At 71.8% G+C, this 55164-nt stretch carries 58 protein-coding genes and 3 pseudogenes (1 of these 61 cut by a window edge); 22 read left to right on the plus strand and 39 right to left on the minus strand.

Translation table 11 applies throughout. The features are described from left to right. Positions 1 to 724, plus strand: the 3' portion of a protein-coding gene (gene sbnA / locus ACH34W_RS10965) for a 2,3-diaminopropionate biosynthesis protein SbnA (RefSeq protein ID WP_395960681.1). It extends 269 nt beyond the left edge of the window; only the last 724 of its 993 coding nucleotides appear in the window; its start codon lies beyond the left edge, outside the window; the stop codon is at positions 722 to 724. A gap of 35 nt (positions 725 to 759) precedes the next feature. On the opposite strand, the gene ACH34W_RS10970 is transcribed toward sbnA, so the two are convergent. Both ACH34W_RS10970 and ACH34W_RS10975 read right to left on the minus strand, forming a co-directional pair. Next, positions 760 to 936, minus strand: coding sequence for a hypothetical protein (locus ACH34W_RS10970; protein ID WP_395960682.1), 177 nt, complete (start codon positions 934 to 936; stop codon positions 760 to 762). Between the two features lie 17 nt (positions 937 to 953). Next, positions 954 to 2846 carry a hypothetical protein gene (locus ACH34W_RS10975; protein ID WP_395960683.1) on the minus strand — a complete coding sequence of 631 codons (1893 nt, stop codon included), beginning with the start codon at positions 2844 to 2846 and terminating at the stop codon, positions 954 to 956. A 123-nt stretch (positions 2847 to 2969) separates the two neighbouring features. Here ACH34W_RS10975 and ACH34W_RS10980 point away from each other — a divergent pair, with 123 nt between their 5' ends. The 3 genes from ACH34W_RS10980 to ACH34W_RS10990 all read left to right on the plus strand — a co-directional run bounded on the left by ACH34W_RS10980 (position 2970) and on the right by ACH34W_RS10990 (position 6648). Continuing rightward, positions 2970 to 3413, plus strand: coding sequence for a hypothetical protein (locus ACH34W_RS10980; RefSeq protein WP_395960684.1), 444 nt, complete (start codon positions 2970 to 2972; stop codon positions 3411 to 3413). Between the two features lie 3 nt (positions 3414 to 3416). Beyond that, positions 3417 to 4721 carry a hypothetical protein gene (locus tag ACH34W_RS10985; RefSeq protein WP_395960685.1) on the plus strand — a complete coding sequence of 435 codons (1305 nt, stop codon included), beginning with the start codon at positions 3417 to 3419 and terminating at the stop codon, positions 4719 to 4721. Positions 4722 to 5688: 967 nt separating this feature from the next. After that, positions 5689 to 6648, plus strand: coding sequence for a helix-turn-helix transcriptional regulator (locus ACH34W_RS10990; protein ID WP_395960686.1), 960 nt, complete (start codon positions 5689 to 5691; stop codon positions 6646 to 6648). 19 nt (positions 6649 to 6667) lie between these two features. On the opposite strand, the gene ACH34W_RS10995 is transcribed toward ACH34W_RS10990, so the two are convergent. Next, a complete protein-coding gene (locus ACH34W_RS10995; protein WP_395960687.1) occupies positions 6668 to 7252 on the minus strand; it encodes a TetR family transcriptional regulator in 585 nt (194 codons plus the stop codon). Positions 7253 to 7430: 178 nt separating this feature from the next. Here ACH34W_RS10995 and ACH34W_RS11000 point away from each other — a divergent pair, with 178 nt between their 5' ends. Beyond that, positions 7431 to 7895: an SRPBCC family protein gene (locus tag ACH34W_RS11000; protein WP_395960688.1), complete on the plus strand. Its 465-nt coding sequence runs from the start codon at positions 7431 to 7433 to the stop codon at positions 7893 to 7895. 56 nt (positions 7896 to 7951) lie between these two features. Here the strand turns inward: ACH34W_RS11000 and ACH34W_RS11005 are convergent, their stop codons facing one another. Together ACH34W_RS11005 and ACH34W_RS11010 are read right to left on the minus strand one after the other, a co-directional pair. After that, positions 7952 to 8731, minus strand: a complete 780-nt coding sequence (locus ACH34W_RS11005) for an alpha/beta fold hydrolase (RefSeq protein ID WP_395960689.1) — start codon at positions 8729 to 8731, stop codon at positions 7952 to 7954. A gap of 33 nt (positions 8732 to 8764) precedes the next feature. Further along, positions 8765 to 9727 (minus strand): LysR family transcriptional regulator, encoded by a 963-nt coding sequence (locus ACH34W_RS11010; RefSeq protein ID WP_395960690.1) that lies wholly within the window; start codon positions 9725 to 9727, stop codon positions 8765 to 8767. A gap of 84 nt (positions 9728 to 9811) precedes the next feature. Between ACH34W_RS11010 and ACH34W_RS11015 the strand changes: the two genes are divergently transcribed. Together ACH34W_RS11015 and ACH34W_RS11020 are read left to right on the plus strand one after the other, a co-directional pair. Further along, on the plus strand, positions 9812 to 10876 hold the full coding sequence (locus ACH34W_RS11015; RefSeq protein WP_395960691.1) for an aminotransferase class V-fold PLP-dependent enzyme: 1065 nt from the start codon (positions 9812 to 9814) through the stop codon (positions 10874 to 10876). A 143-nt stretch (positions 10877 to 11019) separates the two neighbouring features. Beyond that, positions 11020 to 12162, plus strand: coding sequence for a serine hydrolase domain-containing protein (locus ACH34W_RS11020; protein WP_395960692.1), 1143 nt, complete (start codon positions 11020 to 11022; stop codon positions 12160 to 12162). Here ACH34W_RS11020 and ACH34W_RS11025 read toward each other — a convergent pair. Next, positions 12159 to 13181 carry a 3-oxoacyl-ACP synthase III family protein gene (locus ACH34W_RS11025; RefSeq protein WP_395960693.1) on the minus strand — a complete coding sequence of 341 codons (1023 nt, stop codon included), beginning with the start codon at positions 13179 to 13181 and terminating at the stop codon, positions 12159 to 12161. The two genes, ACH34W_RS11020 and ACH34W_RS11025, sit on opposite strands and share 4 nt — an antisense overlap. 217 nt (positions 13182 to 13398) lie before the next feature. Here ACH34W_RS11025 and ACH34W_RS11030 point away from each other — a divergent pair, with 217 nt between their 5' ends. The 3 genes from ACH34W_RS11030 to ACH34W_RS11040 all read left to right on the plus strand — a co-directional run bounded on the left by ACH34W_RS11030 (position 13399) and on the right by ACH34W_RS11040 (position 17226). Beyond that, positions 13399 to 14463 (plus strand): ACP S-malonyltransferase, encoded by a 1065-nt coding sequence (locus tag ACH34W_RS11030; protein WP_395960694.1) that lies wholly within the window; start codon positions 13399 to 13401, stop codon positions 14461 to 14463. A 158-nt stretch (positions 14464 to 14621) separates the two neighbouring features. Next, positions 14622 to 16532: a hypothetical protein gene (locus ACH34W_RS11035; protein ID WP_395960695.1), complete on the plus strand. Its 1911-nt coding sequence runs from the start codon at positions 14622 to 14624 to the stop codon at positions 16530 to 16532. Between the two features lie 118 nt (positions 16533 to 16650). Continuing rightward, on the plus strand, positions 16651 to 17226 hold the full coding sequence (locus ACH34W_RS11040; RefSeq protein WP_395960696.1) for a TerD family protein: 576 nt from the start codon (positions 16651 to 16653) through the stop codon (positions 17224 to 17226). A 48-nt stretch (positions 17227 to 17274) separates the two neighbouring features. Here ACH34W_RS11040 and ACH34W_RS11045 read toward each other — a convergent pair whose 3' ends face one another. Then, positions 17275 to 18408 carry an alpha/beta hydrolase gene (locus ACH34W_RS11045; RefSeq protein WP_395960697.1) on the minus strand — a complete coding sequence of 378 codons (1134 nt, stop codon included), beginning with the start codon at positions 18406 to 18408 and terminating at the stop codon, positions 17275 to 17277. Positions 18409 to 18420: 12 nt separating this feature from the next. On the opposite strand from ACH34W_RS11045, the gene ACH34W_RS11050 reads away from it, so the two are divergent. Continuing rightward, positions 18421 to 19068 (plus strand): TetR/AcrR family transcriptional regulator, encoded by a 648-nt coding sequence (locus tag ACH34W_RS11050; protein ID WP_395960698.1) that lies wholly within the window; start codon positions 18421 to 18423, stop codon positions 19066 to 19068. A 26-nt stretch (positions 19069 to 19094) separates the two neighbouring features. Here the strand turns inward: ACH34W_RS11050 and ACH34W_RS11055 are convergent, their stop codons facing one another. Both ACH34W_RS11055 and ACH34W_RS11060 read right to left on the minus strand, forming a co-directional pair. After that, positions 19095 to 19511, minus strand: coding sequence for a RidA family protein (locus tag ACH34W_RS11055; RefSeq protein ID WP_395960699.1), 417 nt, complete (start codon positions 19509 to 19511; stop codon positions 19095 to 19097). 54 nt (positions 19512 to 19565) lie between these two features. Further along, complete coding sequence (locus ACH34W_RS11060) at positions 19566 to 21311, minus strand: class I adenylate-forming enzyme family protein (RefSeq protein ID WP_395960700.1); 1746 nt, start codon at positions 21309 to 21311, stop codon at positions 19566 to 19568. A gap of 166 nt (positions 21312 to 21477) precedes the next feature. On the opposite strand from ACH34W_RS11060, the gene ACH34W_RS11065 reads away from it, so the two are divergent. Beyond that, the gene (locus ACH34W_RS11065) at positions 21478 to 22260 is read left to right on the plus strand and encodes an HAD-IIA family hydrolase (RefSeq protein WP_395960701.1); all 783 of its coding nucleotides are present in this window, start codon (positions 21478 to 21480) and stop codon (positions 22258 to 22260) included. A 161-nt stretch (positions 22261 to 22421) separates the two neighbouring features. Here ACH34W_RS11065 and ACH34W_RS11070 read toward each other — a convergent pair whose 3' ends face one another. Further along, positions 22422 to 22898 (minus strand): hypothetical protein, encoded by a 477-nt coding sequence (locus ACH34W_RS11070; RefSeq protein WP_395961194.1) that lies wholly within the window; start codon positions 22896 to 22898, stop codon positions 22422 to 22424. On the opposite strand from ACH34W_RS11070, the gene ACH34W_RS11075 reads away from it, so the two are divergent. Beyond that, entirely contained in the window at positions 22843 to 23346 is a 504-nt protein-coding gene (locus ACH34W_RS11075) for a DUF3152 domain-containing protein (RefSeq protein WP_395961163.1), read from the plus strand. The two genes, ACH34W_RS11070 and ACH34W_RS11075, sit on opposite strands and share 56 nt — an antisense overlap. Positions 23347 to 23375: 29 nt before the next feature. Here ACH34W_RS11075 and ACH34W_RS11080 read toward each other — a convergent pair whose 3' ends face one another. The 4 genes from ACH34W_RS11080 to ACH34W_RS11095 all read right to left on the minus strand — a co-directional run bounded on the left by ACH34W_RS11080 (position 23376) and on the right by ACH34W_RS11095 (position 26238). Continuing rightward, a complete protein-coding gene (locus ACH34W_RS11080) occupies positions 23376 to 24002 on the minus strand; it encodes a YigZ family protein (protein WP_395960702.1) in 627 nt (208 codons plus the stop codon). A gap of 12 nt (positions 24003 to 24014) precedes the next feature. After that, positions 24015 to 24947, minus strand: coding sequence for a GlxA family transcriptional regulator (locus tag ACH34W_RS11085; protein ID WP_395960703.1), 933 nt, complete (start codon positions 24945 to 24947; stop codon positions 24015 to 24017). A 7-nt stretch (positions 24948 to 24954) separates the two neighbouring features. Beyond that, complete coding sequence (locus tag ACH34W_RS11090) at positions 24955 to 25539, minus strand: cysteine hydrolase family protein (RefSeq protein ID WP_395960704.1); 585 nt, start codon at positions 25537 to 25539, stop codon at positions 24955 to 24957. A 168-nt stretch (positions 25540 to 25707) separates the two neighbouring features. Further along, on the minus strand, positions 25708 to 26238 hold the full coding sequence (locus ACH34W_RS11095) for a CGNR zinc finger domain-containing protein (protein WP_395960705.1): 531 nt from the start codon (positions 26236 to 26238) through the stop codon (positions 25708 to 25710). 87 nt (positions 26239 to 26325) lie between these two features. Here ACH34W_RS11095 and ACH34W_RS11100 point away from each other — a divergent pair, with 87 nt between their 5' ends. Together ACH34W_RS11100 and ACH34W_RS11105 are read left to right on the plus strand one after the other, a co-directional pair. Next, a complete protein-coding gene (locus ACH34W_RS11100) occupies positions 26326 to 27225 on the plus strand; it encodes a DMT family transporter (protein ID WP_395960706.1) in 900 nt (299 codons plus the stop codon). A 69-nt stretch (positions 27226 to 27294) separates the two neighbouring features. Beyond that, complete coding sequence (locus tag ACH34W_RS11105) at positions 27295 to 27996, plus strand: 2OG-Fe(II) oxygenase (RefSeq protein ID WP_395960707.1); 702 nt, start codon at positions 27295 to 27297, stop codon at positions 27994 to 27996. Between the two features lie 4 nt (positions 27997 to 28000). Here the strand turns inward: ACH34W_RS11105 and ACH34W_RS11110 are convergent, their stop codons facing one another. The 6 genes from ACH34W_RS11110 to ACH34W_RS11135 all read right to left on the minus strand — a co-directional run bounded on the left by ACH34W_RS11110 (position 28001) and on the right by ACH34W_RS11135 (position 32993). Next, the gene (locus ACH34W_RS11110; protein ID WP_395960708.1) at positions 28001 to 28834 is read right to left on the minus strand and encodes a hypothetical protein; all 834 of its coding nucleotides are present in this window, start codon (positions 28832 to 28834) and stop codon (positions 28001 to 28003) included. 51 nt (positions 28835 to 28885) lie between these two features. Next, on the minus strand, positions 28886 to 29464 hold the full coding sequence (locus ACH34W_RS11115; protein WP_395960709.1) for a hypothetical protein: 579 nt from the start codon (positions 29462 to 29464) through the stop codon (positions 28886 to 28888). A gap of 247 nt (positions 29465 to 29711) precedes the next feature. Then, positions 29712 to 30467, minus strand: a complete 756-nt coding sequence (locus tag ACH34W_RS11120; protein WP_395960710.1) for a methylated-DNA--[protein]-cysteine S-methyltransferase — start codon at positions 30465 to 30467, stop codon at positions 29712 to 29714. Next, positions 30457 to 31086 (minus strand): RNA polymerase sigma factor, encoded by a 630-nt coding sequence (locus ACH34W_RS11125; RefSeq protein WP_395960711.1) that lies wholly within the window; start codon positions 31084 to 31086, stop codon positions 30457 to 30459. Before ACH34W_RS11125 ends, ACH34W_RS11120 begins: the two co-directional genes overlap by 11 nt. 42 nt (positions 31087 to 31128) lie before the next feature. Further along, the gene (locus tag ACH34W_RS11130; protein ID WP_395960712.1) at positions 31129 to 31794 is read right to left on the minus strand and encodes a response regulator; all 666 of its coding nucleotides are present in this window, start codon (positions 31792 to 31794) and stop codon (positions 31129 to 31131) included. Beyond that, positions 31791 to 32993 carry a sensor histidine kinase gene (locus tag ACH34W_RS11135; protein ID WP_395960713.1) on the minus strand — a complete coding sequence of 401 codons (1203 nt, stop codon included), beginning with the start codon at positions 32991 to 32993 and terminating at the stop codon, positions 31791 to 31793. Before ACH34W_RS11135 ends, ACH34W_RS11130 begins: the two co-directional genes overlap by 4 nt. Before the next feature lie 71 nt (positions 32994 to 33064). Here ACH34W_RS11135 and ACH34W_RS11140 point away from each other — a divergent pair, with 71 nt between their 5' ends. Both ACH34W_RS11140 and ACH34W_RS11145 read left to right on the plus strand, forming a co-directional pair. Beyond that, positions 33065 to 34759 carry a sensor histidine kinase gene (locus tag ACH34W_RS11140; RefSeq protein ID WP_395960714.1) on the plus strand — a complete coding sequence of 565 codons (1695 nt, stop codon included), beginning with the start codon at positions 33065 to 33067 and terminating at the stop codon, positions 34757 to 34759. A 51-nt stretch (positions 34760 to 34810) separates the two neighbouring features. Next, positions 34811 to 35476, plus strand: a complete 666-nt coding sequence (locus ACH34W_RS11145) for a response regulator (RefSeq protein ID WP_395960715.1) — start codon at positions 34811 to 34813, stop codon at positions 35474 to 35476. Between the two features lie 66 nt (positions 35477 to 35542). On the opposite strand, the gene ACH34W_RS11150 is transcribed toward ACH34W_RS11145, so the two are convergent. Next, positions 35543 to 36403, minus strand: a complete 861-nt coding sequence (locus tag ACH34W_RS11150) for an ABC transporter permease subunit (protein WP_395960716.1) — start codon at positions 36401 to 36403, stop codon at positions 35543 to 35545. A gap of 3 nt (positions 36404 to 36406) precedes the next feature. Further along, positions 36407 to 37252 (minus strand): annotated as a pseudogene (locus tag ACH34W_RS11155) (ATP-binding cassette domain-containing protein); the annotation flags it as partial. A gap of 41 nt (positions 37253 to 37293) precedes the next feature. Between ACH34W_RS11155 and ACH34W_RS11160 the strand changes: the two are divergent. Then, positions 37294 to 38991: a recombinase family protein gene (locus ACH34W_RS11160; protein ID WP_395960717.1), complete on the plus strand. Its 1698-nt coding sequence runs from the start codon at positions 37294 to 37296 to the stop codon at positions 38989 to 38991. Positions 38992 to 39064: 73 nt separating this feature from the next. Here ACH34W_RS11160 and ACH34W_RS11165 read toward each other — a convergent pair whose 3' ends face one another. The 9 genes from ACH34W_RS11165 to ACH34W_RS11205 all read right to left on the minus strand — a co-directional run bounded on the left by ACH34W_RS11165 (position 39065) and on the right by ACH34W_RS11205 (position 45491). Continuing rightward, positions 39065 to 39244, minus strand: a complete 180-nt coding sequence (locus tag ACH34W_RS11165; protein ID WP_395960718.1) for a hypothetical protein — start codon at positions 39242 to 39244, stop codon at positions 39065 to 39067. Between the two features lie 184 nt (positions 39245 to 39428). Beyond that, positions 39429 to 40373, minus strand: a complete 945-nt coding sequence (locus ACH34W_RS11170; RefSeq protein ID WP_395960719.1) for a hypothetical protein — start codon at positions 40371 to 40373, stop codon at positions 39429 to 39431. Next, positions 40366 to 40749 carry a DUF4282 domain-containing protein gene (locus tag ACH34W_RS11175; RefSeq protein WP_395960720.1) on the minus strand — a complete coding sequence of 128 codons (384 nt, stop codon included), beginning with the start codon at positions 40747 to 40749 and terminating at the stop codon, positions 40366 to 40368. Before ACH34W_RS11175 ends, ACH34W_RS11170 begins: the two co-directional genes overlap by 8 nt. Next, a complete protein-coding gene (locus ACH34W_RS11180; protein ID WP_395960721.1) occupies positions 40749 to 40973 on the minus strand; it encodes a hypothetical protein in 225 nt (74 codons plus the stop codon). The genes ACH34W_RS11175 and ACH34W_RS11180 overlap by 1 nt, the downstream gene beginning before the upstream one ends. Next, positions 40970 to 42451, minus strand: coding sequence for a replication initiator (locus ACH34W_RS11185; RefSeq protein WP_395960722.1), 1482 nt, complete (start codon positions 42449 to 42451; stop codon positions 40970 to 40972). The genes ACH34W_RS11180 and ACH34W_RS11185 overlap by 4 nt, the downstream gene beginning before the upstream one ends. A 68-nt stretch (positions 42452 to 42519) precedes the next feature. Next, a complete protein-coding gene (locus ACH34W_RS11190) occupies positions 42520 to 42834 on the minus strand; it encodes a hypothetical protein (protein WP_395960723.1) in 315 nt (104 codons plus the stop codon). 118 nt (positions 42835 to 42952) lie between these two features. Continuing rightward, the gene (locus tag ACH34W_RS11195; protein WP_395960724.1) at positions 42953 to 44377 is read right to left on the minus strand and encodes an FtsK/SpoIIIE domain-containing protein; all 1425 of its coding nucleotides are present in this window, start codon (positions 44375 to 44377) and stop codon (positions 42953 to 42955) included. Continuing rightward, complete coding sequence (locus tag ACH34W_RS11200; protein WP_395960725.1) at positions 44374 to 45117, minus strand: hypothetical protein; 744 nt, start codon at positions 45115 to 45117, stop codon at positions 44374 to 44376. Before ACH34W_RS11200 ends, ACH34W_RS11195 begins: the two co-directional genes overlap by 4 nt. Next, positions 45114 to 45491, minus strand: coding sequence for a hypothetical protein (locus ACH34W_RS11205; RefSeq protein ID WP_395960726.1), 378 nt, complete (start codon positions 45489 to 45491; stop codon positions 45114 to 45116). The genes ACH34W_RS11200 and ACH34W_RS11205 overlap by 4 nt, the downstream gene beginning before the upstream one ends. A gap of 173 nt (positions 45492 to 45664) precedes the next feature. Here ACH34W_RS11205 and ACH34W_RS11210 point away from each other — a divergent pair, with 173 nt between their 5' ends. After that, positions 45665 to 46741 carry a UTRA domain-containing protein gene (locus tag ACH34W_RS11210; protein ID WP_395960727.1) on the plus strand — a complete coding sequence of 359 codons (1077 nt, stop codon included), beginning with the start codon at positions 45665 to 45667 and terminating at the stop codon, positions 46739 to 46741. 356 nt (positions 46742 to 47097) lie between these two features. On the opposite strand, the gene ACH34W_RS11215 is transcribed toward ACH34W_RS11210, so the two are convergent. The 4 genes from ACH34W_RS11215 to ACH34W_RS11230 form a co-directional block, all read right to left on the minus strand. Then, a complete protein-coding gene (locus ACH34W_RS11215) occupies positions 47098 to 47526 on the minus strand; it encodes a hypothetical protein (RefSeq protein WP_395960728.1) in 429 nt (142 codons plus the stop codon). Positions 47527 to 48623: 1097 nt separating this feature from the next. Then, positions 48624 to 48905 (minus strand): hypothetical protein, encoded by a 282-nt coding sequence (locus ACH34W_RS11220; protein ID WP_395960729.1) that lies wholly within the window; start codon positions 48903 to 48905, stop codon positions 48624 to 48626. After that, a complete protein-coding gene (locus tag ACH34W_RS11225; protein WP_395960730.1) occupies positions 48898 to 49521 on the minus strand; it encodes a hypothetical protein in 624 nt (207 codons plus the stop codon). The genes ACH34W_RS11220 and ACH34W_RS11225 overlap by 8 nt, the downstream gene beginning before the upstream one ends. Then, complete coding sequence (locus ACH34W_RS11230) at positions 49521 to 49913, minus strand: hypothetical protein (protein WP_395960731.1); 393 nt, start codon at positions 49911 to 49913, stop codon at positions 49521 to 49523. The genes ACH34W_RS11225 and ACH34W_RS11230 overlap by 1 nt, the downstream gene beginning before the upstream one ends. Positions 49914 to 50234: 321 nt before the next feature. Between ACH34W_RS11230 and ACH34W_RS11235 the strand changes: the two are divergent. Continuing rightward, positions 50235 to 50432: pseudogene (locus tag ACH34W_RS11235) on the plus strand (GntR family transcriptional regulator); the annotation flags it as partial. A gap of 18 nt (positions 50433 to 50450) precedes the next feature. Next, positions 50451 to 50999 carry a UTRA domain-containing protein gene (locus ACH34W_RS11240; protein ID WP_395961164.1) on the plus strand — a complete coding sequence of 183 codons (549 nt, stop codon included), beginning with the start codon at positions 50451 to 50453 and terminating at the stop codon, positions 50997 to 50999. A gap of 430 nt (positions 51000 to 51429) precedes the next feature. Here ACH34W_RS11240 and ACH34W_RS11245 read toward each other — a convergent pair whose 3' ends face one another. The 3 genes and pseudogenes from ACH34W_RS11245 to ACH34W_RS11255 all read right to left on the minus strand — a co-directional run. Continuing rightward, positions 51430 to 51774, minus strand: coding sequence for a hypothetical protein (locus ACH34W_RS11245; RefSeq protein ID WP_395960732.1), 345 nt, complete (start codon positions 51772 to 51774; stop codon positions 51430 to 51432). Positions 51775 to 51918: 144 nt separating this feature from the next. Continuing rightward, positions 51919 to 52062, minus strand: a complete 144-nt coding sequence (locus ACH34W_RS11250; protein WP_395960733.1) for a hypothetical protein — start codon at positions 52060 to 52062, stop codon at positions 51919 to 51921. A 468-nt stretch (positions 52063 to 52530) separates the two neighbouring features. Continuing rightward, a pseudogene (locus ACH34W_RS11255) lies at positions 52531 to 52659 on the minus strand (ATP-binding cassette domain-containing protein); the annotation flags it as partial. Positions 52660 to 52852: 193 nt separating this feature from the next. Here ACH34W_RS11255 and ACH34W_RS11260 point away from each other — a divergent pair. Then, a complete protein-coding gene (locus ACH34W_RS11260; RefSeq protein WP_395960734.1) occupies positions 52853 to 54103 on the plus strand; it encodes an epoxide hydrolase family protein in 1251 nt (416 codons plus the stop codon). Positions 54104 to 54179: 76 nt separating this feature from the next. Here the strand turns inward: ACH34W_RS11260 and ACH34W_RS11265 are convergent, their stop codons facing one another. Continuing rightward, on the minus strand, positions 54180 to 54917 hold the full coding sequence (locus ACH34W_RS11265) for a phosphatase PAP2 family protein (protein WP_395960735.1): 738 nt from the start codon (positions 54915 to 54917) through the stop codon (positions 54180 to 54182). Positions 54918 to 55164: the final 247 nt, after the last annotated feature.

A 55164-nucleotide genomic window follows, 5' to 3' on the forward strand; every position in this document is an offset into this window, starting at 1 on the left:
GACCGACTCCCGCTGCAACCTGGGGACCAGGCGGCTGATGGAGGCGTTGGGCAGCCGGGTGCACATCATCGCCGATCCGGACGCCGACGGCGGTTTCCTCGGCGCGCGGATCAACTACGTCCGTGCGCTGTGCGCCTCCGACGACCGGTACGTGTGGCTCAACCAGTACACCAATCCGGGCAACTGGAAGGCGCACTGCCACACGACGGCACCGGCGATCGCCCGCAGCTTCCCGCGACTGGACGTGCTGTTCGTCGGGGCCGGCACCACCGGGACCTTGATGGGCTGTGCGCGCTACTTCTGGAACTGGCATCGCCGGGTGCGGATCGTGGCGGTGGACAGCGTCGGCTCGGTGACCTTCGGTGGAGCCCCGGGCCGCCGGATGATTCCCGGTCTGGGCACGAGCGTCCGTCCGCCGCTGCTCGACGAGTCCTACGTGGACGAGGTGATACGTGTCGAGGAGGCGGACACCATCCGTGCCTGCCATCGTCTGGCCAGAAAGGGATTTCTGTTCGGCGGCTCCACCGGCACGGTGGTCAGTGGCGCAATGCACTGGCTGGCCCAGCATGACGAGAGCGAACCCACCGCGGTGGCCATCGCCCCGGACCTCGGCGAGCGCTACCTCGACACCGTCTACCAGACCAACTGGGTGCAGGATCTCTACGGCGAGGACGTGCTCAGCTCCGAGGCCCGGTCAGCGCCTTTGTCACCTTCTCGGCCCTGAACGCCGAGGTTGTGGGCGCGGCCCTTCAAACGCAGCTAGGTGATGTCGCTGGTCTCCTCGTCGTCGCCCCTGCGGCGGTCACGCCAGACCACGACGGCGATCACCGCGACCACGATGAACGTGGGCACGAAGAACGGCACGGCGCTGATGAGTGGATGGGCGGCGAGCACGCCGTCGGCCACTGCGATGTCGGCCATGGCAATTTCAGTCATAGCAATATCGGCCACCGTCATGCGGTGACCTTCTGCCGGTCGCCGGTCCGGGCGGCGGGCGCCGGGATCACGCGCGAGACGCGGGAGACGCCCCAGCCGAGCGCGATCACCAGGACCAGCGTGCAGAACAGCACCACCGAGGAGCAGGCCAGCCACAGCCAGCCGGGCACATCGGACTTGAGCTCGCGCTGCAGGATCTTCTTCTCGCTCTGAACGTCGCGGGTGAAGCTCTGCGGCGCGGTGAGTTCCTTGGCGCCGATGGCGGGGTCGGCGGGCAAGTAAATGGGCACGCCTGCCAGGGTCCGGCCGTCATGGATCCGGATCAGCGTCTTCCAGTCGCCGTGCAGAGGCATGGGCTCGCTCGTCCGGTAGACGCCCTCGCGCTCCCGGATCAGCGGTTCGACGTGCAGGCCTTGGCCCTGCCAGCCGGTGATGGCGATCCAGGCCGGGTCCCTGACGGCATCGCCGGGTGCCAGCTCGACGCGGGCGTGCGCGGTGCGCTCGGCGGGGCCGCCCTGGACATCGGTGAGGGTGACGGCGGCCTTCTGGTCGGTGGGGACGGAGATCACCAGGCCGTTCGCGACGGCGGCGGCGACTCCGACGAGCGCCGCGGCGAACAGCGCGCGCGAGACCGCCGGGCGCGGCAGCCTGCCTTCCAGCCCTTCGGCCAGCATCGCGCCGCACAGCCCGCCCGCGACACCGCCGGCCACCGCCATGATCACGCTTTCGGCGAGGATGTCGCCGGTCCACGGCAACCGCATGGCGAACTGGCTCCAGCCGAACTCGGCGGCGAATCCGGCGGTGCCGATGAGCAGGCCGCTGACCGCGCCGAGCGCGATCGGGCGCCGGGCGAGAACGAGCGCGGCCAGCTCGACGCACAGGGCCTCGGCGAAGTACAGGGGCACCGACGCCCACAGCTCGCCGATGACGGGCCCGACGACGACGGAGACGCCGCCGCGGATCAGCATGTAGAAGACGACGGCGAAGATCGCTCCGCCGCGGCCGACCCACAGCCGGGCGGCGACCAGCGCGCAGCCCGCGGCGAGCGCGATCAGCAGCGGCTGGTGAACGAGGCGGAACTGCGGCACGCCGAAGTCGTACTCGGCCTGGAACACCGACAACCCGATCAGCAGCCCGCCTGCCAGCATGCCCCGGCGCACATAGCGGGCCCACGCCGGTGGTTGCGCCGCGCCCGCCGCGCCCGTGCCCGCGACCGCGGCGGCCGGGTCGCCGGCGACCGGTCCGGCCTGGCGGCCCTCGCGTTCAAGGATCATCATGGCGACCAGCGACAGGCCCGCGCCGCCGATGAGCATGAGGTGGGTCGGGCCCCACAGCGTGACGTCCTGGCCGAAGATGCGGTGCCAGACGTCGTCGAGGGGGAAGCCGAGCAGGGCGTAGAACCCGGCGCCGGCCAGCAGGACCCCGCCCGCCGGGGCGTACCAGTCGCGGGTGATCCGGACGGCCGCGGGGCCGGGGCGCTCACCCTTGGGCAGCGCCACCGCCAGGACACCGGCGGTGAAGATGCCGAACAGCCCGATGAGGATCGGGTAGTGCGCGATGTTGGCCAGCGGGCCCTCGTCGCGGCCGTGCGAGATGTGCAGGGAGATGTCCCAGTACATGCCGAGCAGGGCGGTGATCAGCGAGAGGAACGCCACCATGCTCGGCAGCGCGGCCCAGCCGGGCAGGCCCCGGCCCGGGCCCCGCTGGGCGAACGCGGCGAGCCGGGTCAGCAGCGTGATCCGGCCGGTGCGGTGCCCCCATCCGAACACCAGCAGGAACGCCGTCAGGAGCGCGGCACCGCCGGTGGCGATGACGATCTGGTCCAGGGCCGCGCCGCCCGCGGGTTTCTCCTCGGGGGCGGCCAGCCGCAGCGCGACGGTCAGTCCTGTGTCACTCAGTCGATCCAACACGGGTGCTCCCATAGCCGACAAAACGGGGTACAAACCCACCCCGGCCGGAGTATGTCATCCCACTATGTGTCATTGTCTAGTGTCACGGTTTGTGGCGTGAAACACCTGTTCGGAAGGAGCGGCATGAGGGGCGTACTGCTGAGGACGCTGATGACGGCAGTGGCCACAGGGACCGTGGTGACGCTCGCCGGATGCGGCGAGCCCGCAACGCCGTCCGACGGCACGGGCGGCTCTCGCGGCCCGGGCGGTACGGGAACTGCGACGTCCGCACCCGCCACATTCACCGGTCCTTCTCGTAAGCCCGATGTCACCAACGTCAGCGCGACCTTCTCCCGGGGCAAGGTCGAGATCGCCGAGAGCCGGGTGAAGGTGCGCCGCGGCGCCACCGTGCGCATCACCGTCACCGCTGACGAGGCCGAGGAGTTCCACTTGCACGGCTATGACCGGACGCTCAAGCTGTCACCTGGCCGTCCCGGCACCGTCGACGTGGTCGCCGACAAGTCCGGGGTGTTCGAGGCCGAGCTGCACCGCTCCGGCACCCGCGTCTTCGAGCTGCAGGTGAGCTGACCGGTGGAGGCGCTCGCGCACGGGCTCGGCGGCCGGACCGACCTGCCGCTGGACGCCGTCGCCGCCATCGTCGGCGGGGGAGCGGCGGTGGCGGCCTCGTTCCTGGCGCTCACGGTCGCGTGGCGGCGTCCTCGCCTCCGGCCGGACGGCGGAAGGCCGGTGCCGGCCGGTCTCGCCCGCGTCCTGGACTCACCGGTGCTGACCCGGGCCGGCCGTGCGGCGGCGCTGGCGGCGGCGGTGTTCGTGGTGGTGGTCGCGCTGGCCGGGCCGGACGGCGAGAAGGCCAATCTGGCCCCGTGGGCGCTGTACGTGACGTTCTGGGTGGGGCTGGTGCCGGTCAGCGTGCTGCTGGGGCCGGTGTGGCGGCGGGTCAACCCGCTGCGCACCCTGCACGACGGGCTCTGCCGGATCACCCGGGCCGGCCCGGCCGGGTTCCGGCCGCTCCCCGAACGGCTGGGCTACTGGCCGGCCGCGGCGTGGCTGACCGGGTTCGTCTGGCTGGAGCTGGTGGCGCCGCACCGTTCCGACCCCCGCCTGGTCGGTGTCCTGATCATCGGATACGGGGTGGTGAACCTGGCGCTGGCCCGGGTGTACGGGCGGGACTGGTTCACCCGCGGGGACGGGTTCGAGGCCTACTCCAGCCTGCTGGCGCGGATGTGCCCGATCGGGCGCCGCGGTGACGGGACGCTGGTGCTGCGGACCCCGCTGACGGGGCTGATGCGGGTCACCGGCGAGCCCGGTCTGGTGGCGGCGGCCTGCGTGCTGATCGGCTCGACGGGCTTCGACGGCATCACGCGGACCACGTACTGGCGTGACAACGTCGATCCCGGCAGCCTGCTCGCCGGGACCCTGGGCCTGGCGGGCGCGATCGGCGCTGTCACGGTGCTCTACCTGACGGGGATGCAGGCGAGCGCGAAGCTCACCGGGGAGGGCGCGTCCGAGCTACCGGGGCGGTTCGCGGCGACTCTGCTGCCGATCGCGCTGGGATACACCGTGGCCCACTACTTCTCGTTCCTCGTCCTCGAAGGGCAGACGACCTTCATCCTCGCCAGCGACCCGTTCGGCGCCGGGCTGAACCTGCTCGGCTCGACCGGCCACCGGATCGACTATGACCTCGCGGGCCCCACCGTGACCGCTCAGGTGCAGGTCAACGCCATCGTGCTCGGCCACATCGCCGCCACCATCGCCGCCCACGACCTCGCGCTGCGCACCCAGCCCGCCGGCCGGACCGTCCGAGGGCAGGTCCCGATCGCGGTCGTCATGGTCGCCCTCACCTGTGCCGGGCTGTTCGCCCTTCTCAGCGGCTGAGTCGTGCTTGCGCTTGCGCACCTCGCGGATCGCGACGCCGATCGCGATGAGGATCGGGATCCAGTACTTGGCCGTGATCAGGATCGCCTTGATCCACCACGGGACGGAGACGTCCGGCAGCGGGATGTCGGGCAGGGAGACGTCCGGCAAGGGGATCGAGGGCAGGTCGACCGAGGGCAGGTCGATGTCGGGCTTGGGCAGGTAGGACAGCAGCAGCTTGATCAGGACACCGAGGCCCAGCAGCGGGAACAGCACCTTGGCGGTGGCCGCGGCGGGGTGCCGTGCGGCGTAGAGGACCGGGTGCTCGCGGCCCCACTTCTCCCGCTTGGCGGCGCGGCTGCCCTCGGGCGGCGTGAACCGGAACACCGGAGCCTTGCCGCCGGACTCGGAGACCTCGACCTCGCCTGCGTCCTTGATCAGCGAGACCTTTGCCTCCGCCCGCTCCTCGCCGTCCTTCTTCGCCTCGTCGTTCTGGTCGTCCTTCTCGTCGCTCTTGGCCGCAGTGAGTTCGATCTTGCTTGCCTCGCCGTCCAGGAGTCCCCTCGGGTCGAAGTGCACGATCACCGACAGCTCGTCGCCGTAGGGCAGCTCGCCCTTGAGGATGATCTCGTCCGCCTCGCCGGCCGGTTCGCCGTCGACGTAGAGCCGCGCGACGCGCTGCCAGTCGGTGCGTGCGGTCTCGACCTCGAGACGGTGTCCCTCGTGGTCGAGCACCCATCTGCCCTGGGCGGTGCCGGTCATTCCGAACCCCTTGATCGCGGACTGCATTACGTTCTCCCCCCGTACGCTGCCTTCAGGCTGCATCGCCGCAGGCGGGCCGCGCTGCGTCCGAAGCGCTAAAACCCATAGACCAAAGTCGAACGCCGGCCGGACCATCGGGAACGGCCTGAAGCGTGCCCGCCGTTCGCTGGTTGGTACGACGCGGCCCCGGAAGGTGCGGTTCGGCCGTGGAAAGGATGCTGGGAGAGTGACCGACACCACCTCGGGCCGGCTGCTCCGGCTGCTGTCGCTGTTGCAGACCCGGCGTGAATGGACCGGACCGGAGCTGTCGGAGCGGCTCGGCGTGAGCGGCAGGACCGTGCGCCGTGATGTGGAGCGGCTGCGGGATCTGGGATATCCGGTGCACGCCACGCTGGGCTCTGTCGGCGGGTACCGGCTGGAGGCGGGCACCGCGATGCCGCCGCTGCTCCTGGACGACGATGAGGCGGTGGCGATCGCCGTGGGGCTGCGCGGCGCCACCGGCCGCGCGGTGGAGGGCATCGAGGAGACCTCCGTGCGCGCCCTGGCCAAGCTGGAGCAGGTCCTGCCGGAACGGCTGCGCCGGCGGGTCAGCGCGCTGAACGCCGCGACCGTTCCGATCGACGGCGCGCCCGCCGGCCCGACCGTGGACCCCGAGACGCTCACTGTGCTGGCTGCCGCCGCCCGTGACCACGAACGTGTGCGTTTCTCCTACCGGGACAAGGACGGCAACAGCTCACGGCGCCAGGCCGACCCGCACAGCCTGGTGCCGGCCGGCCGCCGCTGGTACCTGGTGGCCTTCGACGTCGAACGCGCGGACTGGCGAACGTTCCGGGCCGACCGCATCGATACGCCGCAGCCGACCGGGGTGCGGTTCCCCCCGCGCGAGCTGCCCGCCGAGGACGCCGCCGCGTTCGTACGCCAGGGCCGCGCCGCCGGATCCACGCTGCGCGCGGTCCTGCTGGTGCACGCCTCGGCCGAACGGCTCGCCGACGGTTTCCGCGTCAGCGGCACCGAACTGGAGCCGGTCGACGAGCACACCTGCATCGTGCGCACGGCCCCCGAGTCCCTGGAATGGACGGCGCTGCGCATCGCCTTCCTGGAGCTGGATTTCGAGGTCAAGGAGCCGCCCGAGCTGGCCGACCGGCTCCGCGATCTGGGCCGCCGCCTGGTCCGCGCCGCCGGGTGAAGGGGGCGGCGTCGCCGGTTCAGGGGCGGTGGGGGGCGAGGAGGACCTCGAGGTCGGCGCGCAGCGCATCGGGCAGGGGGCCGTCGCCGTCGAGGGCCCAGACGATGAGGGTGCCGTTGTAGGCGACCTGGACGGACCGGGCGAGCCGGGCCGGGTCGGTGCCCGCTGCCAGCTCGCCGGCCGTGACGGCCTCGGTGAGGAGCGCGGAGATCTCCTCGCGCGTGACGCGGGTGAAGGTGCGGGCGTGCTCGCGGAACTCGGGGTCGGTGAGGTCCAGCTGGAGGAGGCCGAGGCTGTTGGCCAGTTCCTCGGGGGTGCCGACGTCCGAGGCCAGGGCCGCCATCGCCGCGCGCAGGGCGTCCAGCGGCGAGCCGTGGTCCTGGCGGGCGCGTTCGAACGGCCGGCGGGCGCCGCGCTCGGCGCGCTGGACGAAGGCGAGCAGAAGCCCCCGCTTGGAGCCGAACCGCTGGACGAGGGTGGCCGGGGACAGCCCGGCCTCCGCGGCCACCGCGTTCAGCGTCAGCCGCCCAGGCCCGAGGCGGCCGAGGGCTCGTGCGGTCGCGCCGAGGATCGCCTCGTCACTGGTGGTGCGCGGTCGCGCCACGGCACCCTCCGGATTTGTGAATGAACGTTCAGAAACTCTAGCAGCATGGGCATGCGCGGCACGGGAACCCGAGCACGGTGGCCGCGGTCGCCGGTGGTCACCAGGCGTTTGGGTCCCGATCCTCCGGGCAGGGCCAGCCACGACCCAGAGAAACCCGACTTGAACGGAGGAATCGGTCATGAGCACCATCGAGCAGTCGATCGACGTCGACGTCCCGGTGCGCACCGCGTACAACCAGTGGACCCAGTTCACCGAGTTCCCGCGTTTCATGGAGGGCGTCGACCAGGTCGAGCAGGTCACCGACACCCGGACGCACTGGCGGACCAGCATCGCCGGGGTCAAGCGGGAGTTCGACGCCGAGATCACCGAGCAGCGGCCCGACGAGCGCATCGCCTGGACGTCGGTCGAGGAGCCCCGGCAGGCCGGCGTGGTCACCTTCCACCGGCTGGGCCCGGAGAAGACCCGGGCGATGCTCCAGATGGAGTTCGCGCCCGAGGGCGTGGTGGAGAAGGCCGGCGACGCCCTGCACGTGGTCGAGCGCCGGGTCAAGGGCGACCTCAAGCGGTTCAAGGAGTTCATCGAGGCCCAGGGCCGCGAGACCGGCGGCTGGCGCGGCGAGGTCGGCCAGGACCCGACGTCCTGACGCGGTTCCTGATCCGACGTCCTGACCCGGCGTCCTGACGTGGCCGAGCCGGCGCGTCAGTCGAGCACGAACCCGCGGATGAGCTCGGTGAGCTCGGCCGGGCGCTCGAACACCACGAGATGGCCGCTGTCGATCTCGGTGTAGCGGCTGTCGCGGATGCCCTCGTGCAGGGCGATGGGTCCCCAGGCCGGCACGAGCTGGTCGCGGGTCAGCTCGACCACCAGCGTCGGTACCGCGACCCGGGGCAGCAGATCGCGGATGTCGACCCGCAGGTCGAGGTCGATCTGGCGGTCCAGCCCGGGTTCGCGGGTGTTCGTGGCGATCGCCTCGGCGATGCCGTCGGGGCCCAGGCCGTCCAGGAAGCGGGGGCTGAAGCCGTTGAGGAGCACCTCGCGGTTGAGCAGCCCGAAGTCGACGCGGTCGAGATCGCGCCACAGCTCGAACATCAGGCGCTGCCGGGCGTCGCCGGTGTGCGCCCAGCCCGCCACGAGCACCAGCCGGCGGATCAGGCCGGGCTCGAGTGCGGCGGTCGCGGCGGCGACGGCCGCGCCGAGGGAGAAGCCGACCATGTCGACGGGACCGTCGACCGCGGCGCGGGCGGCGGCGGCCACCTGGCCCGCCAGGATCTCCGCGGTCAGCTCACCGCCCGCGTCGGTGGTCTTGCCGCTGCCGCTGAAATCGGGCCGCACGACGGTGCGGTCGCCCGAGAACCCGTCGACCATACGGCCCCAGTGGGTCTCGCCGCTGCCCTGGGTGCCGTGCACCAGGACCAGCCCTGGACCGGTGCCTTCGACCTCATAGTGCACGTTGGCATCGGCAACGGTGATCGACGGCATGGATTCCCCTTCGTGGCGCAGCGATACAGCACTTTATGTCCTGACCTGCGCTCGGCCGTCAAGAGCAGCGGCCCCCTTGATCGTATTGGCCCCGTCGACCGTGCCTGCGGCGATGCCGAGTTCGTCCAGCAGCGCGGCGACCGCCGGCGGCCGCTCGCCGGCGGGCACGAGGGCGCTGACGCGGCGGCGGCCGAGGCCGGGCAGCGGAGGCAGGGCCACCCCGGGTTCGTGATGCAGCGCCAGGGCCAGGCCGGGCAGGGCGGTGACCGCCAGCCCGCGCGCGACCAGCCGCTGGACGGCGACGTGGTCATCGGTGGCGAACGCGATGCGCGGGATGAACCCGGCCTGTTCGCAGGCGCGCAGCAGGTGGCCGCGGCAGCGTTCGCATCCAGACGCCCAGGTCTCCTCCGCCAGATCGGCCAGAGCGGCGTTGCGCGCCTTGGCCGGGTCGGCGAGCGGGTGGTCGCCGGGCAGCGCGAGCCGGACGGGGTCCTCGCAGAGCACGACCTCGCGCAGCCGGGTGTCGCCGTCGGGCGGTGTCCCGGGATAGGAGAACACCACGGCCAGGTCGACGTCGCCGGCGCGCAGCGCCGCCAGCGCCTCCGGCGGCTCTGCCTCGACGAGGGAGACGGTGACCTCGGGTGCGCGGCCGCGCAGCGCGGCGAGCGCGTCGGGCAGCAGCGCGGCCGCGGCGGTCGGGAAGACCGCGGCGCGGACCCGGCCGGCGCGCAGCCCGGCGATGGTGGCGATGCGCTCCTCGGTGTCGGCCATGCGGCACAGCACGTCCTCGACGTGCTCGACCAGGATCCGCCCGGCCTCGGTCAGCCGCACGCCGCGCCCGTACCGGATGACCAGCGGGGTGCCCACCTCGGCCTCCAGCCGGGTGATGTGATGGGAGATCGCCGGCTGGGTGTACGAGAGAGATCGCGCTGCGGCGGTCATGGAGCCGAGCCGCGCCACCTCGCGCAGGATCCGGCCCCGGTGCAGATCGAGCATCTCCCCAAGCTATCAACGACACTTATGGATCCTCTAGAAGATATGACTTTGTCCTATGGCTCGCGGGTCGGCGATGATCGGGACATGAGCATTCCCATCCATGACGCTCAGCGGGAGTTCTCCGCCGAGGTCACGTTCCTGAACACCGCGAGCTACGGCCTGCCGCCCCGGGTCGCGCACGAGGCGATGCTGGCCGCCGAGCGGGACCGGGCGGCCGGGCTCCTCACCACCGACCAGGGCGACGCGGCGGTGACCCGGTCGCGGGAGGCGTTCGCCCGCCTGATCGGCCTGCCCGCCGACCGTGTCTCGACCGGCCCGCAGGTGTCATATTTCGTCGGCCTGGTGGCGGCCTCGCTGCCCGCCGGCGCCACCGTGCTGGTGGCCGACGGCGACTTCACCTCGCTGCTGTTCCCGTTCCTGGCGAGGCCGGAGCTGGCGGTCCGCTCGGTGCCGCTGGAGCGGATCGCCGACGCGGTGGACGGCGGCGTGGACCTGGTGGCGGTGTCGGCTGTGCAGTCGGCCGACGGGGCGCTCGCGCCGATGGAGGACCTGATCGGCGCCGCCCGCGCGCACGGCGCCCGGATCCTGCTGGACGCCACGCAGGCTGCGGGCTGGCTGCCGCTCCCGGCCGACCGTGTCGACCTGCTGGTGTGCGGCGGTTACAAGTGGCTGCTGGGCCCGCGCGGCACCTGTTTCCTGGCGGGCACGGCCGAGGCGCTGGCCGCGCTGCCGCCGGTGGCGGCCGGCTGGTACGCCGGCGCCGACATCTGGGACTCGATCTACGGTGTGCCGCTGCGGCTCGCCGCCGACGCGCGCCGCCTGGACATGTCCCCGGCGTGGCAGGCGTGGGCCGGGCACGCCCCGGCGCTGGAGTTCCTGGAGCAGGTCGGGATCGAGGCGATCCACCGGCACGACCTGGCGATGGCCGCGCGGTTCCGCGCCGGGCTCGGCCTGCCGCCGGGAGAGTCGGCGATCGTGTCGGTCGAGGTGACCGGCGGCACCGCCGAACTGCTGCGCGACAACAAGGTGGCCGCCGCGGTGCGGGCAGGGTTGCTGCGCTGCTCGTTCCACCTGTCCACGACCGAGGAGGACGTCGACCGCGCCCTGAGCCTGCTGGAGGGGCGTGTCCGGCTGCCCGCCACGGCCTGATCCCTTTCCCGCCACAGCCTGATGCCTATTCCCGCCACGGCCTGATGCCCTGCCCGCAGCGGCCTGACGCTTCCGCCCGGCCCGCCGGCCTGGGACCGAATGCCGCTCTGGTCGGCGGGGCGGAACCGGTCTAGGTTGCGTTCATGACGCAGATCCACGGTTCGTGCGATGACCGGTTCGGCGGGGTGCGCGACGCGCTGGCGGCGTCCCTGGACCGCGATGACGTGGGCGCCTCGGCGGCGGTGTTCCTGGACGGCGTGCCGGTTGCCGATCTGTGGGGCGGCCACGCCGACGAGGCGCGCACGCGGCCGTGGGAACGCGACACCATCGTCAACGTCTGGTCGACGACCAAGACGATGACAGCGCTGTGCGCGCTGATGCTGGCCGACCGGGGCGAGCTGGACCTGCACGCCCCGGTAGCGCGGTACTGGCCTGAGTTCGCCGCCGCAGGCAAGGAGCGCGTGGAGGTGCGGCACCTGCTGTCGCACACCGCGGGGCTGCCCAGCTGGGACGAGCCGATGGCGACCGAAGACCTGTACGACTGGGACAAGTCCACCGCGGCGCTGGCCCGTCAGCGCCCCTGGTGGGAGCCGGGCACCGAGTCGGGCTACCACGCGTTCACCCAGGGCCACCTGGTCGGCGAGGTGATCCGCCGGATCACCGGGGCGAGCGTCGGCGCGTTCTTCGCGGCGGAGGTGGCCGGGCCGCTGGGCGCCGACTTCCACATCGGTCTGCCCGCCGAACACGACCACCGGGTCGCGCCGGTCATCCCCGCGCCGGTCCCCGAGTCCGAGGGGCCGGCGATGGAGGCGGCGCGGCTGCTGCTGCGCCATTACGGCAATCCGCGGTTCGACGCCGGCACCGCCAACTCGGCCGGCTGGCGGCGCGCGGAGATCCCGGCCGCGGGCGGGCACGGCAACGCGCGCTCGGTGGCCGCGGTGCAGTCGGTGCTCGCCTGTGGGGGAGAGGCACGCGGGGTGCGGCTGCTGTCGGAGGCGGGATGCGAGGCGGTCTTCCAGGAGCAGTCGAACGGCAAGGACCGCTGCCTGGGCGTCCCGTTGCGGCTGGGTATGGGCTACGGGCTCAACAGCGCGGAGATGCCGATCTCCCCCAACCCGCGCACGTGCTTCTGGGGCGGCTGGGGTGGCTCGCTGGTGGTCGTGGACCTGGACGCGCGCATGGTGGTGGCGTACGCGATGAACCGGATGCTCAGCCCCGGCACGCTCGGCGACGGCCGGGGCATCGGCATCGTGCTGGCCGCCTATGCGGGCCTGGCGGCCGGTTAGCTCCCTCCCGGCGGCCAGACGATCAGGGTGTGGCCCCAGGTGAGCCCGGCGCCGAAGCCGGCGAGCAGCACCACCTCGCCCTCGCCGATGCCGCGGGTGCGGACGGCGCGGTCCAGCGCGTACGGCAGGCTCGCGGCGCCGATGTTCCCGACGTCCTGCCCGGCGATCACCATCTGGCCGGGTGCGAGCCCGGCCTGGTCGGCCAGCGACGCGACGAGCCGGGGGTTGGGCTGGTGCGGGACGACCAGCGACAGGTCCGACGGCTTCACGCCGGCGTCGCCGGTCGCCTCGGCGATCAGCTGGGGGAGGATGTCGACGATGAACGAGCGTACGGCGCGGGCGTCCATGTGGATGGTGTGGCCGAGCGAGGCCAGCGTGCCGGGGCTGGCGGGGGTGCGGCTGCCGCCGGCGGGGATGAGGACGTCCCCTGCGCGGGTGCCGTCGGCGCCCATCGCCATGGAGGCGATCCCGTACGGCGGCGGGGCCGGCCCGATGACGGCGGCCGCGGCGCCGTCGCCGAACAGCGCGGCGGTCGCGCGGTCGCCGGTGTTGAGGAACCGGGAGTAGACCTCGACGCCGATGACCAGGGCGTAGGGGGGCTTGCCGCGCTGGGTGGCCAGCCAGCCCACGGCGGCCTGCAGCCCGTAGACGAACCCGGTGCAGGCGGCGGCGACGTCGAAGGCGGCGGCCTGTGCCGCGCCCAGCACGGCCTGCACGCGGCAGGCGGTGGAGGGGCCGAGCTCGTCGGGGGTGGAGGTGCCCAGCACGATGAGGCCGATGTCCTCCGGGGCGAGCCCGGCGGCCTCCAGCGCGCGGCGGCCGGCGCCCGCGGCCAGGTCGGACGCGGCCTGCCCGGAGTCGGCGACGTGCCGGTGCCGGATGCCGGTGCGGTCTTCGATCCAGCCCGGTGCCAGGCCCATCGCCAGGGACAGATCCTCGCTGCGCACCCGCTGGTCGGGAAGATAGGACCCGGTGCCTCGGATCGCCCACCGCTGCCGTACGACCGGCCGCCCGTTCATGCGTCCTCCTCATATACCGATGTCCGGCCCGCCAGACCGGTGCTTCTCGTGCCCACGACGGGACCCCGACCGTGCATACTGGCCACACGGACGGTTGTCACGCCGATCCCTTAAGTGAATAATCGCATTTCGCGACTTTCAATCCATAACAACAACAAAGCGGTCTTCGTCCAATAAGGAAAGTCGGCCCTTCCTTAGAGGTAAGGAGAACACCCGCGTGTCCATCTCGTTCCCACTTGGCTGGACGCAGGAATTCAAACCGGACGACCTATGCGCGTTCCTGTTTCCGGGCACCGGCTCCGCCGGTGCACCCGACCTTCAGGCGTTGTCGCGCACCGGCCCGGCAGCCCCCCGCATCGTCGCCGACGTCCTGGACGCCGTCCAGGAAGGCCTGCCGCGCACAGGCTGGCCGTCATTGCGGACGATCCTTCTGGAGGAACCGGGCGAATACCGTACAGCCGCACGCCAACAGGGCGTTGCACAACTTTCCGCTTACGCCACTTCGGTTGCCGTCGACAGGGTATTGCGCGCCGAGGGCGTTCCGCTGGGTTACGCGGTCGGGCAGAGTTTCGGCGAGATCGCCGCGCTGGTGTGCGCGGGGGTTTTCAGCATCAGCGACGGCGCCCGCATGGCCGTGAGCCTGGTGGAGGTCCTGGCCCGGCGCGGCGCCGGCGGCGGCATGGGGCTGATGGAGGCGACCGAGGACGGCACCCTGGCGTGCATCGAGACCGCCGGTGTGCCCGAGGTCGTCGTCGCCTGCCTCAACGCCCCCGGCGTGACGGTCGTCAGCGGCCCCGAGGGTCCGCTGGAGACGGCGCTGGCGGCGGCGCAGGCCGCGGGCATCCGCGCCGTCCGCCTCGCGGTGCCCTACCTGTCGCACCATCCGGCGATGGCGGGCGCCGACGACGAGTGGTACGAGATGATCCGCTCGTTCCCGCAGCGCCCGCTGGAGGTCGCGGTGTACTCCCCGGTGCGCGGCCGCGCCTACCGCGACGACGACGACCTGCACCGCGCGCTCACCGACTGCATCGTCAAGCCGGTGCGGCTGCCGCAGATCCTGCGGGCGGTGCACGAGGCCGGCGCGACCGCGTTCGCCGAGGCCGGCGCGGGCAACGCGCTGTGCCAGTGCGCCCGCCTCACCCTGCCCGAGGTGCCGACGCTGGCGCCGCTGCGCGAGCGGCCGCGCGTGCCGGGGCAGCGCGAGGCACCGGTGAGCAAGTCGGCGCCCGGCGTGCACCCGGTGCCGCTCACCGACGCGCTCGACAGTCCCCGCCTCGAATGACCGTTCCACCGCCACCTGACCCGGCCGGCCCTGCTCGGCCCCGGCCGGCCCCGCTCCGTCCCGCCCACGCATGCCGTGGCCGTCATCGAACTGAACCCCCGCCTCACAACTGAACTCCCGCCCCATAACTGAACCCCGCCCCACACAGGAGCGCCGCGATGGGAACCGTCTCCCCGCCCGATCCCGTTCTGCTGCGGCTGGTCCGCGGTGCCGGGCTCACCGCCAAGACCCGCAGCCGCCTGGAGGAGGCCGTTCCGGGCGAGTTCTTCGGCTATCCCGACGGCTTGACGGTCCAGGACCGGCACGCGCTCACCTATGAACGGCTGCGGCGGGCGGGCGTGGCGGCCCCGCCCGCGCCCGAACTGCTGGACGACCCGCCGGCGTTGTGCGCGCTGCTGGAACGCGCCGCGATGGCCGATCCCGGGCTCTTCCACCTGATGTTGCTGCACTACACCCTGGCTCTCGGCCCGATCCTGCTGTTCGGCTCCGCGCAGGAGGGGCCGCGGGTGGCGCGTGACTCGCTGGAGTCGATGGAGTCGTTCGGCGCGCTGCTGATGACCGAGGTGGGACGCAGCAACAGCCATCTGGCTCCGCGGACCCTGGCGCGTTACGACGCGGCCACCCGCGAGTTCGTGCTGACCACCCCCGACGACGAGGCCGTGAAGTTCCCGACCAACACCGCCCACCCGGACATCCCCAAGATCGCCGCGGTGTACGCGACGGTGGAGCACGGCGGGCGGGAGCGCGGGGTGTTCGTGTTCGCCGTGCCGGTGCGGGGGCCGGGCGGCGCGGTGCCCGCCGGGGTGGAGATCGTGGCCGCCCCCGACACCACCGGCCTGATGGTCGACTACGCGGCGGTGCGGCTGTCGGGGCTGCGGGTGCCCTACGAGGCGTGGCTGCGCGACGGCGCCACGATCGGCGCCGGCGGGGAGTTCCATGACCCGGTGGGCGACCCGGCCGCGCGGCTGACCCGTTCGATGAGCATCGGCCCGCCGGTGTGGCGCGCGGTGATCTCGATGTCGGCGGCGATCACACGGGCGGCGGCGGGCATCCTGCATGCCCACGCCTCGGACCGGGTCACGCTGGGGCGGCTGGCGCCGCTGCGGCCGCTGACCGACTACAGCAACGTCCGGGAGGCGGTGCTGGAGTCGCTGGCGTCGGCGTACGCGCTGACGGTCGTGGCCGCGCACGTCAAAGAGCCCCGGGCCGGGGCGGGGCAGGCGGGCGGCCCCGCGACGGCGTGGGCGCCCTGGTCGGCGGTGGACCGTGACCTGGCGCTGCTGAAGGCGGCGACGACGATGGAGGCGCAGGAGACGGTGTCGCGGTGCCGGGTGCTGTCAGGCGCACCGGGGTTCGCCGCGACCGACCGCCTCAACGGCTACCGCGGCCTGGCCCATGCCTACATGAACGCGGGCGGCGACAACGAGCTCATCCTGTTCGACACCGCGCGTGCGATGGCCGATCTGGACCGCTACGAGCCGCCGGTGGTGGCCGCGGCGGTGCCCGACGGCGGAGATCTGTCGTCCCCCCGCGTGTGGGTGCACCTGGCCCGGGACTGCGAGCTGCGGCTGCAGCGGCGCCTGGCGGGACGTATCGCGGCGGCGCGGGCGGACGGGCGCGACGATTTCGAGGCCTGGAACGACAACCTGTCGCTGGCGGTGCGGACGGCGACGGCGTTCGCCGACCGCACGATGCTGGAGATCCTGGCCGCGGCCTGCGAGCCGGAACCGGAACCGGAGCCGGCGTCCGGAGCTGGGGTGGGGGCCGGGGCAGGGGTCGCATCAGGGGTCGCATCAGGGGTCGCATCAGGGGCCGCGTCCGGGGGCGCGGCGGCGTCAGGGGCAGGGGTGCTGCGGCCGCTGCTGGGCTTGCACGCGCTGGGCTGGATCGAGCGCCGGGCCGGGGTTCTGCTGGACGTGGGGGTGGCCGAGCCCGGGCTGCTGGAACGGGTCTGGGAACGGCGCGGCGCGTTGTGCGACGAGCTGGCGGCGGACGCTGCCGCGATGGCCGCCGCGTTCGAACTCCCGTCCGAGGTCACTGCCCCGACGGCTTTCGTGAGCCGAGGGTGAATCTTCGCCACGCCGTGTGCGAAACTGCGAGGGAACCGCTGTCAGGTGGCTACCGTTCTACCAACAGGCCGTGCGGGCGCCGAGGCCCGTGCGGAACGTCTATATGGAGGTGCACGCAGTGGGAGTCAGTCTGAGCAAGGGCGGCAACGTCTCGCTGACCAAGGAGGCTCCTGGACTGACCGCGGTCGTGGTGGGTCTGGGCTGGGACGTGCGGACCACCACGGGGGGCGACTTCGACCTCGACGCCAGCGCCCTGCTGTGCTCGCCGGAGAGCAAGGTGCTGTCGGACAAGCACTTTGTGTTCTTCAACAACCTCAAGAGCCCCGACGGTGCCGTCGAGCACACCGGCGACAACCTCACCGGCGAGGGCGAGGGTGACGACGAGCAGATCAAGGTCAATCTCGCCACGGTCCCGGCCGAGGTCGCCAAGGTCGTGTTCCCGGTGTCGATCTACGACGCCGAGAACCGGCAGCAGAACTTCGGCCAGGTCCGCAACGCCTTCATCCGGGTCATCAACCAGGCCGACAACAGCGAGATCGCGCGCTACGACCTGTCCGAGGACGCCTCGACCGAGACCGCCATGGTCTTCGGCGAGCTCTACCGTGCCGGCGCCGAGTGGAAGTTCCGCGCCGTCGGCCAGGGCTACGCGTCGGGCCTGGCGGGCATCGCGTCCGACTTCGGCGTCAACGTCTGACCCGAGTCCGCTCCGTTGAGGGCGTCCCGGCCGGCGGCCGGGGCGCCCTCACGCTTTCTCCAGGTGCGGGGTGAGGGGCAGGCGTGCGGCGCGTTCGGCCAGCGGAGTGGCCGGGCGGGCCGCGAGGCGGGCGGTGAGCCAGCCCCAGATGGCCAGGATGACGGGCCGGAACCGTTCGGGCGCGCAGTGGGTGGCGCCGCGGACAAGCCAGACGGTGGTGCCGGGCCGCCCGCCCAGGCCGGTGGTGTCGCCGCGCGGGATGTACTGGTCGTCGGCGCCGTTGACGGCCAGCAGCGGCGCGCCGCCGGGCCGGTCCAGCAGTCCCTGGGTCCGCAGGGAGAACGCCTGGAGCTGCTCGGCGACCTGGGCCGGGTCGGGGAGGGCGTCCAGGTGCAGGGCGTTGCCGATGATGCCGGGCATGCCGTAGGGGAGGTTCAGCACGTCGACGGGCTCGGCGGCGGCGCCGGTCGGGCCACCCAGGTCCACGGCGGCGTCGACCTCGCCGAGGAGGGCGAGCTTGGCGGCCCAGTGCCCGCCGAAGCTGAGGCCGAGGAAGCCGACGGGCAGCGCGTACTCCTCGCGCAGCCGCCGCGCCAGCCCGGCCAGGATCCGGTCGGCGTCCGGGGTGAGCGGCACCGCCGACTCCCCGGTGCCGGGCATGTCGATCGCGGCGACCAGCAGCCCGGTGGCCAGGGCGGTGGTGGACGCGAGGCGGTGCAGGTCCATCTTCCAGGTGTCGACGCCGCCTGACAGGATCAGCACGCCGCGCGGCCGCCCGTAGGGCCGTCGCAGGAAGTGCACGGGGACGGGCGTGGTCCCCTCCGCGGTGCCGTCGGCCCAGGGGATGTGGAAGATCTGCCGTTTGAACGCGGCGCGGAAGCGCGGTGCGGCGGCCAGGTAGCACTCCAGCTGCTGCTCGTACGCGAACAGGCGGCCGGGCGTGGCCAGGGCTGGGAACCGGGCGGCGCCCCAGCACAGAGCGGACAGCAGCGGGTCGCCGTCGCGGTCGGCGCGTTCGGCGTGCCGCGCCCAGACCGGCACCCAGCCGCCGGGGCCCATGCCCCACATGTCGTCGATCTCGTCCCGGGCGGCGGCGACGACGCGGGCGGGGATGCCGCAGGCGGTGAACTGCCGCGCCCGCTCGTCGACGATCTCCTGCGGTTCGGCGGGGAAGGTGAACATGACCACTAGAATGTGAGCAATCCTCAGGGTCTGGCAACTCGCATTGGAGCCGTCATCTCCACACCGCGCAAAAGGCCGCGCCAGCAGCGTTCCCAGGAGACCTTCGACGCGATCCTGGAGGCGGCTGCTCAGCTTTTCGAGCGGCACGGCTACGCGGCGGCGACCACCAACCGGATCGCCGAGCGGGCCGGGGTGTCGATCGGGTCGCTCTACCAGTACTTCCCGAACAAGGACGCGCTGCTGTACGCGCTCGGGGAACGGCACATGCTGCAGTTGGTGGAGGCGCTGGGGGCGGTGTTCTCGCGGTTGCGCGAGGAGGCGCCGCCGCTGGAGGAGACGGTGCGGACGCTGGTGGGGGCGCTGGCCGACCTGCACCGCGCCGATCCGGTGACGCACCGGCTGCTGTACGACCAGGCGCCGCGCCCGCCGGAGGCTGCGGCGCAGCTGCGGGGCGTTCAGACGGCGATGGCGCGGGAGGTCGAGCACCATCTGCACCGGCTGGGGGTGGGCGGCCCGGACCGCGCGCTGACGGCGCTGCTGCTGGTGCAGGCCGCCGAGGCGCAGGTGCACGGAGCGCTACTGGATCCTCCGCCGGGCCGTTCGCCCGAGGAGGTCGTCGAGGCGGTGGTGGTGCTGTGCTTGAGGTCCCTGCGCCCCTAGATACGGCTAGATCGGGGTAGAGATCCCTAGGCGGGTACGACGGCGAGGGCGTCGATCTCGACCAGGAGGTCGTCGCGGAACAGCCGCGACACCTCCACCAGGGTGCTGGCGGGTGCGAACCCGGGTGGCACGATCTCGTCGCGGACGGCCCGGACGACCGCCACCTGCCCGGCGTCGCGCACGTAGTAGCCGAGCTTGATGACGTGCCGCCAGTCGGCGTCGGCGGCGGCGAGCGCGGCGTGCAGGTTGGCCAGTACCTGCCGGGTCTGGACCGCCAGGTCGCCGGGGCCGACGAGGTGCCCGGCGGCGTCCAGGGCGACCTGGCCGCTGATGGCGACCAGGCGGCCGGGGACGTCCACCGAGACCGCGTGGCTGTAGCCGGGCCCGGGCGCCAGCCCGGGCGGCGCGATCTTCCGGATGCCGGTGGGGTCGTTGTCGCTCACGTCCGGTCACGTTACCGGGTCAGCCGAAACCGTCGGCGAAACGTCAGCGAAGGGTCAGCTGAGGAGTTCCTCGCGCAGCCGGGTCTTGAGGAGCTTGCCACCGGGGTTGCGGGGCAGTTCGCCCTCGCGGAACCACACGTGCGCGGGGATCTTGAACGCGGCGATGCGGGGCCGCAGGAACTCCTGGAGCTCGGCGGTGGTGAGCGCGGCGCCCGGCCGCAGGCGCACCACGGCGCCGACCTCTTCGCCGAGGACGTCGTGCGGCACGCCGATGACGCCGCAGTCGGCGATGGCAGGGTGCTCGTAGAGGGCGGCCTCGACCTCGGCGCAGTAGACGTTCTCCCCGCCGCGGATGAGCATGTCCTTGGCGCGGTCGACGATGTAGACGAAGCCGGCGGCGTCCAGGCGGGCCAGGTCACCGCTGTGGAACCAGCCGTCGGCGTCGAAGGACTGCGCGGTCGCATCGGGCCGCCCCCAGTAGCCCTTGATGACGTTGGGTCCCTTGATGAGCAGCTCACCGACCTCGCCGGTGGGCAGTTCGGCGCCTGACGGGTCGACGACCTTGACGTCGCAGACGGCGACGGGCGGGCCGACGCTGTCGGGTCGTTCCAGGTAGTTGACGCCGGCGTTGTAGGTGGTGACCGAGGAGGTCTCGGTGAGGCCGTAGCCGTTGCCGGGGACGCGGTCGGGCAGGCGTTCGGCGATGGTGTCGACGAGGCTGGGGGCGGCGGGGGCGCCGCCGTAGCTGACGCCGGTGAGGCTGGAGGTGTCGTACTTGTCGAAGCCGGGGTGGGTGAGGACCTGCCAGGCCATGGTGGGCACGCCGCCGAACCCGGTGACCTTCTCGCGTTCGATGAGCTGCAGCGCACGTTCGGCGTCCCACTTGTACATGAGCACGACGGTGCCGCCCTGCAGCGCGCTGGTGACCAGGACCGAGTGGCAGCCGGTGGCGTGGAAGAACGGCACCGACAGCAGGGTGACGCGCGGCTGCGGCGCGAGCAGCTCCTCCAGGGTGCGGCCGGCGCGGACGCCGCCCAACAGCATGCCGTAGGCGAGGCTCACGGGGTTGGTGGCGATGTTGCGGTGGGTGCCGAGGGCGCCCTTGGACCGGCCGGTGGTGCCGGAGGTGTAGAAGATCGTGGCGTCGTCCTCGGGGTCGAGCGTGATGGCGGGCAGCGCGGGGTCACCGGCAGGTGTGTCTGCGGTGGGTGTGTCGCTGGCGGGTGTGTCGTCGAACGGTTCGGTGCCGGCGGGTGGCGGTCCTTCCGCGCGGACGACGAGGGCGGCGGCCAGGTCGAGGCCGGGGAGGGTGGCGGCGAGGCGTTCGGCGCGTTCTCCGTCGGCGACCAGGAGCCGGGCGCCGCTGTCGCGCAGGCCGTATTCCAGTTCGGCGGCGGTCCACCAGGCGTTGAGTGGGACGACGACGGCGCCGATGGCCGCGGCGGCCCAGAACGCCACCGACCATTCGGGGTAGTTGCGCATCGCGATCGCGACCCGGTCGCCCTTGCGTATGCCGTACCGGCCGACGAGCCGGTGCGCGAAGGCCGCGACGCGCGCGTAGTGCTCGGCGAACGACAAGCGCTCCCCCTCGTACACCAGGAAGGGCTTGTCGCCGTGGCCGCGGGACAGCTCCAGGATGTCGCGCAGGGTGGCGGGGGCGTTCTTCCACACCCGGGTGCGCGCGCCGCGCACGTCGATCTCGTCCATCTCGAACAGCTGCCCGGGCGCGGTCATCGCCGCCCGGACCTCCTGGACGCTCGGGACGTCGGGGCCGGTGTGGGTGTCGGGAACGCTGGGCATGCCGTACCTCCGCGGGGACCGGGTGGCGCCGCCCCGCGCTCCCTGGCCGAACGCGGTTCGGTGCGCCTGTCGCCGTGAATCTATGATCCGCGCGTGCACGGGGTCAATCACCGGTGCTTGATCCGGGACTTGATCCAGGGCTTGATCCACCTGCGACAATGAGCGCATGAGCGAGCGCAGGCCGATCGAGTACTGGCTGTCGGACATGGACGGGGTGCTGGTGCACGAGGGCCGGCCGGTGCCGGGCGCGGAGGAGTTCATCCGCAGGCTGTCGGCGTCGGGACGGCCCTTCCTTGTCCTGACCAACAACTCCATCTACACCCCGCGGGATCTGTCGGCGCGGCTGGCGACGGTGGGCCTGGTGGTGCCGCCGGAGTTCATCTGGACCTCGGCGCTGGCGACGGCGCGGTTCCTGTCCGACCAGCGGCCGGAGGGATCGGCGTACGTGATCGGCGAGGCGGGGCTGACCACGGCGCTGCACGAGGTGGGGTATGTGCTGACCGACCTCGATCCCGAGTACGTGGTGCTGGGGGAGACCCGCACCTACAGTTTCTCGCAGCTGACCAAGGCGATCCGGCTGATCGAACGGGGCGCGCGGTTCATCGCCACCAACCCCGACCCGGTCGGCCCGTCGCCGGAGGGATCGCTGCCGGCGTGCGGCGCGGTCGCCGCGATGATCACCAAGGCGACGGGGGTGGATCCGTACTTCGTCGGCAAGCCCAACCCGCTGATGATGCGGACGGCGCTGAACGTGGTCGGCGGGCACAGCGAGCGCACCGCGATGATCGGGGACCGGATGGACACCGACGTCGTGGCGGGCGTGGAGGCGGGCCTGCAGACGATCCTGGTGCTGAGCGGCGTGACCCGCAAGGAGGAGGTCGAGCGGTTCCCGTTCCGGCCGTCGCGGGTCATGCCGTCGATCGCCGACGTCATCGACCTGGTCGAGTGACCCTTCGCGTTCGACGGCGCCGAGCGCTGGGCGAACTGACCGCGTTCCCGAACTGACTGAATTTCCCGGCCTGACCGCGATTGCCTGATTCGCCCTGGGCCCGCCATGGATGGAATGGGCGGCGCCATGATCGTCTGGCTACTACGATGCCGCAAAGATCATTAGGCGATCATCGGGGGCGAGATGAGCGGCAGGCGGAGTGCGGACCCTGGCGTGGGGCGCTGACCAGGGCTTATGCACAATCTCAGAGAGCCGCTGGCCGCGGCGCCGCCGTCCCGCCGCCAGCGGCGGGACGGGCGCCGTGGCGGTGTGTGGGCAGTGGCGGCCGGGGCCGCCGTGGTGATCGCCTCGGGCACGGGCGTCGCGATTTGGGTGATCGCCCCCAGTGGATCCTCCGGCAATGCGGGCACGTCCCCGCCGGGCGCGGATGCGAAGACCGCCTCAGCGGCACCCACTGCGACGGGAGGCCCGCGTGCGACGGTGCCGCCGAGGTCGGCGCGGCGGCAGGGACCGGTGGTGAACGGGCGGCGGCAGCCGCGGCTGGTCCAGGTGCCCCGGTCGGCGGGTGGCAGGTACGCCGTGGTGCCCGGCACGACGGCGGCGCCGGCGGGGCGGCGGGGCGCCGTGGTGCGGTACATGGTCGAGGTCGAGCGGGGGCTGCCGTTCCGCGGCGCGGAGTTCGCCGCCGAGGTGCACCGGGTGCTGAACGACCGGCGCGGCTGGGGCCGGGGGCGCACGATGCGGTTCGTGCGGGTGAGCCGGGGGCCGGCGCGGTTCCGGGTGTCGTTGTCGAGCCCGGCGCTGGTGGACCGGATGTGCGCGCCGCTGGTGACCGGCGGGGAGCTGTCGTGCGGGCAGCGTGGCCGGTCGGTGCTGAACGCGCGCCGGTGGGGCATCGGCGCCGTCACCTACGGCCGGGATCTGGCGACCTACCGCGAGTACCTGGTCAACCATGAGGTGGGGCATCTGCTGGGGCATCAGCACGAGCGGTGCCCGGCGCCGGGCCGCCCAGCGCCGGTGATGGTGCAGCAGAGCAAGTCGCTGTACGGGTGCCGCCCGAACGCCTGGCCTTTCCCGAAGGGCTGAGGTCCCGGCCGCAGGGTCGGGTTCTGTCCTCAGTCCTTCACCGGCACTTCGATGTGCCCTGTGGCTCCGCGAGTCAGCTGGGCCTGGCCTGCCGTGACCTCGGCCGCCCAGGCCTCGAAGGCTTCCAGGTCTTCCACCGGCACCGCCACGTCGGCCTCGACGCGGTCCCCGTAACGGACGTCGCCCGGCTGCCTGCCGCTGCCGTGCAGATCTCCCAGGAACCGGCCGGCCAGCGCGTGGCCGACCCGTACGGTCATGGTCACGACCGGCTGCAGCTCCACCACCCCGACGGCGTCCACCGCCGCCGCCACGGCCTGCCCGTACGCGCGGACCAGCCCGCCCGCGCCCAGCTTCACGCCGCCGAAGTACCGCGTCACCACCGCGGCGGTGTCGGTCAGCCCACGCCGCACCAGCACCTCCAGCATCGGGATCCCGGCCGTCCCGGCGGGCTCGCCGTCGTCGCTGCTCTTGGTGATCTCGCCGCGTTCTCCCAGTACGTAGGCGGTGCAGTTGTGCGTGGCGTCGCGGTGCGCACGGCGGTGCCCGGCCAGGAACTCCGCCGCCTCGGCCTCGGAATGAACGCGGGCCAGCGTGCAGATGAACCTCGACTTGCGGATCTCCAGCTCATGGGAGCCCGCGTTCCTGATCATGCGCATGGAATCCCGAGTCTACGGCCGGGCGGCGGTGCCGCCGGTGCGGGAGCGCAGGCGGCGCAGCATGCGGGCGTCCTGGAAGCCGACGGCGCGGGCGGCGGCCTCGGCGGTGACGCCCTGGCCGATGAGGTGCCCGGCGTGTTCCAGGCGGAGCAGTTGCTGGTAGCGCAGCGGGGTGAGGCCGGTGGCGGCGCCGAACAGGCGGGTGAGGGTGCGTTCGCTGACGCCTGCGGCGGCGAGCGCGGCCAGCGGGAGCGGTTCGGCGAAGCGGGCGTCGATGAGGTCCTGGACGCGGTGGACGGCGTCGCTGAGGTGGGAGCGGTGCCGGAGCATGGCTCCGATCTGCTGGTCGTCGCCGTTGCGGCGGGCGTAGACGACCATGGCGCGGGCGACGCGGGCGGCGGCGCCGGGTCCGTGCCGGACGGCGACCAGGTGCAGGGCCAAGTCGATGCCGCTGGCGATGCCGGCGGAGGTGACGACGCGGCCGTCGGTCACGTGCAGCACGTCACGGACGACGGCGGCGTGCGGGTGGCGGCGTGCGAGCTCGTCCTGGAGTTCGTGGTGGGTGGTGCAGCGGCGGCCGTCCAGCAGCCCGGCGGCGGCGAGCGCGAACGCGCCGGCGCAGACGCTGGCGACGGTGCCGCCGCCCTGGTGGTGGGCGGCCAGGCGGCCGGCGGTGGCGGCGCCGACGCGGCCCCATCGGGGGTCGCCGGTGCCCCACCGCCAGCCGGGGACCATGACGATGTCGCCGGGTTCCAGATCGGGCCAGGTAGTGGTGGCCCGTACCGGCAGGCCTTGCGCGGTGGGGACGTCGTGCTGCTCGGCCACGTACCGCAGCCGGTAGGGCGCGCCGTCGAGGCCGTCGGCGGCGGTGGAGAAGACCTGGGCGGGCCCGGCCAGGTCCAGCAGGTGCAGCCCGGGGACGAGCAGGAAGACGATCTGGGTCACGATCTGGTCAGGCTACCGTGAGCTCGTCCAGGGTGGCGATGGTGGCGAAGCGGCCGGCCAGGGCGTATTCGGTACGCGCGATGATGTCGGCGGTGGGCAGGGTACGGGGGTCGGCGATCAGGTCGGCGGCGGTCGCGTAGGGCGGGGCGTCGCGGTGCGGGATGGGGAAGGTGGCGGTGGCGTCGGTGACGAAGGTGACGGTGTAGCCGAGGTCGGCGGCCAGGCGGGCGGTGGTCTCGCAGCACTGCTCGGTCTGGATGCCGCAGATGACCACGTCGGTGACGCCTGCGGCGGTGAGGAGCTGCTGGAGGTTGGTGGTGGTGAAGGCGTTGCGGCTGGTCTTGGTGACGAGGGGCTCACCGGGGCGGGGCTCCAGGCCGTCCATGAGGCGGACGTGCCCGGTCGCGGGGTCGAAGACGCCGCCGGTCCCGGGCTCGGCGTGCAGCACCCACACCACCAGATCCCCGCGGGTGCGGGCGGCGTCCACCAGTCGCCCCGCCCGGTCGGCGATGTCGGGTGCGGAGACCGCCTGCCAGCTGGGCCGCATACGGAAGGACTCTTGAACGTCGACGACAAGGAGTGCGGTGCTCATGCCCCGATCCTGACGTCCCCCGGCCGGCCACGGCAGACACGATCAGGCCCCCTGCCGGAACGATCCGGTCACATCCCCCGCCCCATGCCGTGCCATGTTCATGTGATGTCGCGGTTCATGTGATGTCGCGGCGGCACCGCCCACCCGCGATTCAGATGCCGGGGTGGGTCAGGGGCCGGGGCGGTGGCGGGCTCGGAATGCGGCGGCCTTGGCGCGGTTGCCGCATTCGCGCATGTCGCACCAGCGGCGGGAGCGGAGGCGGGAAGTGTCCAGGTAGAGGCGGGTGCACAGGTCGGCCTCGCATTCCTTCACGTCGGGGGCGTCGGGGCCGCCGAGGAGCTCGACGGCGCTGCGCGCGAGGGTGGCCAGCGCGGCGCGCAGATCGCCGGTGCGTTCGACGGTGCCGCCTGCGGTGAGGCGGACGGTGACGGGGGCCGCGGCGGCGTGCCGGTTGACCAGGTCCCGGTCGTGGCGGCCGCCGGTGCGGGCGGCCAGGCGGTAGATGGCCTCGCGGAGCGCCACGGCGGCGTCGAGCCCGGCGCCGTCGGCCGGGGGCGCGGTGGTGAGCAGGCCCGCCTCCACCGTCCAGCGCGCGAGGTCGGCGGGGGCGGCGAGCTGGTCGGTGCGGTCGTCGCGCCGGTGCCGCACGGTGCCGGCGAAGTCGAGCGCGGGGTCACCGCTGACGAACGTGAAACCCATCACCCCATCATAACCGGCTTGACAGGTTATCGATGTGATCACAAGACTGAATAACCGTTCTAGAAGGTTACTCGGGAGGGTGTGGTCGTGCCGGTCGGGATCGAGGAGGCTCCGCCCGCGCAGGCCGCGCCGGTGACCGGGGCCGGGTGGGCGGCGGTGATGCCGCCGGTGTTCGTGGTGTTGTGGAGCAGCGCGTTCATCGCGGGGGCGATCGGGGTGGGCGCGGCGCCGCCGTTGTTGCTGACGTTCGCGCGGTTCGCGCTGGCGGGGGTGCTGCTGGCGGGGCTGGCGGTCGTGTTGCGTGCGCCGTGGCCGCGCGGGCGGCGGCTGGGGCACATCGCCGTGACGGGTCTGCTGATCCAGGCGGTGCAGTTCGGCGCGCTCTACAGCGCGCTGGGGCTGGGGCTGCCCGCCGGGGTGGTGGCGCTGGTGCAGGGCCTGAACCCGGTGGTGATCGCGCTGCTGGCGGCGTCGGCGCTGGGGGAGCGGGTGACGGCCCGGCAGTGGGCGGGGTTCGCGCTGGGCGCGGCGGGGGTGGTGCTCGCGGTCGCGGACAGGGTGGCGTTCTCGGCGCTGGGCGTGGTGCTGTGCGTGGTGGGTCTGCTGGGGCTGAGCGTGGGCACCCTCTATCAGAAGCGGTTCGCGGCGGACATGAACGTGTTCTCGGGCACGGCGGTGCAGTTCCTGGTGGCGGCGCCGGTGATCGGGGTGTCGTCGCTGGTGGTGGAGACGCCGCGGGTGGCGGACTGGCCGGCGTTCGGCGGGGCGCTGGCGTGGATCGTGCTGGTGAACTCGGTCGGGGTGTTCCTGCTGCTGAACACGATGCTGCGGCGTTCGTCGGCAAGCCGCGTGAGCACGTTGTTCTTTCTGACTCCGTCGGTGACGGCGCTGCTGGCATGGGTCGCCATCGGCGAGTCCCTGGCTGTGCCGGCGGTGGCGGGGCTGGTGCTGGGCGGCGTGGGGGTGCTGCTGGCCAATCGCGCGTGAACGTGCCTGCAACCGCTGGGGGTTCGGTGGGGTTCTCCAGAGAAACACCTCTGACAGGAAGGACCCCTTGTGTCAGTCCAGGAGACGTTCGCTGTGGACTGGGTGCGGGCGGAGGAGGACCTGGATCGTGCCGGGTTCGCTCTGACGCCGCCGCTGCTGAGCCCGCAGGAGTGCGCGGAGTTGATCGGGATGTACGGCGCGGGCGGGGTGTTCCGCAGCACGGTGGTGATGGCGCGGCACGCGTTCGGTGAGGGCGAGTACCGGTATTTCGGCGACCCGTTGCCGCCGCTGGTGCAGGAGCTGCGCACGCGGCTGTATCCGCCGCTCGCGGCCATCGCCAACCGGTGGGCCGAGCGGCTGGGCGAGGAGGCGTACCCGGGTGATCTCGAGGGGTTGCTGGAGGCGTGCGCGGCGGCGGGCCAGCACCGGCCGACGCCGCTGCTGCTGCGGTACGGGCCCGGCGGCTACAACTGCCTGCACCAGGACGTGTACGGCGAGCTGACGTTCCCGCTGCAGGTGGCGGTGATGCTGAGCACGCCGGATGTGGACTTCACCGGCGGGGAGAGCGTGTTCGTGGAGCAGCGTCCCCGCGCGCAGTCCCGTCCGATCGTGGCGCGGCCGGGCCTGGGGCGGGGTGTGGTGTTCCCGGTGCGGCACCGGCCGGTGCCGTCGGCCCGCGGTTTCAAGCGGGTGGCGATGCGGCACGGCGTGAGCGAGGTGCTGTCGGGCGACCGTCACGTGCTGGGCGTCATCTTCCACAACGCCCGCTGACCGTTCAGATCGGGGGCAGCGCCATGGCGTTGGGGAACGGAATGGCGCCGCCGGAGCCGACGATGCGGTGGGCCAGGGGCCGCAGGCACTCGGTGAGCCGCGCGGTGGCTGCGGGGCCGAGCGCGGGTGCGGCGAGCCGGTCGGTGGTGTCCTCGATGGCGGCGCGGTCGGCGCGTCCCTGTTCGGTCAGGGCGCCGTCGGCGGTGAGCCAGCCGCGTGCGGCGAGCCGTTCGGTGCAGGCGTCCCACTCCTGCTCGGTCCAGCCGCGCTGCTCGCGCTGCTGCGGGGAGGAGGTGCCGACCGCGACGGAGACGCGGTTGGCCTCGCAGCCGTCCAGCCCGCCGGTGACCAGCGCGGCGATGTGCCCGTCGCCGCGGAATTCCCGCAGCACCGTCGCCGCCCACCACAGCGCCAGGTGCGGCTCGGCGGGCACGGGAAGCGCCGCGTGCGCGGCCGCCAGGGGACGTCCCTGCGGCGGGCACGCCGCGGCCGCCTGGGTGGCGAGCCCGGCCGCCTCGGCGACCTCGGGCGCGGTGATCAGGTCGCCGAGCAGGCGCCGCAGTGTCCGGTCGGCGGCCTCGAGCCGCGCGTCCAGGACCTTGCCGGGCGCGCAGAACCGCCAGGCGTCGGGGATCGCCCGCTCGACGCGGCGCGGCGCGAAGTTGTAGAAGGTGGCCGTGACCATCTCGGGCCCGGGCTCCCCCATGGCGGCCGACCGGGAGGCGAAGTAACCCATCCAGTATCCCTTGAGCCCGGCGGCCTTATAGGCGGCCGCGGCCTCGTCGGAGAAATAGATGGGCGCGTGGTACGCCTCGATCAACCGCCACACCTCGTCCATCGCGCACACGCTAGCGACCGGTCACGCGCCCCGTCCAGCCGCGCCGTCCGGTCAGCCTTCGGCGAGGTCGCCGAAGGCGCGCGCCGCCCAGACCTCGACCTCGGCGCGGGGGTCATCGAGCAGCCCGCTGCCACGGAAGATCTCCAGCACCTCGGCGCGGAAGCTGCGGGGGAGGCGGTCTGCGTCGGCGGCCAGTTGCCGCAGCACCCGCGAGTAATGCAAGTCCCTGCTGAGGACGTCCTCGTCCGGACGGCTGTTCGAAATCACGTTCAGGCAGTCGCGGTAGGCCCGTTCCAGCTCGTCTGGACCGGCACCCTCACTCGACCGGAGCCACATGCTGACCATGGCGTGCGTGACGGACAGGGCGATGCCGGGGTCCGCGGACACGATGCCGAACTCGGTGGTCCCTTCGGTCTGCGGGTCGCGCGGGTTCGGGTCGGCCATGGTGATGAACGGTTCGATGTTGCGCCATCCTTCGGTCTTGAACTGCGCTCGCCAGAGCAGAGTGTGGCGGCGCCACTCCTCGACCGGGTACGGCGCGTCCGGGAAGAGCTCGCTGCTGGTGATCCGGCTTCCCGCTCGACCTGGCCGTGGCCACGGCGGTGACCGCGGCCAGACCGGCCAGCTCACGGGAGATCAACCGGGCGATCAGGAACTCGCCGAACGTCGCGTGCAGGAACTCACTGGCGGTGAACCGGAGGTCGGCGCGGACGGCCTGGGCCTGGTGGATGAAGAAGAACCGGCCGCTTCGCCATCGGACACCCCACCGGTCAGCGAGCATGGGTGACGTCCGCACCCGGTGCTTGATGAGCCGCCCTTCAGGAGCCGATGGTTCTGCGGCCCCGGCCCGCGATCGCGGAGCGCCTGTCGAGCTGGGTCAGGCGGGTTCGGGCTGGCCGGGGCGGCAGCGGTGGCAGGGGCGGTAACCGGCGGCTCGGGCGGCTGGGAGGGTGCGGAACCCGTGCCGGTGCTCGGGGGTGATGCGGCGGGCGTCGGCGCAGGTGGGGTAGCACACGATGCCGGTGGTGTCGCTGCCGAGGTAGAACACGCCGGCGTCGGCGAGCGCCGCGACCTCGTCGAGGTTGACGTTCTCGGCGCGCAGGAGCCGTTCCTTCGCGCCGGCGCCGAACACGTATTCGCCGATGGCGCCGTCGGAGCGGGTGACGCGGTGGCAGGGGATCAGCAGCGGCACCGGGTTGCGGCCGAGGGCGGAGCCGACGGCGCGGACGGCCTTGGGCCGGCCGGCCTGCCGCGCCACCCAGGCGTAGGGGCGGGTCTGGCCGCGCGGGATCGCGGCGGCGGCGCGCAGCACGGCGGCTTCGAAGTCGCTGAGGCCGCGCAGGTCGAGCCGCAGCCCGCCGAGCTTTCCGGTGCGCAGCGCGGGCAGCAGCCCGGGGGGCGGCTTGGCGGCGGGCAGCAGCGGCCGGCCGAACCGGGTGCGGAACGCGGCGGTGAACTCCTCGTCGTCCAGTCCGGCGCGCAGGTAGGCGACGCCGTGGTCGGTGAAGGCGACCTGGACGCCGTCCAGTGGCGCGGGGACGTGGACGCGGCGGGCGACGATCCGGTCGAGCAGGGTGTCGGGCGCGTCGGCGGCCAGCCCGGCCAGGCCGGTGGTGAGCGGGTCAGAACGCATGGGGTGCCCCCTGGGTGGTGTGCAGCTTGCGGAGCCGGGCCAGTCCCCGGGAGATGTGTGATTTCACGGTGCCCTCGGGAACGGCGAGCACGACGGCGATCTCGGCGATCGGCAGGTCCGCGACGTGTCGGAGCACCACGGCGGCGCGTTGCGCCTCCGGCAGCTTCTCCAGGAGCCCGGCCAGTTCCCGGCCGGTCTCGTGCCGCGCGGCGGCCGCCTCGACGCCCTCGGCGGGGTCGGCGGGGTCGGGCGCGTTCTCCAGCGGGCCTGGCGGCGGCCGCCGGGCGGCGCCGCGGCGGCTGTTGCGCCACAGATTCATCAGGATCGTCAGCAGCCAGGCCCGCGGCCGCAGCTCGGCGATCCGGCCGGTGCCGTAGCCGGCCAGCGCGCGGTAGGCGCGCAGGAACGCCTCGGCCGCCAGGTCCTCGGCCTCGGCCCAGCGGCCGCACAGCCGCAGCGCGGTGGAGAACACCGCGCCGCGGTAGGCGTCGTACAGGACCGTGAAACCGTGGTCGAGGTCGCGGGCGAGCGCCGTCACGACCTGGGCGGCGACCTCGTCAGCCGCGCCGGGTGCCGTGCTGGTGTCAGGGGCGGAGACCTCTTCGTCCGTAACCGTCACATCCGTTCAACACCGGCCCGCCGCGCCCGGTTGCACCCGGGGTCAGCTGAGCCACCCGGGTCTGATCATGCCGCTTTCGTAGGCGAGGACGACGAGCTGGGCGCGGTCGCGGGCGCCGAGCTTGGACAGGATGCGGCTGACGTGGGTCTTGGCGGTGGCGGGGCTCAGCACCAGCCGCGCGGCGATCTCCTCGTTGGACAGGCCGGCGGCGACCAGCTCCAGCACCTCGCGTTCGCGGTCGGTGAGGGCGTTCAGCTCGACCGACGGCGGCGGCGCGGTGATGCGGGAGGCGAACTCGGCGATGAGCCGCCTGGTCACGGTGGGGGCGAGCAGCGCGTCGCCGCGCGCCACGACCCGCACACCGTGGATCAGCTCGGGCGGCTCGGTGTCCTTCACCAGGAACCCGCTGGCACCCGCCTTGATCGCCCCGTACACGTAGTCATCGAGGTCGAAGGTCGTGAGGATCACGACCTTGACGTCGGCCAGCCGCGGGTCGGTGACGATGCGGCGGGTGGCCTCCAGCCCGTCCAGCACCGGCATCCGGATGTCCATCAGCACCACGTCCGGCCGCAGCTCGTCGGCCAGCCGGACCGCCCGCTCGCCGTCACCGGCCTCGGCGACGATCTCGATGTCGTCCTCGCCTTCGAGGATCGACCGGAACCCCGCCCGCACCAGAGTCTGGTCGTCGGCCAGCAGCACCCGGATCACGTAGTCTCCTCCATCTGCCCCACCGGGCGGCGCAGCGGCAGCCGCGCCCGTACCCGGAATCCGCCCGCCGGGCCGGGCCCGGCGGTCACCTCACCGCCGACTGTGGCGGCGCGCTCCCTGATCCCGCGCAGCCCGTTGCCGCTCTCGAGCGCGGCCGGGTCCGCCGGACCGGTCCCATCGTCGTCGATCTGCACGACCACCGCATCCGCCGTGGCGTTGATCTCCACGGTGGCCTTGCTCGCGTGGGCGTGCCGGACCGCGTTGGTGAGCGCCTCCTGCACGATGCGGTACCCGGCCAGGTCCACCGGCGCGGGCAGCGGCCCGGCGGGCACCTGCCCGACCAGGGTGACCGGCAGCCCGGCCGCCGACGTCTGCGTCAGCAGTTCACCGACGCGCGCCAGCGACGGCGCGGGTGCGACCGGGCTGCCGTCGTCGTCGCCGTCGACCTGCCGCAGCACACCCAGCACCCCGCGCAGTTCCCGCAGCGTGTCCTTGCTCGCGAGCTTGATCGCCTCGAGCGCGGCGTAGGCCTTGGCGGGGTCGTCGCGGCGGTGCAGCGCCGCCCCGGCCTGCACGTTGATCAGCGAGATCTGGTGGGCGAGGACGTCGTGCAGCTCGCGGGCGATGCGCAGCCGTTCCTCGGTGGCGCGCCGCAGCGCCTCCTGCTCGCGGGACTGCTCGGCCTCCAGCGCGCGCCTCTCGGCGGCGGCGAGGGCGTCACGGCGGTTGCGCACGTACTGGCCGAGCGCGGTCACCAGCAGCAGCCAGAACGTGAGGCCGGCGACCGACTCCGCGCCCATGACCATGTCGGCGTCCTCGTTGCCGCTCGCGCCCCTGGAGAGGTTGACGACGACGAACCCGGCGTTGATCGCAGCTGCGGCGCTGAGCGGGACGTACAGGCGGCACTGCACCGCCGCGGTGTAGAGCGCGATGACGAACACGAACGCCAGCGGCCCGTCGGGGTAGCCCATCGGGTAGTAGGCGACCGACACCAGCAGCGTGACCACGAGGACGATGACGGGGTGGCGGCGCCGGAACGCCAGCGCGCCCGACCCCACCGCGATCATCGCGGCGCCGACCGGGAACAGCGCGTTGTCCTGCGTCTTGGTGTTGGCCGCCGCCGCGACCAGGTTGACGATCAAGGCGAGCACGGCCAGCGCGATGTCGGCGCGCGCGGGCGTCCACCAGCTCCGGGTCACGGCCACCAACCTATTGCACACCTGACTTTCGGCAGTATCAGCGCTGATCAACCGCTTGTAGCGTGGACGGCGTGAACGACTCGGGGCCCCGCCACACCAGGGTGAAGGACGCGCTGCTGTTCGCGGTGCTGGCGCTGCCGCTGGTCTACGGCGTGCTGCTGCCGCCGACCCAAGGGGGAGCGGGCTGGTGGGCGACGGCCGCCGGGGTGGCGGCGCTGGGCGGCGCGGTCGCGGCCAGCCGCACATGGCCGTTGCTGTCGCTGGTGATCGTGCTGGTGCTGGTGCCGGTGCAGGGCAACTTCGCGTTCGGCGTCCCGGTGATGGCCTATCTCACCGGCCGCCGCACCGCGCACGCCCGCCCGGTGCTGTGGACGTTCACCGCCGTGTTCGTCGCGGGCTCGGTGCTCAACATCGTCCGCGGCATCGACGTCACCAGCTGGTTCCCGCTGACCCTCTACCTGGTGCTGCTCGGCGTGCTGCCGTGGCTGGTCGGCCGCTACTGGCGGCAGTACCAGGAGCTGGTGGACGCCGGATGGGAACGCGCCGGGCAGCTGGAACGCGAGCAGCGCATCGTCGCCGAGCGAGAACGGCTGCGTGAACGCGCCCGCATCGCCCAGGACATGCACGACTCCCTCGGTCACGAGCTGGCCCTCATCGCCGTCCGCGCGGGCGCCCTGCAGGTCGCACCCGACCTGCCCGAACGGCACCGCGGCCAGGCCGCCGAGCTGCGCGCCAGCGCCGCCGACGCCACCGAGCACCTCCGGGAGATCATCGGAGTCCTGCGCGAGGAGACCGCTCACGACATCGCGGGCCGCAATTCGGTCGGCCGGCCCGGTGAGCAGGACGCGGCGGACGGGACCCCAGCGGGCAAGAACGCGGCTGAGGCGCCGGACGGGGCGCCCATCCGGCCCGCCCGCGAGAGCATCACCGATCTGGTGGAACGCGCCCGCACCTCAGGCATACCGGTCCACCTCACCGGCGACGCCGCGCCCCCCGCCGGCGCCGCGCCGATGGTCGCCCTCGCCGCGCACCGGGTGGTGCAGGAAGCCCTCACCAACGCCGCCAAACACGCTCCCGGCGCCGCCGTGACGGTCCGGCTGGCCCGCTCCGACGGCGCTAAGGACGCGCGCAAGGGGACCGGCGCGACCACCGTGACCGTCACCAACGCGCCGCCGCCCGCCGGGCCGCCGCTGCTGCCGTCGGGAGGCCGCGGCCTGACCGGGCTGGCCGAGCGGGTCCGCCTGGCCGGCGGCACCCTGCACACCGGCCCCACCGCCGACGGAGGGTTCCGGGTCGAGGCCGAGCTGCCCGACGTCCCGGCCGTGGCGCCGGTGCCGGACGCCGAGCACGAGACCGCCTGGCGGCTGGACCGCGGCCGGCGCCAGGTCCGCCGGGGCCTGATCACCGCCATCGCGGTCCCGGCGGGCCTCGTCACCGTCCTGTCGGCGATCATCCTGGGCTACTACGCCTACGCCACGCTCAACTCGGTGCTGCCACCAGCCGAGTACGAGGCGCTGCGGGTGGGGCAGCCGCGCGCACAGGTCGACAAGGTGCTGCCGGCGACCGAGCTCATCAACTCCGATGTGGGCCGCACCGAGTTCCCCAAGCCGCCGCCCGGCGCGCACTGCGAGTATTACCGCGCCGACGGCAACCTGCTGGGCATCGGCACCGTGTACCGGCTGTGCTTCGCCGGTGACCGCCTGGCCAGCAAGCACGCCGTGCGCGTGACCTCCGACCCCGCCCCCTCGCCGTCAGGCACACCCTGACCGGCGCTCCAGGACGGACGGGACTTCCATGATCCGAACGAGAGGACACAGGTGATCCGGGTACTGCTCGCCGACGACGAGGCGATGATCCGCGCCGGCGTACGGGCGATCCTGTCGGCCGACGCCGGCATCGAGGTCGTCGCCGAGGCCGCCGACGGACACCAGGCCGTGGAGCTGACGCTCGCGCACCGGCCCGACGTGGTGCTCCTGGACATCCGCATGCCGCGCATGGACGGGCTGGCCGCGGCCGTAGAGCTGCGCCGCGTCGCCCCCGCCGCGTCCGTGCTGATGCTGACGACGTTCGGGGAGGACGAGTACATCGCCCGCGCCCTGTCAGGCGGCGCCGCGGGGTTCCTGCTGAAGTCCGGTGACCCGCGCGAGCTGCTGGCGGGCGTTCACGCCGTCGCCGAGGGCGCCGCCTACCTGTCGCCCAAGGTCGCCCACCGGGTCATCGCCGAGCTGAGCGGCGGCGGCCGGCTGGCGCACGGCACCACCGCCCGCCGGCGCACCGGCGCCCTCACCCCGCGCGAACGCGAGGTGTTGGCGCTGGTCGGCGCAGGGTTGTCCAACGCTGAGATCGCCTCCCGCCTGCACGTCGTCGAGGGCACCGTGAAGGCCTACGTCAGCGCGATCCTCACGCGGCTGGAGGTCAGGAACCGCGTCCAAGCCGCGATCATCGCCTACGAGGCGGGGCTGGTCGACGACACCCTGCGGTGACACCGCGGCGCATCGCCGATCAGCCCGCCTCCGGGCCTCCGGCTCGAGACCGCCCGTTGCCGCCCGTCAGGCGTCGCGGCGGCGCAGCACCACCGTGCCCAGCGCCAGCGACCCCACCGCCCAGGCGGCCAAGATCAGCAGCCCGACACCCGGCGGGTACGGGCCGGCCTCACCGCTCATGAAATTCCGCCCGGCCGTGCTCGGCAGCGCATCCGACACGTGCCTCAACGCCTTGACGCTGCTGTTCTCCAGGAGCATGGGAACGGCCATCAGCAGCAGGAACGCCGTCGTCAGCGCCCCGGCGGTGCTGCGCAGCATGGTCCCGACACCCAGGATGAAGACGCAGGTCAGCGCCAGATACACGCCGACCGCGAGCACGTCGCCGGCCGCGTCACCGGCGGAGAACCGCCCCCACCGGCCCAGCAGCGGCTTGGCCACCGCGGTCCCCACCAGGCCCAAGGCCACTCCGGCGGGCAGCACCGCGGCCGCCACCACCGCTGCCTTGGCCGCCAGCATCCGGCCGCGCAACGGCACCCACTGCAGCGTGGTGCGGACACTGCCGGTCGCGTACTCCCCGGTGATCATCAGGATCGCCAGCGCGATCAGGACGAACTGCACCAGGTCGGTCGCGCCGACCGCGACCCCGCTGACCTCCACCACGCCCTGGTCGTCGGTGGTGATGGCGTTGGTGTTGTTGGACGCGGTCGAAGTCGCCAGGATCGCGCTCATCAACCCCATCAGCCCGAACGCCGCGAACAGCCCCCACCATGTGGAACGCAGCGACCACAACTTGGTCCACTCGGCCGCGACCGCTCCCGGCAGCCCACCGCCGCCAGCGCCAGCGCCGTCGGCCTTGCCGTGTGCGCTGTCGTTCCCGTCGCCGTTGTGATGGTCGCCTTGTGCTCGTAGTCCGGTCAGGTTCGCCACCGGTCACACCCCTGCCTTCTGCGGTGCGCCCGCGCCGTACTCCACGCTCGTCCCCGTCAGCTCCATGTAGGCCTCCTCGAGCGAGGCCTCTTGCGGGCTCAGCTCGTACACCGGCACCCCGATCTCATGGCAGATCATCCCGATCCGTTCGATCGGCGCGCCCGCCACCACCAGCTCGCCGACCAGCTCGCCGTCGCCCACGGACTCGCCGTCGCCCGACCGCGTGACCTGTAGCGGCGCCGGTTCGGCGGCCAGCCGCGCGGCGAGCTCGCCGGGCCGCGGCGTGCGGATCCGCACCGCGTTCCGCGAGCTGGCCGCGATCACCTCGGCGACCGGCGCGTCGGCCAGCAGCCGGCCCTTCCCGATCACCACCAGCCGGTCGGCGGTCAGCTGCATCTCGCTCATCAGGTGGCTGGAGACGAACACGGTGCGGCCCTCGGCGGCCAGCGACCGCATCAGCTGCCGCACCCACAGCACCCCGTCGGGGTCCAGCCCGTTCACCGGCTCGTCGAACATCAGCACCTGCGGGTCGCCCAGCAGCGCCCCGGCGATGCCCAGCCGCTGCCCCATGCCGAGGGAGAACGACCCGGCGCGCTTGCCCGCCACCGCCGTCAGGCCCACGGTCTCCAGCACCTCGTCGACGCGCCGCACCGGGATGCCGTTGCTGCGCGCCATCGCCTTCAGGTGCGCCCGCGCCGACCGGCCGGGATGCACCGCCTTGGCGTCCAGCAGCGCGCCGACCTCCGCCAGCGGCCGCGGCAGCGCCGCGTACGGGCGGCCGCCGATGAGCGCCTCGCCCGCGGTGGGCCGGTCCAGGCCCAGGATCATTCGCATGGTGGTGGATTTGCCTGTAACAGTATTACGACACTCTTTTGGGGAAGAATAGAGGTATGACCAGCGGAAACGGAGAAGCGGGAGGCGACGGGATGCAGACGCGCGAGGACATCCGAGCCGCAGAGGTCCGGCACGCGATGAGCACGGCCGGGACGATGGAGATCAACGGTGTCGCGGGACGTTGGAACGAGGCCGGGGACGAGTGGACGGCTGATGACCCACACGACACGGACACTCTGATCATGGTCAGGATCTCCGACGCTGACCCCGGTGACGTTCAGGGGGTGGCACGGCAGATTGCCCGCACGTGTGCGCACGCCGCCCAGACCGGGGCACGGGTCCGGATGATCCTGGTGGAGAACGACACCAGCGCGTTCAAGCGCCGCAAGATCGTGCTTCCCAACGGCGACAAGCAGTTGCGCACGGTGCGTCCCAAGTTCCGCCGCGCGTTGTCCCTGCTGGCCGGTGGGATAGTCCGCCGTCTGACCACCTACCACCTGGACCGGACCGTGAGGGACCCGCGTGACCTTGAGGACCTGATCGACGTGGTCGAGGAGTCCAGCCCCCGAGTCGTGTGTGATTCGGTGACGGGCAGTCTGCGTCTGGCCAATGACAGCGACGTCACCACCGCCCGAATCTTGGTCGCCGTGGCCAACCAGGCCAGCCGGGACACCGCCCGCCGGGTGCGGGAAAAGCGCCGTGAGCAGGCCGAAGAGGGCAGGTTCGGCGGAGGCCCGCGCCGTTACGGGTTTGAGCCGGACGGGTCGCTGCGCGAGTCGGAAGCGGGTGCCATCCGGCTTGGTACCGAGCTGACGGTGGCGCAGGCCAAGCCCATGCTTCGTGAGATCACCCGGGACGTCAACGCCCGGGGTTACCGGGACGCCAACGGCAGGCCGTTCCGCTCCGAGCAGTTCCGCGACCTGCTGTTGCGGCCATGCAACGCGGGGTTGTCGGTGCACCGCTCGGGCGTGCGCGGCCGGGTCTATTACACCCCTGATGACGTGGTGGGCTCCCTGCCGCATCGCATCGTCGAGCCGGATGAGTACTGGAGTGTGGTGCACAAGCTGACCGATCCCGACCGCACCACCAACGCGGGGACCACGCCCAAGTGGTTCGGCAGCGGCATCTACCAGTGCCCGTGTGGGGACACCATGCGTGTGCAACGCAGGGAGCACACCCGCACCGACCGCCGCACGGGCGAGCAACGACAGGTGGAACGGCACATCTATCGCTGCCAGAGCACGGATTCCGGACACGCGACGTGCCCCATGCAGGAGCTTGACGCCCTGGTGATCGGTACCGTGCTGGAGTTGCTGGCCAACAGCGACCCCGCCGACATCATCGGGCCGTCCTCAGCCACGGCCAGTGTCCCCGCCCTGCGTGCTGAGATCGCGCGGCACAAGGAGCGGTTGAACGAGATCGCCGCCGACCGCGACGAAGACCTGATCACCCGCTCGCAGATGCTCACCCAGACCGCCAAGCGCCGCGCCAAGCTGGAGCGAGCCCAGGCCGACCTAGAGGCCGCTTTGGCCAACCTCCACCCGGCCGCCCGCGTGATCGGCGCCGACGACATCCAGGCCGCATGGGATGAGCTGGAGTGGAGCCAGCAACGCGAGATCGTACGCCGGATGCTGCGCGTGAAGGTGCGGGCGATCGGACGCGGCACCCGCCTGCCAGTCCGCGACCGCGTCAGCATCACCCGCGCCCCACGCACCAGCCCCCCGCCCGCCACCCAAGCAGCCCACGCCGCCTAGGCCAGGACGCCCCGGCACGCCACAGGGCCGCCCCGCCCGGACCCGCATCCGGACGAGACGGCCCCTGCTGGTTTCAGCGACCGGGACGCTTGACCCGTTGGAACACCCCGGCCAGCCAGCCTCGCTCGTCATCGGTCAGCGGAGCCAGCCCCGCCGCCGTCTGCCGCACCCACTCACGATCCTCATCGGACAACACCACCGCCCGCTCACCCGCCGTGGCGTTCGGCTCGGTGCCGTCCCCGCTCTGTTCCACAAGCACCACACCCCAGGGCCCATGATCACCTGGACAGTCCTGCGCCGACTCCGTCCCACAAACCCCCACCCGCCGCCCTCAATATCGCGCCGCCATGCGGCACCCCCTTTCCCTCATGCGCCCCTGTCAGCGACACCCGCGCGCCGTCCCGCAGAACAGGCGTAAGCCCCGGATACCGCCTACCTCAGTTGCCGTAGCGGGAGATGTCGCACCGCCGGTTGCCGTCCAGCCAGGTGAACGGGGTGCCGCCTAGGTTGTGCACGGTGCGGTTGAGCAGGTTGGCCGCCCACGTCAGGGTTGGCCCGTCCGGGGTGTGTGGCGTGCGGTACATGTGCAGAGTTTGGACCACCAGCACGTTGCCGCGCTGGATGTAGTCGATCACCCGGTATGCCACTGTCCAGGTCCAGTTGCCGCGCGGGTAGGTGTCGTGTTCGATCGCCCGCAGGCTGGCCCAGTTCGGGCCCTTGCCACTGCCGGTGATCTGCCACCGCTGCGTGTGCTCGAAGCCGATCATCCCGTCTGGCCACTGTCTGCGTTTGCTCCACTTTCGGGCCGGACATGCCCGCGCGGCCTGCTCCAGCGTGGTGAACGCTTGCCGTGCCTGTCCCAGGCTGGGATAGGCCACCGCGTGCACCGCGTAGGCGTCCTGGCCGATCGCGCCGCGCCGCGCCTGCCGCCCGTACATCTCGATCACCTTGCCCGGGATCTTCACCCCACCCCAGCCACACACCGGCACACCCAGCACACGCACCAGGCCGAGCCGATGCCGTTCCAGCTTGCCCGGCCGGAACCGACCCGCCTGTTCGGGCCGCGTAAGTGCCCGCCGCACCTGCCCATGCGTCCGATACGGCATCACCACAGGCACCCGCTTGGGCAAGCCCCGCGATGCGCCAGGCGTCGCGCCCGTGCGGGTTGCCTGCTTCGATGTCCCCGCCGCAGGGCCGAAGATCAGCACCAGTTGCACCAGCACCACCCCGACCATGACGACCGTCGCCGCCGTCGTCCAGAACCGCTTGCCGCGCGCGAACACCCGCGCCGTGATCGCGTCCACGCGCCGCCAGAACCGCCGGTACCCGGCCATCACGCGCCGCGCCGTCGCTGTGATCGCTTTGCCTGCCTGCTCACGCATCGTGCCTTCCTTCCTGCCGCCCTCTGCCGTCTTGGTCCGTGCCTGGTCGTGTGCGTGCGCGCTGGTCTGCCGCCGGGGCACGGGGCACGATGGGACGGCCGCGTGTGAAGGCCATCAGCACCCACTCACAGACCACCCGGGTCATCAGGACCGCCGCGATCGCGGCCAGCACCACCACCGGCGCGAAGATCCACCACCCCGCGCCCAGCCAGGACGCCAGGCCCGCGATGAACGCCACCGCCGCCAGCCCCGCCAGCGCTGCGACCGCCGCGCCGACCACGTACAGGCAGCCGATCAACCGGGGGGTGACCATCTGCTCGAACCGCACATCGGCCAGCCCGCGCAGCACGCCCCGGCTGCGGTACGGGCCGCTCATCACAGCCCCCACCAGTCACACGCCGAGGCCAGCAGCCCGACCGGCGCCACCACCACCAGCCCGAACACCACCAGCGCCCGCCACAAACGGGGGTAGCGGTCGCGGAAGGGCACCCGCAGCCGCACCGTGAACCGGTTGCTTCTGCGGCTGCTGGTCAGGAACGGCAGGTACACCAGGTACCGCAGCAGCCACAGCCCGACCACGATTCCGATCACCTCGATCACGGCTGCTCACCCGCCCGCGCCCGCGTCGCCAGATCGGCCGCCGCCCGCACCGCTGCGTGATCACGCGCTAGCGTCGCCGCGAGATCGGCGTCCCCGGGGCGGGCCCAGCCGGTGCCCAGGTACCGCCAGTCCCGCACGATCACCGTGCCGCCGTCATCGGTCCTGGCCGCCGCCCACGGATCACCCGCCGCGCCGTCATCGGTGCGTGTCGTGCTCCGCCAGGCCCGCCGGACCGCGCGAAGCACGGTCAGGGTGATGGAGTAGCGGCGCGATTTGGTGGCGAAGTGGCCCGCGAACCCCAGCGTGTGTACGTGGTCGGCGAACCGGTACGCGGCGCATTCGGGCAGGCGTGATAGCCGGAAGCAGGCCGCGACCAGCAGCATCACGTGCGGGGAGGCCACCCGCCGACTGATCCGCGCCGCATCGGTGCGGCCGAACTTGCGGGGTGGCAGGCCGCCGAGTACATCCCCGGCGGTCTTGGTGGCGTACTTGGCCAGATACGCCGCCGCCCGCTCCGGATCGCTGACCGGCGCCACATCCAGTTGCGCACCCCACCGCGCCGTCCGCACCCGCGAGGCCACCTCGGGCAGCGGGACGGCTACCCGGCCAGCGGCGTACCGGATCGCCGCCTCCAGCACCGTCACATCCGCCCACGCCGGAGGCGCCACCACCCGGTCCGGGTCATCGGGGTGCACACCGTCCAGCCGGATCACCGCGTGCAGGTGCACCGCCGCGCGCTTCTGAAATTCGGCGACCTTGACATACGACACCCGGATCAGGTCCCGCACCGCCCGTACCGTGATCGGCGTCCCCGTCCGCTCCCCACCCAGCCGGGCCAGCGCCCGATACAGGTAGATCACGGTGCGGCGCCACAGTTCGGGGACCGCGCCGTGCCACAGCACGTGACCGGTGTAGTCGTAGCAGTCCCAGCACAGCGGCGACCCCACCACCGCATCCCCGGCGCTGTGCCGCTCGTCGCACCACGCCCGCATGGCATGCGCGCACACCAGCGGCCCGACCCGCTTGCGACACGGCCCCTCACCCGCCACCCGGTGCACCGCCCCGAAGCCGGGCGCCGTGAAGGTCGCCAGCACCACCGGATGCCCCGCCACCGTGACCGGCACCCCATCGAGCCCCGGACCGGCCGCCGTGACGCTGGGGGTCCGGCCACGCAGCCCGGCCGCGATCACATGCCAGGTATCGCGCCGGTAGGTCTCCGCACAGGACGCGCACACCGCCGCGCGGCGGTCCTTGCACGCCAGCAGCAACGCCCCATCCGGCTGACCCGCCGTGGAGTACTCCGCCAGCACCTCACCCGTGCCCGTGTCCACCGCCGCCGCACCACCGCGCACCCGAACCGGCCGCGCGCAATGCCCGGCATGCTCGACTTGACGCGACCACGCCCGCCAACCCTCAGGGTCAGCGACCCGTGCCAGCATCCCGGCCAGCACGCCGCCCCGTTCTGGGCCAGGGTTCACCCGTGCGGGGTCCGCCGCCGGCCGAACTTCGCCCCTTCGGGGTGGCCTGCGGCCATTCCGCCGGCCGCTCATGCCTGCCCGCCCGTGCCGCACTCGGACGCCGGGTCGTCACCCGCGTTTCCCGGGTGCTGCGTGTGGCGGCCGTAGGGGCTGTGGCCGTAGCAGTACCGCCACAGACACCACACCAGCGCGTACCAATCGGGAGAGTCGTCCTCGATCAACGGGAAGTCGTAGGCCGTCAGTACGTCTGCCACTTGACGTACCAGGTCCATCGAGAACGCCGCCGGTTGTCCCGGCCCGGGATGGTTCACCGGATACACCCGGCCCGCCACCTTGGCCGCGCACGGACACACCTGCTCTACCAGCGCTTGAGAAAACGCCATCGCGTGCTCCCTTCGAAAGGGGGTTGGGCTCCGCGCGGCGGGCACGCTGCCGCCGACCCCGCCACGCGGAGCCCGAGAAACAGACAGAGAGAAGAAGGGGAAGAAGAGGGGCGCCGGGTTACACCCAGGCGTCACCCGCGACCAGCCGCCGTAGCGCCGCGCCTTGGGCCACGATCGACCGGATCTCGTCATCGTTGAGGTAGTAGGACTTCACCCGACGCGGCCACGACCCCTCAGCGTGCAGCCACCCCACGCCGCGTGTGCGGCGGTCGATATCGGCCGCTGAATAGCCCGCGCTGGCCATCCCGGAACCGAGGATGGTGTCGGAGGCTTGCGGGGTGTTGCACCGCATCGCCCACCGCAGCGCCACCAGATCCCGCAACGCCGTAGGGACCACATCGCCGCTGGGTTTCTGCGTCGCCAGCGCGGCGAAGATCCGCGCCGCCCGGCCCCGCGCGATCACATCGATCGCCAGCCCGTTGAAGTGCCGCCGCGCCGCCAGATCCAGATGCGCGGTGAAGAACCGCAACTCATCCACCGCCACCACGATCATCGGCGCGTCCTGGGCCAGCAGCATCCGGCGTCCGGCCGATTCCAGCAGCTCATACCGCCGGTCCATTTCCTTGATCAGGTCCTCTAGCTGCGCGATCGCGGCGTCCATGTCGGCGTAGGTGATGCGGGTCATCACCGGCCGCCACAGCGCCAGCTCGACCCGTTTGGCGTCCCACCCCCAGATCTGTGTGTAGGGGTCCAGCGCCGCAGCGGCCAGGATCAGCGACAACGCCGCCGACTTGCCCGCCTCCGGCTCACCACCCAGCACGATGTTCTTGCCCTCGAACCGCACCGCCACCGGATCACCCATGTCGTCCACACCCAGCGGCACCGCAGCACCGAACGAGCGTTGACCGCCGCCCGCCCACGGCCACCGGATCGGCACCGACACCTCCGGATCGGCGGGGTTGGCGAACGGGTCACGCCGCACGATGTCCACATGCGCCAGATCCGCGCGATCCATGTCGCGTGACACCCGGACCTCACGCACCCGCAGCACCGCCGCGACCCGTTCCGCTTCGGCCTCCAGCTCCTCCACCGTCGAGCCGCGCGGCACCCGCACCAGCAGCCGATCACCGCCCGGCACCCGCCGAGCCTTGCGGATGCGCGGTATCCGGTCATTGACCGTGGTCAGCATCGCGAACCGGCACGCCCGATCCCACTTGCGCCGCAGCCGACCCCGCCGCCAGACCCGCGCCGCCGCCCGACGTGTCCAGGGCACCAGCCCTGCGATCACAGCCGGACCCAGCGGTGCCGCCACCGCACCGGGCCAGCCGCGCGAGAGCCATCCGGCCGCAGCCAGAAGTGCGAGCACCAGGGCCGCGCCGATCTCACGGCGCCACAGCCACGACGGCCGCACCACCCACAACATCAGCGCGGACCCGACCGTCAGCCGGGCGCGCACCGGCAGTTCCGGGCGTTGCAGCACCGGAGGCAGCCCGACCCGCCCCGGCGCCTCCACCCCGCTGTAGCGGCGGTCCGGCCCGCTCACCACACGCCCCCACGACCACCGCCACGCCGCGCCCCCGGCCACCCCTCACCCTGGCCAGCCTCACCAGGCGGGATGGGAGCCACCCGCCTGTCTTCCGGCGCCACGCTCAGGTCAGGCGGGTCGTTCACCGTCTGGTCCTCGTTGCGTTCCCGGCTGAAATCGCGGCTGTATTCGCTGTGCCGGTCGCCGCCCGACTCCCCGCTCTGCCCGGGCGGGTAGGGATCAGGCAGCGTGCGTTCGCCGTTCAGTTCCCGCGCGTCGCCGCGCCGCTCGTGCACCCAGGCGGCATATGCCTGCCAGCACAGCCCGTGCAGCTCCTGCCACACGTTCTCGGGTACCAGGCTGATGACCATGTCGAACACCGCGATCCCGCCCAGGCACCGGCCTTCCGGTAGATGCGTCCAGGCGTTCCGGCCGCCCGAGCGCACATGCAGCCAGCCATGCGGCGCCGCCTGGTCCGGCCCCAGCCGCACCCCAGCACCCTCCAGCGCGCCGCACCCCAGCGCCGCCGACAGCACCCGCCGCCGCTGCCGCTCGGAGATGTGCACGTGCCGCAGCCACGTCGGGCCCGCCGGTTCAGCCAGCGAGTAATGCACCCGCACCGGCCCCGTCATGCCGACCGTCACCACCGACGCCGACACCCCACCGTCCCAGCCGTCATCGCTCGCGCCGACCGCCACCATCGTGTCCGCCGCCAGCCCGGCCCGGCCCGACAGCCGCCCCACCACACGCCCGATCACTTCTGCGCCGCCTTCCCCGACGCAGCCACCGCCGTGCCCGCCGCGCTGTCGGGCAGGTTCGCCGCCGCGTTCGGGGGCGCGGTGATCTCCAGCCGATCGGCCGTCCACCACATCACCACATCGCCCTTGCGCTCGATCGAGTTGAGCACCAGGCCCACCGGCCGCACGAACGCGCCCTGTCCCAGGCCCGGGTCACCCTCGACCCCGACCTTGATCGGTGCCGACCCCTGCCCGTCCATCGCCAGCAACCGCACCTGAAACAGCGGCCTGCCGTCATCAGACGTCCGGAGCTCACCGGTCTCGAACTTGCGGCGCTGTTCCGGCAGGTCCGCCACCAAGAACGTGAGCCGCTCCATCTGCACACGGAATTCCACGTGCACACCTCCACACCTCGGATGGTGCCAAGCTAGGCACCTTTGCACCTAGGTTGTCCCGAAGTGCGGGCATTCGTAAACCCACTCGGCACCACTTGCGTGCCAAGCTAGGCACGCTAAGGTAGGGCCGGAACGGTAAAGACGCTGGATATCGACTAGGCACCTACAAGGCGGTGGCCGCATTGGGCCAAGACGACGCGTTTAGCCCCAGCCCCACCACGGGCTCACGCGACACCACCACCGGCAGCGCCCCCGCGCTGTACGCCGTCATCCGAGACGAGATCATCGGAGACATCCTCAGCGGCACCTACCCGCTGGGCTCCCTGCTCCCCTCCAACGCCCAGATCTGTGAGCGCTGGCAGGTCTCCCACCGCACCAGCCGCCGCGTCCTTTCCGAGCTCGCCGAACTCGGGTGGGCACGCTCAGCCGGAACACGCGGCTACATCGCCGCCCAAGGCACCACCGACGCCTACAACCGGTACGGCCCCACCGAACCCGACCACAGCGACGCAACCATGCCCGACCCCCGCAGCTTCACCCCGTCCGGACCCGCCCCGTCCGGACACACCCAGCCCGGCTACACCGGACCCACCCCGCCACCACCCGCCTACTACACCGGCCAGCCCACACCCGGCCAAATGGAACCCGGCGGACCAGCACCGGGACAGCCACCACCGGGCCACCCCGGCCCCGGCCAGGCCACCGGATACCCGCCCGCCGCCGCACCGGGCGCGGCCCCCTACAGCCCGCCCCGGCCCGTGCACACCATCCCGCTGGGGGGCGGCATCCCCGCCGAACTCACCGCCGTGCACCACGTGCAAGTCAGCATCGAGCCCACGCCGCCCGAAGTCGCCCACGCCCTGCAGATCACCGGCACGCCCGGCCCCATCCACGTCCGGCGCCGTGTCATCACCGACACCACCGGACAGATCCCGCTGGAGTTGCGCACCAGCTACACACCCGCCATCGACCCGGCCAGCGCGCTCGCCCGGCCCGACGTCATCACCGAACCCTGGCCCCAGGCGCTAGCCACGCACACCGGCCGCGCGCCCGCCACCGCCACCAGCCACATCCACGCCCGCCACCCCCAGCCCTTCGAGGCAGGCGCCCTCCACCTGGCCGCAGACGCCATCGTGCTCGTACGCGACACCACCACCCGCGCCGCCACCGGCACACCCATCGACTACACCGTCAGCGTGTGGCCCGCCGAATCCACCCGCGTCCAGGCCGACGACCACGCCACCCACTGAACCCCGCCAGGCGCCAGGACAGCGGTACGTCATCCACTTCACGTACCGCGCCGGTCGGGCAACCGGTCAACGTACAGGCCCGGCCCAAAGGGCCCGTCTGGTGGCGGTCAGCGCCGGGGCAGCGGCTTCTAGCACTCCACACACTTGCCTGGAATTGCCGCAACGGCGCCGGCCGGACTCGCCTGAACGGCTGCCCCTACGGGGTGGCCTACGGCCATACCGGACGGCCCCGACCCTGCCACCGAACCGGGAAGCCGCGGCCCCTTCACCCCTCAGGCTCACTCGCATGGCCAGCCGCAGTGCAGCACACCCACCCCCACCGCATACACAGCGGATCATCGTCACCCAGCATCGCGCTAGAAGGGGCGTTTGCCGGGATCGGCCGCCAGATAGGTCACCAAAGCCACGAACACACCTGCCAGCACCTCAGCAGGACGCACATCCGTCCCGGCCGGAGCGCGAGCGTCACCGGCCACCTTCACCGTCAGCACCTTGATCAGCCACTGCCGTAGCCGCCGATCGATGCACCCCTCGCGGGCGTACTGCTTGGCCACCGCCGCAGGCGACAGCCCCGACACCCGCGCCACCTCAGCCACAACCCCGGCCGCCATCCCACCCATCAGCCGCCGCACCGGGGCGGCCCCGAAAGTGTCCTCAAGTTCCGCGAACGCCTCGAAGGCTGGACGCATCGCCTCTGCCTCCTCCTCGCGCATGGCCCGTATGAGGTCGCGCAACGCCGTTTCGACCGCCAACACCATCTCCACCGACCGCACCGGATCACTCACCAGCGCTCTCCATCCCGCCTTGCGGTCCGGCCTGCGATCCGCCTGCGGAGGCGGGGAGCCGGTAGAGGTAGCTGGACCGTGCTGGGTTGGTATCAAACCCCGTGGTTGTTCTGGCATGCCTGGGGTTGAGGTATGCCGTTCCCCTGCTGTCGAGTCGCTCAACGGTTCCGTCTTTGACCATGCACCTGAGAGCGATTCTGGTTTGGTCGATCCCGTAGCCGACCCCGCGTGCGATATCCCATACGCGGGCCGGTTGGGTTTGCTCAGCGAGAAAGTCTGTGATCGCCGCTTTGATGGTCGCGCTGGCTTGTTTCACGAGTCACATCCGGTGTTGCCTGAGAAGGAAACCCCGGTCACCGTGCTTTCCCTGCCATCCAGAGCGCGGTGACCGGGGCGTGCTGTCGGGGGTTAGGCCCGGCGCCTGAATTTGCTCGCGGCCTGCGCCAGCGTCACAGCTGGCCAGCCGGAGAAAACCAGGGACTGCACAACGAGAAGGATGATCAGACCTAGCGGTCTGATCACCGCCAGATCCGCCGCCGCCTGTGCCTCGCTACTTGTGGAGTTGCCTGCCGCTACACGCTGCAGAAGCCTCCAGGCATGCCACGAGTAGAAGGAGGCACCGCTAAACCACACAAGCCACATGACGTCGGTAAGGGAGAGTCCGTCCAACGGCCTATGTCCTTTCGTTTCTCTTGGGAACTCGCTGACAGAAAGCACAGAGCCCCCCTGATTAACTGAGCAGCACAAGAGGGCTCCGCACGTTTTGGACTCCACAGTCATGTATCCCTAGACATTCCCCCTCCCTTCAAGAGCCTGATCCCCCCGGTCAGGGGTGTCTTAGTCGGGAGAAGCCTTGCCGCGAGGTTCAATTCCCCACTCAGCGATTTTGTGGTCCAATTCCAGGACGCGCTTCTCCAGATGATGCAGGTACTTGAATCCGATCTGCACGGACCCGCGTTTAGCTTGGAACTCGTTCCCAATACGCTTGAACTCCCATTGCGGGTACCTACGCCTCATCCGCCGCAGGTGCCAAGCGAGGACCGGTTCAATGACAAGGGGACTCACCTATCCAGAGCCCCCGCTCACGCCCGTCTCATTCACGCGCCGCCGCCTTCCCGCGCGCGCTGACGCGCCGCCGCCCGCTCGATGATCGACCCATACGCCGCGACCGCTTCCTTGGCCGTGACGCCCGGCACTCCCGTGATCGCCTCCACCACCTCTTGCGGCGGCCCCCAGCCATCACCCGACGTCGGTGGCATCTCGCCCGGCAGCCGCACCACCGGCAGCAGCGCCAGCAGCCGGTTGTAGGCCCACACCGCCTCACCGATGTCCCGGTTCCGGTCGTCACGGGGCGCGCCATCGGCGGCCTGCTCACCCATCCCGGCCACCGCCCTGGGCATCCTGTGCGCTCTCGGCGACGCCTTCAGGCAGCAGGCCCAGCAGCCCCAGCCGCTCGCGCACATGCGCCAACGTCCCCGATCCCACATTGCGGAAATCGGTCAGCTCACCCGACACCGCGAGCTTGGCCACCTCACCCACCGTGCACCAGGCCGACAGGCTCACCGCCCCCCGGCACACCCTTCCGGCCACCCGCGAGTCCAGCACCCACAGCAGGCACCGCACCGGACAGCCCGCCGTGATCGCGTGCGGCCCCTCGTGACTGATCCGCTCGCCCCGCGCCTCCAGCCTGCGCGCCGCCTCAGCACTGATCGCCACTTGCAAGCCATCCGACAGCCCCTGCGCCCGCATCGCCCCCTCAAAGGCACCGAACACAAGCACACGCGCCGTCTCCAGCGGTATCCACCGCACCGCACTTCCTCCGCCGCGCTCCGACTCCTCATCCCACGCGGCCGGAGCCCTTTTGATCAGTCCCTCCCGAGCGGCCTGCCGTGCGTCCGGATCGCCATCCATGCCCCGCACCAACAGCGCCCACAGCTCTCGGTCAATCGCGACGTCCCCGCCGCCAACCCACTCGCCGTGGCTTGACATGCTCATCACCGCACCTCACGATTCGCCGCATGTGTCCCATGGGCACGACGGCCCCACCGAACCCGCCGCCCCACACCGGGCGCTTCCTCCGGCCCCGGCGTGACCACCAACCGCGCCGCCGTCTCCGTCTGAGTCCCGTTCGTCTGCGCGGAGTTGTCGCCCGCGATGGTCACCAGACGCCGCGCGCCGAGTTCATCCAGCCGACGCCCCAGCGCCGCCGCCGTCTTCGCCTCGATCAGCCGCTCATGGTTCGGCGCAAACGCCCACCACGAACCCGTGACCCGACCCAGCCACGCACACACATCGGGGTAGCGCCGCTCCAGTTCCCACGCCAGCCTCCCCGGATCTACCGGGACAGACCCACGTGACGATGCCGACGCATCGGATACCTTGCCCATAGCCGGACCTCCCTTGTCCGGTCAGGCCCCGGGGTCCCGGTGTTTCCACCACCGGGCCGGGGCCGCCTGCTTCCTACGGCCCCTTTGTGACGTGCCGAGATACGGCACGTCTCCCACGTGATTGGGGCGGATTCTGGTGGGAATCACTCCTGGTGTGCTTCACTGATTAAACGTTTACTGAGTTGCCTAGCGTCGCCGCACCTGTACAGGTGGGTCAACGTTCCATGCCAGAAGTGGTATGAGCTTCAATCACTTCGCCCGCTGGCTCAACGTTTGCCCCAACTGATCGGGGAAGCTGCTTAAGGAGGAGGAAGTGCGCGCATGCCGGGTCTAAGCGCCAACGACATCGCGGCGGTCCTACGGGATCGCATCCTCAGGGAGGACTCGCCATATCCCCGGGGGACCGACTTCCCTAGTCAGAGAACGCTGGCGGCTGAGTTCGGCGTCAGTGACAGCACGATCAACCGCGCACTCCAAGGACTGCGCAGACAGGGCTTGATCAGCCTGGGCCAAGGAAGAAAGACGAAGGTGACCTACATGCCCCAGATCACCCGCGACGCGCGCGACCGCTACGCCGCGTCTAAGCGCGTCGAGGACCGTGGCGGTTTCGCCGCCGAGGTACGCCGTCAAGGCATGACCCCGCGCTCAGAAACCACTGTGCGCCGCGAGGTGCCGCCAGCCCGGGTTGCCGAGTTGCTCGGCATTGACCCGGACGCTGAGGTGCTTGTCCGCGACCGCGACATGTACGCCGACGATGTCCTTGTGCAGAAGGCACCCAGCTTCATCCCGGGTGACATTGCGTTCGGGACGCAGTTGGAAGATCTCACCCAGCCACCCGGAGGCATGCTTACCCGCATGAAGGAACTCGGCTACGAAGAGGTCGAGGCCGACGAGTACCTCACACTGTCCCGGCCACCCACAGGCGAGGAGCAGCAGTACTTCGACATCCAGGATGACCAACCGGTCTTCGAGATGTATCACGTCGCCTACGACGCAAACGGACGCGCCGTGGAAGTCTCCTGGCACCGAGGCCCGGTCCACCTGTGGGGCGAGTTCATCTACCGCGTGAAGATCAAGCAGGACTGATCGGCCACGCCGAACGTGTGAGGCTTTTCCCTACCAGGGTCAAGAGCCCGCGCCTACGGCGCGGGCCGGGGCAGTCTCACGGCCAGGCGTCGCCGGCGCACCTCCCTTAACGGTCGCCCCTACGGGGTGGCCTCCGGCCAGATCCGACGGCAACGCCCTCCCATCGCGCGGCCCTGACTCACGGCGGATCCGCCGGGGTTGGCTCTGTCCGCCCGTCCGACTTCAGTCTCCGCGCTGACCCGGCTTCGCCGGGTCAGCGCCCCACGTCTGCCGCATCGCGTCCGGGACCGCGCGGGGCCCCTACCCCACGCGGCCCGTCGCGTGCGTCGCGTGGGCCGCTTCCCGGCGGCCGTGCAGCGCGTCGCCTGACCGTCCGTGCGTCCAGCTCCGCCCCGACGTCCACACCGTTCATCGCCCGCGCTCTGAAGGGCTATCCCGTCAGTCCTAGCCGTCGCATCTCCGAACGGATGCCGTTGCTACTGCGCCCCAGCCGTTCGCAAATCTCCACCATCGACGCGCCCGCACTCACCAACTCGCGTAGCGTCGCCCGCTCGGCATCAGTCCACGGCCTGCCGTGGTTTGGTGCATGATCACGCAGTCGTTCCGTCCGGGCCGCTGCACCGGGGTTCACGCTCTGGATCACCTCGGCAGGCACACGCAGCACCGCTTCGCCTGACGCGTCCAGCAACACCAGCTCGGCTGCCTCAACGTCCAGCCGCTCCGCCTCGACCGCACCGAACTTCTGAGGACTCGTAAACGTCAGCACCAATTTCACGCCGCCGCCTCCCACTGCATCAACTCCAGGCGCGAGTGATACCCCACCCCCCCAACCGCTACGCCAAGTCCCCAGGTTGCCTCTCCCCTCGCTCTTTCGCCGGAGGGCTCCTCAGGCGGACAGAAGTCCATACCCTTTCGAGGGCTACCACCCCGTGGATTCCTGTCCACCTGTCCACGCCCAGGGCTCATAGAAGTGGAGCGCCGCAGCGCCCAACGCCACCTCCAACGCCACCAGTCCAATCACCGCCACCAGTCCGATCACCGCCAGCACGGTCTTGGTCTTCATGACTCCAGGTCACCAGGCACTCGGCAAAGGGCAGGCAATGGGCAGAGTTGTAAGACGCCCCTTGCCCAGCGCTCAGCGCCCCAGTAGGCGACCAACCTTGAGCTTCATTCGCTTCCCAACCAACCCCGACCCCCACCCCTGACACGGACCCGCCTCCGGCGTAGGGCAGTACCTATAAGAGCTGTGCGACCCTGCCAGCCCGCTAAGCCACCGACCCGCAGCCCCAACTAGGCGCTGCCTATTCCGAGGGCTGAGCGTGCGCACGGGTGGCCGGATGCGTCCTTGACCGGGGACCCCTTAGCGGACCGCACAGCGGGCGTTTCGCCGGGGACCCCCAAGGGGCACCCGTTCGCCGGGACAGGCTAAGCGGCCCGCAACCCCGGTCAAGGCCGCATCCGTCCACCCAAACGGCGCTACTCTGGCGAAACGAGACCATCGCACACGTCACCGGAAGAAGTGTCACAATCCGGTGACGGTCTTGCCCGCCCCGTTCGGGCCGAGGAACCCCGTCACCTTCCCCGGCGCGATCTCCAGGGACAGGTCGCTGACCGCGTCCTTGTCCCCGTACCGCTTGGTGAGTCCTCGCAATGTGATCATCGAGCCTCCCGGCTCTCTCTGTCATGCCGTTCCGATGTCGGTCTCGACGCTAGGAACCGGGGGAGTGCCGCCACAGTGCGCGAACGCCACCCGCGTTCCCTGACTTTCGTCAACCTCGGCTTCATCCCGGCCATCTGGACCATCACGCACCAGTAGGAACGAACCTGTCCTACTGGGCTCCTACCGTCGGGGCATGACGAACTCGCAGCAGGACATCCGCCCGTTCCGCATCGACATCCCGCAGGCGCAGCTCGACGACCTCAACGCACGGCTGGCCAACACGCGCTGGCCAGACGAGCTGCCCGGCGTCGGCTGGGACCGGGGCGTCCCGGTGGCGTACCTGAAGGACCTGGCTGAGCACTGGCGCACCCGTTATGACTGGCGGGTGCACGAGGCCGCGCTCAACGAGCACCCGCAGTTCATGACCACCATCGACGGCCAGAACATCCACTTCCTGCACGTGCGCTCACCCGAGCCGGACGCGACCCCGCTCATCCTGCTGCACGGCTGGCCCGGCGGCGTCACCGACTTCCTGGACGTGATCGGGCCGCTGTCGGACCCGCGTGCGCACGGCGGTGATCCGGCCGAGGCGTTCCACCTGGTGATCCCGTCGCTGCCGGGGTTCGGGTTCTCCACGCCGCTGGCCGGGCCCGGCATGAGCGCGGCCGGGATGGCGGGCGTGCTGGTGCGGCTGATGGCGGCGCTCGGATACGGGCGGTACGGGGTGCAGGGCTATGACACCGGTTCGTGGGTCGGCCCGGAGATGGGCAAGCAGGACCCCGCGCACGTCACCGGCGTCCACCTCAACGCAATGATCACGTTCCCGGTCGGTGCGGACGGTGAGATGGACGGCCTCACCGAGACCGAGCAGCGCCGCTGGCAGGCGATGCAGGACTTCAATGACGGCTACCTGCAGTGCAACTCCAAGAGGCCGCAGACCGTCGCCTACGGCCTGCACGATTCGCCCGCCGGGCAGCTCGCCTGGATCGTGGAGAAGTTCAAGGAGCTCACCGACCCCGAGGACGGCCTGCCCGAGGACAGCGTCGACCGCGACCGCATCCTCACCGACGTCTCGATCTACTGGCTGACCGGCACCGCCGGATCGGCCGCGCAGGTCTACTACGAGGAGATGTCCGCCGCTTCCTGGAGCAGCACGGCCGAAGCAGGCGAAGCGGGGGAGTGGGACGCCGGCAGCGCCGAGTGGGACTCCTCCGCAACCGGGGACACCGGCGAGGACGGCGGGGGCGGATGGGCGCCCGAGCGCGGGACGGTGCCGACCGGGGTGCTCGTCTCCAATCACGATGTGACCATCCGCCGGTGGGCCGAACGCGACCACAACATCGTCCACTGGACAGAGCTGGGCCGCGGCGGCCACTTCCTGGCGATGGAGGCACCGGACCTGCTGGTCGACGACGTCCGCGCGTTCTTCCGCAAGCTGCGCTGAGCCCGCCGCCGCTCCAACGTCCCGCCGTCCCAAGATCCCGGTGCCGCCCGGCACCGGGATCTTGGGCGCGGATCGGTCAGGCGGGCGGGTAGTGGCCCTTGCGGCCGTTGCCCGACATCACGTCCGGCAATGTCTCGGCCGCCGTCGTGGGCGCGGCGAGCCCGCCGGGCTCGGCTCGCGCGGGCACCGGGACCGGAGCCCGGTCGAGGATCGCAGGCGGCGTCCCGAGCAGGAACGCGGCACCCGGCCGCATCCGCATCGACTCCACCAGCGGGGCCAGCAGCCGCGCCATCAGCAGCACGACCACCGGCGCCACCGCCACGCCGAGCAGGAACCCCACCGCGACGTCATGCGGGTAGTGCACACCCACGAACACCCGGGAGAACGCCATCAGCGCCGCCAGCGGCAGCACCACCGCCGCCATCGACCGCCTCGCCACCACGATCACGGCCGCCGACGCCGCCGCGATCGTCGCGTGGTTGCTGGGGAACGACCAGTCGCCCGGTGACGGGCACGCCGCGATGTTGGCCGCGTCCACCACCGCCCGGCAGGGCCGTTCCTCCTCCAGGAAGGTCTTGGAGACCTCGCTGACAAGGTAGGCGGCGACCACCGCGAACGGCGCCGCCAGCGCCAGTCCCATCGCCCGGCCTGTCCCGCCGCGGGCGCGCCACCAGCCCGCCACGAACAGCGCGGCGAACAGCAGGAGGCCCGCGTCGGTGCCGATCTCGGCCACCACGTGCACCCATGACGGCAGCCCGTCGGCGAACTCGGTGATAGCGCGGTACCAGTCGGCGCTGAATCCAGGCGCTTGCATGCTCTCCCTCACGTACGGAACGGCCACTCGCAAGGTGAGATCCTCCAGCAGACCGGGAAAGTTCACCCCACGTTCATCGAAATGTGGTGAATGTCAGGCTAAAGAGTGATCATTAGGCGGCGGATCATCCGGAAGGCAGAACTTTGCCCCTACTTTCGGCAGGGTCCTGCGAACGATGTACACCCGGTTCGTCATGCCGGAGGACGACCACGGCGCCCCCCGCGGCCATGCTGGAAACACCCAGCAC

The organism is Actinomadura sp. 6N118, assembly GCF_044326415.1.
GTDB lineage: Bacteria > Actinomycetota > Actinomycetes > Streptosporangiales > Streptosporangiaceae > Spirillospora.

Bases quoted from the DNA above. Each gene is read 5' to 3' on its own strand.
- ACH34W_RS11220 (WP_395960729.1), bottom strand. From the start codon at position 48,905: ATGGGTGAGCAGGCCGCCGATGGCGCGCCCCGTGACGACCGGAACCGG.
- ACH34W_RS11000 (WP_395960688.1), top strand. From the start codon at position 7,431: ATGAGCACCATCGAGCAGTCGATCGACGTCGACGTCCCGGTGCGCACC.
- ACH34W_RS11110 (WP_395960708.1), bottom strand. From the start codon at position 28,834: ATGGACGAGGTGTGGCGGTTGATCGAGGCGTACCACGCGCCCATCTAT.
- ACH34W_RS11060 (WP_395960700.1), bottom strand. From the start codon at position 21,311: ATGCCCAGCGTTCCCGACACCCACACCGGCCCCGACGTCCCGAGCGTC.
- ACH34W_RS11240 (WP_395961164.1), top strand. From the start codon at position 50,451: ATGCCCCAGATCACCCGCGACGCGCGCGACCGCTACGCCGCGTCTAAG.
- ACH34W_RS11095 (WP_395960705.1), bottom strand. From the start codon at position 26,238: ATGGGTTTCACGTTCGTCAGCGGTGACCCCGCGCTCGACTTCGCCGGC.
- ACH34W_RS11005 (WP_395960689.1), bottom strand. From the start codon at position 8,731: ATGCCGTCGATCACCGTTGCCGATGCCAACGTGCACTATGAGGTCGAA.
- ACH34W_RS11260 (WP_395960734.1), top strand. From the start codon at position 52,853: ATGACGAACTCGCAGCAGGACATCCGCCCGTTCCGCATCGACATCCCG.
- ACH34W_RS10980 (WP_395960684.1), top strand. From the start codon at position 2,970: ATGAGGGGCGTACTGCTGAGGACGCTGATGACGGCAGTGGCCACAGGG.
- ACH34W_RS11230 (WP_395960731.1), bottom strand. From the start codon at position 49,913: ATGGGCAAGGTATCCGATGCGTCGGCATCGTCACGTGGGTCTGTCCCG.
- ACH34W_RS11175 (WP_395960720.1), bottom strand. From the start codon at position 40,749: ATGAGCGGCCCGTACCGCAGCCGGGGCGTGCTGCGCGGGCTGGCCGAT.
- ACH34W_RS11015 (WP_395960691.1), top strand. From the start codon at position 9,812: ATGAGCATTCCCATCCATGACGCTCAGCGGGAGTTCTCCGCCGAGGTC.
- ACH34W_RS11045 (WP_395960697.1), bottom strand. From the start codon at position 18,408: ATGTTCACCTTCCCCGCCGAACCGCAGGAGATCGTCGACGAGCGGGCG.
- ACH34W_RS11035 (WP_395960695.1), top strand. From the start codon at position 14,622: ATGGGAACCGTCTCCCCGCCCGATCCCGTTCTGCTGCGGCTGGTCCGC.
- ACH34W_RS11250 (WP_395960733.1), bottom strand. From the start codon at position 52,062: ATGAAGACCAAGACCGTGCTGGCGGTGATCGGACTGGTGGCGGTGATT.
- ACH34W_RS11160 (WP_395960717.1), top strand. From the start codon at position 37,294: ATGACCAGCGGAAACGGAGAAGCGGGAGGCGACGGGATGCAGACGCGC.
- ACH34W_RS11010 (WP_395960690.1), bottom strand. From the start codon at position 9,727: ATGCTCGATCTGCACCGGGGCCGGATCCTGCGCGAGGTGGCGCGGCTC.
- ACH34W_RS11020 (WP_395960692.1), top strand. From the start codon at position 11,020: ATGACGCAGATCCACGGTTCGTGCGATGACCGGTTCGGCGGGGTGCGC.
- ACH34W_RS11070 (WP_395961194.1), bottom strand. From the start codon at position 22,898: ATGTACCGCACCACGGCGCCCCGCCGCCCCGCCGGCGCCGCCGTCGTG.
- ACH34W_RS11120 (WP_395960710.1), bottom strand. From the start codon at position 30,467: ATGCGTTCTGACCCGCTCACCACCGGCCTGGCCGGGCTGGCCGCCGAC.
- ACH34W_RS11170 (WP_395960719.1), bottom strand. From the start codon at position 40,373: ATGCGTGAGCAGGCAGGCAAAGCGATCACAGCGACGGCGCGGCGCGTG.
- ACH34W_RS11090 (WP_395960704.1), bottom strand. From the start codon at position 25,539: ATGAGCACCGCACTCCTTGTCGTCGACGTTCAAGAGTCCTTCCGTATG.
- ACH34W_RS11025 (WP_395960693.1), bottom strand. From the start codon at position 13,181: ATGAACGGGCGGCCGGTCGTACGGCAGCGGTGGGCGATCCGAGGCACC.
- ACH34W_RS11065 (WP_395960701.1), top strand. From the start codon at position 21,478: ATGAGCGAGCGCAGGCCGATCGAGTACTGGCTGTCGGACATGGACGGG.
- ACH34W_RS11190 (WP_395960723.1), bottom strand. From the start codon at position 42,834: ATGGCGTTTTCTCAAGCGCTGGTAGAGCAGGTGTGTCCGTGCGCGGCC.
- ACH34W_RS11265 (WP_395960735.1), bottom strand. From the start codon at position 54,917: ATGCAAGCGCCTGGATTCAGCGCCGACTGGTACCGCGCTATCACCGAG.
- ACH34W_RS11225 (WP_395960730.1), bottom strand. From the start codon at position 49,521: ATGAGCATGTCAAGCCACGGCGAGTGGGTTGGCGGCGGGGACGTCGCG.
- ACH34W_RS10970 (WP_395960682.1), bottom strand. From the start codon at position 936: ATGACTGAAATTGCCATGGCCGACATCGCAGTGGCCGACGGCGTGCTC.
- ACH34W_RS11080 (WP_395960702.1), bottom strand. From the start codon at position 24,002: ATGCGCATGATCAGGAACGCGGGCTCCCATGAGCTGGAGATCCGCAAG.